This window comes from Pseudomonas sp. LRF_L74, from assembly GCF_965644255.1.
Lineage (GTDB): Bacteria > Pseudomonadota > Gammaproteobacteria > Pseudomonadales > Pseudomonadaceae > Aquipseudomonas.
In genome coordinates this window covers 516,303-573,105 of the sequence record NZ_CBFFRH010000002.1, presented here as the reverse complement: position 1 = coordinate 573,105, position 56,803 = coordinate 516,303, and the positions used below count along the sequence as shown (strand labels likewise).

The following is a 56,803-nucleotide window of genomic DNA, read 5'->3' as shown; positions in this document are numbered from 1 at the left end:
CACCCTGAAAGCCTGGCAGCCGGGCGGCGCCGGCACCGGCTTCCTGCTGCCGGAACACCTTGAGGCACAGATGTACGCCGCCGGTATCGGCAAGGTCGGCACCCGCATGGGCACCGGCCTGGCCCTGGCCATCGACAACACGGTGAACATGGTCTCGCTACTGCGCAACATGGAAGAGTTCTTCGCCCGCGAGTCCTGCGGCTGGTGCACCCCGTGCCGCGACGGCCTGCCCTGGAGCGTGAAGATCCTCCGTGCCCTGGAGCGCAAGCAGGGCTCGCGCGAAGACATCGACACCCTGCTCGGCCTGGTCAACTTCCTCGGCCCCGGCAAGACCTTCTGCGCCCATGCGCCAGGTGCCGTGGAGCCGCTGGGCAGTGCGATCAAGTACTTCCGTGAAGAGTTCGAAGCCGGCGTAGCCGCCGAGGTGATCCTGCCCAAGGTGGCGGCACACGCGGTATGACCCCGATGGCCGGACCAGTGGGCGCGATGGCGCCGTCCGGCCCAGGTGACAACAAGAATTCCCTTAGCCCGTCCACTTTCGAGTGGGCAAACGAAGACTGAAGAAAATGGCCACTATCCACGTAGACGGCAAAGATCTTGAAGTCGATGGTGCGGACAACCTGCTACAGGCCTGTCTGTCCCTCGGACTCGACATCCCCTACTTCTGCTGGCACCCGGCGCTCGGCAGCGTCGGCGCCTGCCGCCAGTGCGCGGTGAAGCAGTACACCGACGAGAACGACAAACGTGGTCGCATCGTCATGTCCTGCATGACCCCCGCCACCGACAACACCTGGATCTCCATCGACGATGAAGAATCCAAGGCCTTCCGTAAAAGCGTCGTCGAATGGCTGATGACCAACCACCCGCACGACTGCCCGGTGTGCGAGGAAGGCGGTCACTGCCACCTGCAGGACATGACGGTGATGACCGGCCACAACGCCCGTCGCTACCGTTTCACCAAGCGCACCCACCAGAACCAGGAACTCGGCCCGTTCATTGCTCATGAGATGAACCGCTGCATCGCCTGCTACCGCTGCGTGCGCTACTACAAGGACTACGCGGGCGGCACCGACCTCGGCGTCTATGGCGCCCACGACAACGTCTACTTCGGCCGGGTCGAGGACGGCGTGCTGGAAAGCGAGTTCTCCGGCAACCTGGTCGAGGTCTGCCCGACCGGCGTGTTCACCGACAAGACCCACTCCGAACGCTACAACCGCAAGTGGGACATGCAGTTCGCGCCGAGCATCTGCCACGGCTGCTCCAGCGGGTGCAACATCAGCCCCGGCGAGCGCTACGGCGAGTTGCGTCGCATCGAGAACCGCTTCAACGGCTCGGTGAACCAGTACTTCCTGTGTGACCGTGGCCGCTTCGGCTATGGCTACGTGAACAACCAAGACCGCCCACGCCAGCCGCTTCTCGGCACGCAGAAACTGAGCCTCGACGGCGCCCTGGACAAGGCCGCCGACCTGCTCAAGGGCAAGCGCGTGATCGGCATCGGCTCGCCGCGCGCCAGCCTGGAAAGCAACTTCGCCCTGCGCGAACTGGTCAGCGCCGACAACTACTTCTCCGGCATCGCCGCTGGCGAGCTGGAAAACATCCGCCTGATCCGCGACGTGCTGAGCAATGGCCCGCTGCCGGTACCGACCCTGCGCGACGTGGAAAGCCACGACGCGATCTTCGTCCTCGGCGAAGACCTGACCCAGACCGCCGCCCGCGTGGCCCTGGCCCTGCGCCAGGCAGTCAAGGGCAAGGCCACCGAGATCGCCGCCGGCGCGCGGATTCAGGACTGGCACATGGCCGCCGTGCAGAACGTCGCCCAGCACGCCCTGCACCCGCTGTTCATCGCCAGCGTCGCCTCGACCCGCCTGGATGACGTCGCCGCCGAGACCGTGCACGCCGCACCGGACGACCTGGCCCGCCTCGGTTTCGCCGTCGCCCACGCCATCGACCCGAGCGCTCCAGCGGTGACCGGTCTCGACAGCGAAGCCGGCGAACTGGTGCAACGTATCGCCGCTGCCCTGCTCAACGCCAAGCGCCCGCTGATCGTCTCCGGCGCATCGCTGGGCAGCAAGGCGCTGATCGAAGCCGCCGCCAACATCGCCAACGCCCTGAAGAACCGTGAGAAGAACGGTTCGATCAGCCTGGTGGTGCCGGAAGCCAACAGCATGGGCCTGGCCCTGTTCGGCGGCGAGTCTCTCGACGCCGCGCTGGATCAACTCAGCAATGGCCAGGCCGACGCCGTGGTCATCCTGGAAAACGACCTGTACCGCCGTGCCGATGTCGCCAAGGTCGACGCTGCGCTGAACAAGGCCCAGGTGGTGATCGTCGCCGACCACCAGCAGACCGCCACCACCGCCAAGGCCCATCTGGTGCTGCCGGCGGCCAGCTTCGCCGAAGGCGACGGCACCCTGGTCAGCCAGGAAGGCCGCGCCCAGCGCTTCTTCCAGGTCTACGAGCCGTCCTACTACAACGGCGACATTCTGATCCGTGAAGGCTGGCGCTGGCTGCACGCCCTGCACACCACCCTGCAAGGCCGTTCGGTGGACTGGACCCAGCTGGACCAGGTCACCGAGGCCTGCGCCAACTCCAACGCGCAACTGGCCGGCATCCGTGACGCGGCGCCCAGCGCCTCGTTCCGCATCAAGGGCCTGAAACTGGCGCGCGAACCGCACCGTTACAGCGGCCGTACCGCCATGCGCGCCAACATCAGCGTGCACGAGCCGCGCCAGCCGCAGGACAAGGACAGCGCCTTCGCCTTCTCCATGGAAGGCTATGCCGGCAGCGTCGAACCGCGTCAGCAGATTCCGTTCGCCTGGTCGCCGGGCTGGAACTCGCCACAAGCCTGGAACAAGTTCCAGGACGAAGTCGGCGGTCACCTGCGTGCGGGCGATCCGGGCGTGCGCCTGATCGAAAGCAAGGGCACCAGCCTGCCATGGTTCAGCGTCGCCAACGCCTTCAACCCGGCGCAAGGCACCCTGCAGGTCGTGCCGTTCCACCACATCTTCGGCAGCGAGGAAAACTCGTCGCGCGCCAAGCCGGTTCAGGAACGCATCCCGCAGCCTTATGTGGCCCTGGCCAAGGAAGAAGCCGACCGCCTCGGCGTCAACGATGGCGCCCTGCTCGCCCTGACCGTCAACGGCCAGACCCTGCGTCTGCCGCTGCAGGTACGTGAAGAGCTGGCCATCGGCCTCGCCGGCCTGCCGGCTGGCCTGCCGGGCATCCCGGCGGCCATCGCCGGCAGCGTGATCACCGCCATCGTGGAGGCCGCGCAATGAGTTGGCTGACACCTGAAATCGTCGACGTCATCGTCGCGGTCCTCAAAGCCATCGTGATCCTCCTCGCGGTGGTGGTGTGTGGCGCCCTGCTCAGCTTCGTCGAGCGCCGTCTGCTCGGCTGGTGGCAGGACCGCTACGGCCCGAACCGCGTTGGCCCGTTCGGCATGTTCCAGATCGCCGCGGACATGCTGAAGATGTTCTTCAAGGAAGACTGGACGCCGCCGTTCGCCGACAAGCTGATCTTCATGCTCGCGCCGATGATCGCCTTCGCCGCCATGCTGATGGCCTTCGCCATCATCCCGGTGACCCCGGGCTGGGGCGTGGCGGACCTGAACATCGGCATCCTGTTCTTCTTCGCCATGGCCGGCCTGTCGGTCTACGCCGTGCTGTTCGCCGGCTGGTCGAGCAACAACAAGTTCGCCCTGCTCGGCAGCTTGCGCGCCTCGGCCCAGACCATCTCCTACGAGGTGTTCCTGGCCCTGTCGCTGATGGGTGTGATCGCCCAGGTCGGCTCGTTCAACATGCGCGACATCGTCGACTACCAGGCCAACAACCTGTGGTTCATCATTCCGCAGTTCTTCGGTTTCTGTACCTTCTTCATCGCCGGCGTGGCCGTGACTCACCGTCACCCCTTCGACCAGCCGGAAGCGGAGCAGGAGCTGGCCGACGGTTACCACATCGAATACGCCGGCATGAAATGGGGCATGTTCTTCGTCGGTGAATACGTCGCCATCGTGACCATCTCGGCGCTGCTGGTGACCCTGTTCTTCGGCGGCTGGCACGGGCCGTTCGGCATCCTGCCGCAGATCCCGTTCATCTGGTTCGCCCTCAAGACCTGCTTCTTCATCATGATCTTCATCCTCCTGCGCGCCTCGATCCCGCGCCCGCGGTATGACCAGGTCATGGCGTTCAGCTGGAAGTTCTGCCTCCCGCTGACTCTGATCAACCTGCTGGTGACCGGCGCACTCGTGCTGGCCGCGGCCCAGTAAGGAGAAAGACGATGTTCAAATACATATGGGACGTTCTGGTCGGTACCGGCACCCAACTGCGCAGCCTGGTCATGGTCTTCGGCCATGGCTTCCGCAAGCGCGACACCCTGCAATACCCCGAAGAACCGGTCTACCTGCCGCCGCGCTACCGTGGCCGTATCGTCCTGACCCGCGACCCCGACGGTGAAGAACGCTGCGTAGCCTGCAACCTGTGCGCCGTGGCCTGCCCGGTCGGCTGCATCTCGCTGCAGAAGGCCGAGACCGAAGACGGTCGCTGGTACCCGGACTTCTTCCGCATCAACTTCTCGCGCTGCATCTTCTGCGGCCTGTGCGAGGAAGCCTGCCCGACCACCGCGATCCAGCTCACCCCGGATTTCGAGATGGGCGAGTACAAGCGCCAGGACCTGGTGTACGAGAAGGAAGATCTGCTGATCTCCGGCCCAGGCAAGAACCCGGACTACAACTTCTACCGCGTCGCCGGCATGGCCATCGCCGGCAAGCCGAAAGGCACCGCGCAGAACGAAGCCGAACCGATCAACGTGAAGAGCCTGCTGCCCTAAGGACGAATGATGGAATTCGCTTTCTACTTCGCCGCGGGTATCGCCGTGGCCTCCACCGTACGGGTGGTGACCAACACCAACCCCGTGCATGCCCTGCTCTATCTCATTATCTCGCTGCTGGCCGTGGCGATGACCTTCTTCGCCATCGGCGCACCGTTCGCCGGCGCGCTGGAAATCATCGTCTACGCCGGCGCGATCATGGTGCTGTTCGTCTTCGTGGTGATGATGCTCAACCTCGGCCCGGCGGCCGCCGAACAGGAACGCCAGTGGCTCAAGCCCGGCATCTGGGTCGGCCCGTCGGTTCTCAGCGTGCTGCTGCTGGCCCAGGTGCTGTACAGCCTGTTCCACAGCCCGAGCAACGCGCTGGTCGGCACCACCACCATCGACGCCAAGGCTGTCGGTATCAGCCTGTTCGGCCCATACCTGCTGGTCGTCGAACTGGCCTCCATGCTGCTGCTCGGTGCGCTGGTCGCCGCCTACCACCTGGGCCGCCACGAAGCTAAGGACATCACGCCATGAATGCGATCCCGATGGAGCACGGCCTGGCCCTGGCCGCCGTGCTGTTCAGCCTGGGCCTGATCGGCCTGATGGTGCGCCGCAACATCCTGTTCATCCTGATGAGCCTGGAAGTGATGATGAACGCCACCGCCCTGGCCTTCGTCGTCGCCGGCAGCCGCTGGGTGCAACCCGACGGGCAGGTAATGTTCATTCTGGTGATCACCCTGGCAGCCGCCGAGGCCAGCATCGGCCTGGCGATCCTGCTGCAGTTGTATCGCCGCTTCAACACCCTGGATATCGACGCTGCCAGTGAGATGCGCGGATGAACCTTCTCTTTCTGACCCTCGTGTTTCCCCTGCTGGGCTGGTTCATCCTGGCCTTTTCGCGGGGCCGCCTCGGCGAGAACGCCAGCGCCGTCATCGGCGTCGGCTCGATTGGCCTGAGCGCGCTGACCGCCGCCTGGACGATCTTCCAGTTCAACGTCGCACCACCGGCCAACGGCGTGTTCACCCAGGTCCTGTGGCAGTGGATGAACGTCGATGGCCTGGCGCCGAGCTTCACCCTGTACCTGGACGGCCTGTCGGTGACCATGCTCGGCGTGGTCACAGGCGTGGGCTTCCTGATCCACCTGTTCGCCAGTTGGTACCTGCGTGGCGAGAGCGGCTATTCGCGCTTCTTCGCCTACACCAACCTGTTCATCTTCAGCATGTTGCTGCTGGTGCTCGGCGATAACCTGATGACGCTGTTCTTCGGCTGGGAAGGCGTGGGCCTCTGCTCCTACCTGCTGATCGGCTTCTACTACGGCCAACGCAAGAACGGCAACGCCGCGCTGAAAGCCTTCATCGTCACCCGCATCGGCGATGTGTTCCTGATGGTCGGCCTGTTCCTGCTGTTCATCCACCTCGGCACCCTGAACATCCAGGAGCTGATGGTACTGGCGCCGCAGAAATACGTGCAGGGCGACACCTGGTTGTGGGTCGCCACGCTGATGCTGCTCGGCGGTGCCGTGGGTAAATCCGCGCAGTTGCCGCTGCAGACCTGGCTGGCCGATGCGATGGCCGGCCCGACGCCGGTATCGGCACTGATCCACGCCGCGACCATGGTCACCGCCGGCGTGTACCTGATCGCCCGGACCCACGGCCTGTTCCTGCTGACCCCGGACATCCTCGAACTGGTCGGCATCGTCGGCGGCGTGACCCTGGTCCTGGCCGGCTTCGCCGCCCTGGTGCAGACCGACATCAAGCGCATCCTCGCCTACTCGACCATGAGCCAGATCGGCTACATGTTCCTCGCCCTCGGCGTCGGTGCCTGGGACGCGGCGATCTTCCATCTGATGACCCACGCATTCTTCAAGGCCCTGCTGTTCCTCGCCTCCGGCGCGGTGATCAATGCCTGCCACCACGAGCAGAACATCTTCAAGATGGGCGGTTTGTGGAAGAAGCTGCCGCTGGCCTACGCCAGTTTCATCGTCGGTGGTTCGGCCCTGGCCGCCCTGCCGCTGATCACCGTCGGCTTCTACTCCAAGGACGAGATCCTCTGGGAAGCCTTCGCCAGCGGTCACCAGGGCCTGCTCTACGCCGGCCTGGTCGGCGCCTTCATGACCTCGATCTACACCTTCCGCCTGATCTTCATCGCCTTCCACGGCGAGCAGAAGACCGAGGCCCACGCCGGCCATGGCATCGCCCACAACCTGCCGCTGATCGTGCTGATCGTGCTGTCGACCTTCATCGGCGCCTGGATCACCCCGCCGCTGCACGACGTGCTGCCGCAGAGCGTCGGCCATGCCGGTGGCGAAGGCCAGCACAGCCTGGAAATCGCCTCGGGCGCCATCGCCCTGGCCGGTATCCTGCTCGCCGCCCTGCTGTTCCTCGGCAAGCGCAGCTTCGCCACGGCAGTCGCCAACAGCGCTCCGGGCCGCCTGCTCTCGGCCTGGTGGTATGCGGCCTGGGGCTTCGACTGGCTGTACGACCTGCTGTTCGTCAAGCCCTACCTGCTGCTGACGCGCCTGCTCGGCCGTGACCCGATCGACCGCTGCATCAGCCTGATCCCGCGCGCTGCCCGGGGCGGTAACGCCCTGCTGAGCCGCAGCGAGACCGGTCAGATCCGCTGGTACGCCGCGTCTATCGTCGGGGGCGCCGTGCTGGCGCTCGCCGTCATCCTGTTTCTGAATTAAGGAATGTAGCCCGCTATGATTCTGCCCTGGCTAATCCTGATCCCCTTCATCGGCGGTCTGCTCTGTTGGCAGACCGAGCGCTTCGGCAACAAGCTGCCGCGCTGGATCGCTCTGCTGACCATGACCCTGCTGTTCGGCCTCGGCCTGTGGCTGTGGCTGACCGGCGACTTCAACATGGCACCCGCGCCGGGTGGCGCCCCGCAATGGGCCCACGAGTTCAAGGTGCAGTGGATCGAGCGTCTCGGCATCACCATCCACCTCGCCATGGACGGTTTGTCGGTCCTGATGGTCGTCCTCACCGGCCTGCTCGGCGTGCTCTCGGTACTCTGCTCGTGGAACGAGATCGACAAACGCATCGGCTTCTTCCACCTCAACCTGATGTGGATACTCGGCGCGGTGGTCGGGGTGTTCCTCGCCATCGACCTGTTCCTGTTCTTCTTCTTCTGGGAAATGATGCTGGTGCCGATGTACTTCCTCATCGCGCTCTGGGGTCATAGCGGCAGCGACGGCAAGACCCGTATCTTCGCCGCCACCAAGTTCTTCATCTACACCCAGGCCAGCGGCCTGGTGATGCTGGTGGCGATCCTGGCCCTGGTATTCATCAACTTCAGCCAGACCGGCGTGCTGACCTTCAACTACGCCGACCTGCTCAAGACCCAGTTCTCCGCGACCGCCGAATACCTGCTGATGCTCGGTTTCTTCATCGCCTTCGCGGTGAAGTTCCCGGTGGTGCCGCTGCACTCCTGGCTGCCCGATGCGCATGCCCAGGCACCGACCGCTGGTTCCGTCGACCTGGCCGGTATCCTGCTGAAAACCGCCGCCTACGGCCTGATGCGCTTCGCCCTGCCGCTGTTCCCCAACGCCTCGGCCGAGTTCGCGCCGATCGCCATGTGGCTCGGCGTGTTCGCCATCGTCTACGGCGCACTGCTGTCGTTCGCCCAGACCGACATCAAGCGCCTGATCGCCTACTCCAGCATCTCGCACATGGGCTTCGTGCTGATCGCCATCTACTCCGGCAGCCAGATAGCCCTGCAGGGCGCGGTGGTACAGATGGTCGCCCACGGCCTGTCCGCCGCCGCTCTGTTCATCCTCAGCGGCCAGCTCTACGAGCGCATCCACACCCGTGACATGCGCCAGATGGGCGGTATCTGGGCGCGCCTGCCCTGGCTGCCGGCGATCAGCCTGTTCTTCGCCGCAGCGGCGCTGGGCCTGCCTGGCACCGGCAACTTCGTCGGCGAATTCCTGATCCTGATCGGCAGCTTCAAGATCGCCCCGTGGGTCACCGTACTGGCGGCGACCGGCCTGGTGCTGGGCTCGGTCTACTCGCTGATCATGATCCATCGCGCCTACTTCGGCCCTGCCAAGTCGGACACCCCGCTGGAGGGCCTCAAGGCCCGCGAGTTGAGCATGGTGCTGGGCCTGGCGGTCCTGCTGATCCTGCTCGGCGTCTACCCGCAGCCGGTGCTCGATACCTCCGCAGCCACCATGAACGGTGTGCACCTGTGGATGGAAGGCGCCCTCAACCAACTCGGTAAGTAGAGCTATGCAACTGACAACTCAACACTTCATCGCTCTCCTGCCGCTGCTGGTCATCACCGCAACCATCGTCGTGGTGATGCTGGCCATCGCCTGGAAGCGCAACCACGCCATGACCTTCGGTCTTTCGGTCGTGGGCCTGAACCTGACCCTGCTGTCGCTGCTGCCAGTGCTCAAGGTCACGCCCATCGCAGTCACCTCGCTGCTGCTGATCGACAACTACGCCTGCTTCTACATGGCGCTGGTGCTGATCGCGGCCCTGGCCTGCCTGACCTTGATCCATGCCTACCTGGGTGGTGACTCGGGCAAGGGTTATCCAGGCAACCGCGAAGAGCTGTACCTGCTGATGCTGATCTCGGCCCTGGGCGGCATGGTGCTGGTCAGCGCCCAGCACCTGGCCGGCCTGTTCATCGGCTTGGAACTGCTGTCGGTGCCGACCTACGGCATGATCGCCTATGCCTTCTTCAACAAGCGTTCGCTGGAAGCCGGCATCAAGTACATGGTGCTGTCCGCCGCCGGCTCGGCCTTCCTGCTGTTCGGCATGGCCCTGCTGTTCGCCGAATCCGGCAGCCTGAGCTTCGCCGGCATTGGCGCCAGCCTGGCGGCCAGCGGCGGTCAGGGCCTGCTGGTGCAGGTTGGCATCGGCATGATGCTGGTCGGGCTGTGCTTCAAGCTGTCGCTGGTGCCCTTCCACCTCTGGACCCCGGACGTCTACGAAGGCGCCCCAGCCCCGGTAGCCGCGTTCCTCGCCACCGCGAGCAAGGTGGCAGTGATCGCCGTGCTGGTACGCCTGTACCAGGTGTCGCCGGCCTTCGCCGGCGGCTGGCTGAACGACCTACTGAGCCTCATCGCCATCGCTTCGATCCTGTTCGGCAACCTGCTCGCGTTGCTGCAAAGCAACCTCAAGCGCCTGCTCGGTTATTCGTCCATCGCTCACCTGGGTTATCTGGTCATCGCCCTGATCGCCAGCAAGGGCCTGGCCGTGGAAGCCATCGGCGTGTACGCCGCCACCTACGTGCTGACCAGCCTGGGTGCCTTCGGTGTGATCACGCTGATGTCCACGCCCTACAGTGGCCGCGATGCCGACGCCCTGTACGAATACCGTGGCCTGTTCTGGCGCCGTCCGTACCTGACCGCCGTGCTGACCGTGATGATGCTGTCGCTGGCCGGCATTCCGCTGACCTCGGGCTTCATCGGCAAGTTCTACGTGGTCGCCGCCGGCGTGCAATCCGAACAATGGTGGTTGCTCGGTACGCTGATCGTCGGTAGCGCCATCGGCGTGTTCTATTACCTGCGCGTGATGGTCACCCTGTTCCTCGTCGAGCCGAACCTGCGCAGCCACGATGCCGAACTGCAATGGGCCCAGCGCGCCGGCGGCGTGATGCTGCTGTTGGTCGCCGCCCTCGCCTTCCTCCTTGGCGTCTACCCGCAGCCGCTGCTGGAACTGGTGCAACACGCCGGCCTGGTCGCCCTCGCGCCCTGACCACACGCTCACGTCAGACCAAAACGAACGCCCCGATATCGGGGCGTTCGTTTATCTGCCTATCGGCGATAGCGCTATTAGGACGTCAGCTTCGAGAGCCGGACATTTTGCCTTGTCGTCATTCCCGCGCAGGCGGGAATCCAGAAGACTCGAGGCATTGGATTATTCCCCTTCGGGCCAGCGCAAGCGCTGTTCAGCGATGGAGCCGCTGTCCCGCCTTCACGAGAATGACGGGCTTATAGCTCTTCTCAATGCCCGCCCAGGTACGCGTTCCTCACCTCTTCGTTACCCAGCAGTTCCGCCCCCGTGCCGCTCATGCGGATCTCGCCGGTGACCATCACGTAGGCGCGATCCGACAGTTTCAGCGCGTGGTTGGCGTTCTGCTCGACCAGGAAGATGGTCATGCCGGTCTGTGCCAGCTCGCGCAAGGTGGCGAAGATCTGCTTGACCACGATGGGCGCCAGGCCGAGGGACGGCTCGTCGAGCAGCAACAGCTTGGGCCGGCTCATCAGCGCGCGGGCGATGGCGAGCATCTGCTGCTCGCCGCCGGACATGGTCATCGAGCGCTGGTTGCGCCGCTCCTTCAAGCGCGGGAACAGCTCGAACATGCGCTGGATATCCTCGTCCGCGTGGGCGGTGCCAATGGGAATGGTGCCCATCAGCAGGTTCTCCTCCACACTCATGTCGGGGAATACCCGACGCCCTTCCGGCGACTGCGCGATACCGTTGGAAGCCACGTAATGCGCGGTCTTCTGGGTGATGTCGATACCCTGGTAGACGATCTGCCCGCCGCTGGCGCGCGGCTGGCCGAAGATCGACATCAGCAGGGTCGACTTGCCGGCGCCGTTGGCGCCGATCAGGCTCACCGTCTCGCCGCTGTTGATGTGCAGGTTGACCGACTTCAGCGCCTGGATCGGCCCGTAGTGCACGTCGACGTTCTTGAACTCCAGTAGCGGCGAACTCATGCCACGTCCTCTTCTTCCGCGCCGAGGTAGGCAGCGATCACTTTGGGGTCGTTCTTGATCTGCTCCGGCGTGCCCTGGGCAATCACGTTGCCGTATTCGAGCACGACGATATGGTCGGAGATGCCCATCACCATGCCCATGTCGTGCTCGATCAGCAGCACGGTAATTTCATGCTCGTCGCGCAGGCGGCGGATGATCTTGCTCAGGGCATGGGTCTCGGCCGGGTTGAGGCCGGCGGCCGGCTCGTCCAGGCAGATCAGCTCGGGCTTGGTGCACATGGCCCGGGCGATCTCCAGGCGCCGTTGCTGGCCGTAGGACAGCTCGCCGGCCAGACGGTTGGCGCAGTCGACCAGATCGACCACTTCCAGCCAGTAGAAGGCGTGGTCGAGCAGTTGCTCTTCCTTGCGGCGAAAGCCCGGGGTGTTGAGGATGCCGGCGAGCATGTTGCGGTTGGCGTTCATGTGCTGGGCCACCAGCAGGTTCTCCACCACCGACATTTCCTTGAACAAACGGATGTTCTGGAAGGTGCGCGCCAGGCCGGCACGGTTGACCAGGTGGGTGCCGCCGAACAGCTTGAACCAGAGCCGCGAACCAAACTGCCGGGGGCGCACGAAATCCTCCGGCTGGAACTGCTCGCCGAGTATCTGGATCACGTTGGTCGTGGTGTCCTGGGCATTGAGCTTGATGCTGCCACCGGTGGCCGAATAGAAACCGGTCAGGCAGTTGAACACCGTGGTCTTGCCGGCACCGTTGGGGCCGATCAGGGCGGAGATCGAATGGCGCTTGATGCTGAAGTTGACGTCGTTGAGCGCCTTGATGCCACCGAAGTGCATCATCAGGCTGTCGACCGAGAGAATCAGTTCATTGCTCATGGGGCGACTCCCTTGCGGATCGCGTAGCCGGTTCGGCTGATACGTACCAGGCCGCGCGGCCGCCAGATCATCATCAGCACCATGAGGACGCCGAATACCAGCATGCGGATGTCGCCGAATTCGCGCAGCAGCTCGAACAGCAGGGTCATGACGAAAGCGGAAATCACCACCCCGGTGGTCGAGCCCAGGCCGCCGAGGACGACGATGGCCAGCACCAGCACCGACTCGAAGAAGTTGAACGAGGCCGGGTTGATGAAGCCCTGGTAAGTGGCGAAGAACACCCCGGCCAGGCCGGCGGTGGAGGCACCGATCATGAACGCCGAGAGCTTGACCAGCACATGGTTGAGGCCCATGGCGCGGCAGGCGATTTCGTCCTCGCGCAGCGCTTCCCAGGCACGCCCGACCGGCATGCGCGTCAGCCGATGCTTGATGTAGAGCACGGCCAGCACCACGAGGAACAGGACGCCGTAGATCACGATCATGCTGGTGTTGGGGTTGTAGCTGATCCCCAGCAGTTCGTGCAGCGGCACACCGCCCTCCTTGGCCCGGCGCCCGAACTCGATGCCGAAGAAGGTGATCGCCGGCGCCGAGACACCGTTCGGGCCATTGGTGAACTCCATCCAGTTGTTCAGCACCAGGCGGATGATCTCGCCGAAGCCGAGGGTGACGATGGCCAGGTAATCGCCGTGCATGCGCAACACCGGGAAACCGAGGATCGCCCCAGCCACCGCCGCCATCACCGCGGCGATGGGCAACATGCTCCAGAAGCCCAGGCCCAGGTACTGGTAACCCAGCGCCAGGCCGTAGGCGCCGATGGCGTAGAAGCCTACGTAGCCGAGGTCGAGCAAGCCGGCCAAACCGACCACGATGTTCAGGCCGAGGCCGAGCAACACGTAGATCAGGCACAGGATGATCACCGTCAGCCAGTATTTGCTGGCCAGGAACGGAAAGGCGAAAGCCACCAGGATCACCAGGGGCAGGAGGATGCGCAGCTTGGACTTGTGCTCCGGCGACAGCACATGCACACCGCCCTCGTTACGCTTGAACGAGGCGATCCATTTCCTGCCGCTGGCGGTCTGGCCGAAGGCACTGAGCAACAAACGCCCGGCCATGACGATGGCGACCATGATCGCCACCCGACGCGGCTCCAGGTTGAAACCATAGCCATCGAGGACGATGCCGGTGATCGGCCCGAACACGACCAATGCCACCAGGCCAGCCAGCAAGGTATCGCGCAGGACCACCTTGAAATCGAATGCGTGAGTCATGCCGTTACACCTTGGTCACATGCGGTTTGCCGAGCAGGCCCTGGGGCCGGAAGATCAGGACCAGGACCAGCAGCGAGAAACTGAACACGTCCTTGTAGTCCGAGTTGACCATGCCGGCGAACTGCGCCTCGGACACGCCGAGGATCAGGCCGCCGAGCATCGCCCCGGGCAGCGAGCCGATGCCGCCGAGCACGGCGGCGGTGAACGCCTTGATACCGATGATGAAACCGGCATAGAAGTCGAAGGTGCCGTAGTTCATGGTGATCAGCACGCCGGCCAGGGCCGCCATCGAGGCGCCGATGACGAACACGTAGGAAATCACCCGGTCGGTGTTGATGCCGAGGATCGAGGCCATCTTGCGGTCCTGCTGGGTCGCGCGGCACATGCGGCCGAGCTTGGTGTGCTGGATCACGTAGTGGAGGATCGCCATGCCGATGATCGAGGCGACGATGATGAACAGCTTGGTATAGGTCAGTTGCACGTAGCCGTCGCCAACGTGGAACTTGATCACCCCTTCGAGCAGGGTCGGTACGCCCTGCTGGCGCGCGCCCTGGCTCAGTTGCACGAAGTTCTGCAGGATCAGCGACATGCCGATGGCACTGATCAGCGGGGCCAGGCGCGTCGAGTTGCGCAGCGGTTTATAGGCGATGCGCTCGATGGTCCAGCCATAGACGCCAGTGATCACGATGGTGAACGCCAGTGTGCCGAGAATCAGGAACGGGAACGAGTTGATGCCGAAGAAAGCCAGCACGGCGATGCCGATGGCGGCGAGATAGGCCGAGACCATGTACACGTCGCCGTGGGCGAAGTTGATCATGCCGATGATGCCGTAAACCATGGTGTAGCCGATGGCGATCAAGCCATAGACCGAGCCCAGGGTCACCCCGTTGATCAATTGCTGAAGAAAAATGCCGTCCATGAAGAAACTCTCACAGGCATGGAATACGAGCAGCGTGCCGCGCCGCATTGGCGTGGCATGCTGCTGAAGAGAAGCGGCGCACCGGCCTCATGAAGCGGTGCGCGCGGGTTGGATCAGGGCAGTTGGTGGTACTTGCCCTTGTCGTCCCACTCATACATCACGTAGTCGGAAACCTTCAGGTCGCCCTTCTCGGTGAACGCCTTCTTGCCCATCACCGTATCGATGGTGTTGCTCTTCAGCCATTCGCTGGCCTTGGCCCCATCGGTGCTGCCCACGCCCTTGAACGCGGCAGCCAGGACCTGGACCGACGCGTAGGAGTACAGGGTGTAGCCCTCAGGCTCGAAACCGTTGGCACGGAATTTCTCGATCACCGCCTTGCCGTCGGGAATCAGGCGCGGGTCGGCGCCGAAGGTCATCAGCACGCCCTTGGTATACTGCGGGCCGCCAGCGGTGGTGACCAGTTCGTCGGTGACGATGCAGTCGCCGGAAACGAAGGTGGCGTTGACGCCCTGCTCGCGCATCTGCCGCACCAGCGGGCCGGCTTCCGGATGGCAACCGCCGAAGTACACGACTTCCGCGCCAGTGGAACGAATCTTGGTGACCAGGGCGTTGAAGTCTTTCTCGCCACGGGTCAGGCCCTCGTACAGCACCGGCTCGATACCGCGCTTGGCCAGTTGCGCCTTGGTCGCATCGGCGAGGCCTTGGCCGTAGGTGTCCTTGTCGTGGATGACCGCGACTTTCTTCGCCTTCAGCTTGTCGACCAAGTAATCGCCAGCGACGATGCCCTGCTGGTCGTCACGGCCGCACATGCGGAACATGCCGGTCTGGCCACGCTCGGTGATCTGCGGGTTGGTCGAACCGGGCGTGATGGCGATGATGCCGGCTTCGTCGTAGACCTCGGACGCCGGCATGGTCGACGACGAGCAGAAGTGGCCGACCACAGCGACCGCCTTGTCCGAATCGACCAGGCGGTTGGCCACCGCCACGGCCTGCTTCGGCTCGCAGGCGTCGTCAGCCTTCACCAGCTTGATCTTCTCGCCATTGATACCGCCGGCGGCGTTGATGTCTTCTGCGGCCTGGGAAGCCCCACGCCAGTACTGGTCGCCATAAGAAGCGTTGGCGCCCGTATGAGGCCCGGCGACACCGATCACCACATCGGCCTGAGCGAATGAAGAAGTGCCCATCGCGGCGGTAACCGCAAGGGCCAGAAAACCTTTTCTGAAAATCTTCTGCGACATGGAGTGCTCCTGATATTTAGTAGGCAACAGGTGACAGCAAGGCTTGTGCCAGTCCTAACCTCAGGAAACAAAGCAGAAAATTAAGAGTTCGGAGATAAAAAAAAGGAGTTTTTTGAAAGATTTCTTCGCATCGGGAAAATCAAAAAGCCAAAAAAACTGACGACAACACCGAATTGCCTGCCTTTGCCTTTACTTTCCGTAACGACGCTTGCCGCGCAGCGCAAGCGCCCCGGTTTTGTGCGAAGAATCCACCCATACGCACCATTAAACAGCATGCGTCGGGACCGATCAGGTACAGGATGGGCTGAAACCCGGCACAGCCCACCCGAGCAGCTTCAGATCAGGCCGCGGCGAACAGGGCCTCGATCTGCTCCTGCGCCGCTTTCAGGGCATTGGCTCGCGGCTCTTCGCCGTAGGCCAGGCCCTCGGCCCGCACCACCTCGATGTCGGTGATGCCGAGGAACTGCAATACCTGGATCAAATAGGCCTCATGCGCCTGGCCGCTGGCCTGGCCGGCGTGGATGCCGCCAGCGGTGGATACGATCACCACCTTCTTGCCACCCGCCAGCCCCTTGGGGCCGTTCTCATCGTAGGCGAAGGTCTTGCCGGCAACGGCGATACGGTCGATCCAGGCCTTGAGCTGGGTCGGCACGGTGAAGTTGTACATCGGTGCGCCAATCACAATGGCGTCTGCGTCGAGAAACTCTTGCAGGGTTGCCTCGGCCAGAGCGACCTCCGCGTTTTGCGCCGCATCGCGTTGCTCGGCCGGGGTTGCGCCAGCAGCCAGGCTCGCCGAAGACAGGTGCCCCAGCGCCTGCTGCGCCAGATCGCGGTAAGTCACCGCGAGCCCCGGCTCGGCTGCGCTCCAGGCCTTCACCAGGCGCTGGGAAAGCTGACGGGAAGCGGATGCATCGCCGAGGATGCTGGAATCGAGGTGCAGAAGTTTCATGGGCGATCTCCTTGAGGGATTGGAATGAAGGCAATCCTACCCATGAACTCAAAACTCGATTAGTTGGCAATTGTGTGACGCATCGTCCTACTCATGATGCCAATCGCTCATTGCGCCGACGCATGCAGGGAACCGACCAGCGCACGACGGAAGAAGCGTACCGCCTCGTCGCCCAGTTGGTCGTGAATCGCGACCCTGTCGATCCCCTCCTCGTCCTCGCACAATGGCGGCACAGCCTCCTGCATCGCCGTGGAGCACGGCGCGATGAACACGAAATGCCCGGCGCCGGGCAACACCCGGTAGTCCGGCGCGAATGGCAGATTGCGCGCCAACGCGCCGGCATTGCGCTCGGGGGCCAGCACCTGGTCATGGTCGCCGCTGTACAGCAGCACCGGAACCCGGACCTCGTGCAGGCGGCTCTCATCGAACATCAGCCCCAGCGGTGCCAGCAGCAGCAAGGCCGCCACGCGCGGGTCCGCGTTGGCGCTCAGGTCGGCGCGATCACCAACGAGTTCGCCCGCATTGGCACAGGCGTCCGCATCGTTCGGACGCTCCTGGCAATAGGCCCGCAACAATGAGGCCTTGGGCCTGGCGCCGGCCATGATCAGCGCGCTTTCACCCCCCGCCGAATAGCCGATCACCCCCACCCGCCGCGCATCCAGGCTGCCCGCCAGCAAGGCATCCCGCTGCAGTGCATCGATGGCGGCCGACAATTGCAATGGCCGGCCATAAAGGTTGCTCAAGGTGCCAAGCCGACGCTGGTCCTGATAGTTGTCACCGGGATGCAGCACAGCCAGGACAATGAAGCCGTGGCGCGCCAGCGCAGTAGCCAGGTCATGCTGCGCCAACGGCGAACCGGCGTTGCCGTGAGAAAGCACGATCAGCGGGAAATGTCCCGCCGCGACCGGTGCCTCGGCCTCTGCGCCGACCTCATAGAGGCCGACGACGGTCGTGCCATGCGCCGAAAGGCTGGGATAGAAGGCCACGGCATGCATCTGCCCATCGTCCAGCGGGTCGCTCAGGACCAGGCGATGGAAGCCCACCGCCCAGTTACCAGCGGCCTCGACCGCGGCTGGCAGCAGGTAACAGCAGATCAGCAGGATAAAGCGACGAATAGGCATGATGCTCACCATACGGCACTGTTACTCAAGGCAGTCACTGCATGGATCAGGCCATCTGGAGCAGAGGATGGTAGTCATGCCCCGGCGATGAGATAGTGCGCGCCCGCTGGAGGATTTCTTAATGCGTGATCTCAACGATCTCTTCTACTTCGCCAGGGTCGTCGAGTGCGGTGGCTTCGCTGCTGCCGGTCGCTTGCTCGGGGTTCCCAAATCGCGCCTGTCGCGACGCGTCGCCGAACTGGAAGAAGGCCTCGGTGTGCGCCTGCTGCAGCGCACCACCCGCAAACTGGCGCTGACCGATGTGGGCGAGCGCTACCTGCGTCACTGCCAGGCCATGCTGATGGAGGCGCAACAAGCCGAGGAAACCGTCGCCTCGTTGAGCAGCGAGCCGCGTGGCCGGCTGCGCGTCTCCTGTCCGACCGGGCTGATGCGCACCAACCTGCGTGACATGGTGCCGAGCTTTCTGCAGCGCTATCCGCAGGTGCAACTGGAGATAGTCCTGAGCAACCGGCGCATGGACCTGCTCGACGAAGGTATCGATGTCGCCCTCAGGGTGCGCGACCAGGGCGACGAAGACCCCGCACTGATCTGCCGTCCTCTGGCCGAGGCCCAGGCACTGCTGGTGGCGGCCCCCGCCCTGCTGCGAGGCCTGGACATCACGACCCCGCAGGATCTGGCCAGGCTGCCGGTGCTTGGCGCGGTGGAGAATGATCGACGCGTGCATTACCAACTGTTCGACGACAGCGGCAACCGCCAGGACGTTGCCCTGGAAGCACGCCTGAGCATCGAGGACTTCGACATCCGCAAGCGTTGTGCCCAGCAAGCCCTTGGCATGACCTTGTTGCCACACCTGCACTGCCATGCCGAACTCGAAGCCGGCAGCCTGGTACGCCTGCTACCCGACTGGCATCTGCCGAGCGGCCAGCTACAGGCGGCCTATACCCATCGACGCGGCATGCTGCCGGCGGTAAGGGCCTGGCTGGAACATCTCGACAACGAGCTGAAAAGCATGCCGCTGCCGGTATAGGCCAATTACCGAGCGACGCAGGCAACGGCGGGTACGCGCGAATCGTTAGCCTGCTTTCTTTAGCCGCCCCCTTCGTCCATCATGACCGCCCGAAGTCCTCACCCCAGCACGAGCGCCTGCATGAGCTCCCAGAGCAGTACGCTGCAGATCATTGCCATCGTCCTCTTCACCTTCATCGGTTTCCTCTGCGTTGGCCTGCCCCTGGCCGTTCTGCCTGGCTACGTGCATAACGATCTTGGCTACGACTCCATGATCGCGGGTCTCATCATCGGCCTGCAGTACTTCGCGACATTGGCCTCGCGCCCCATGACCGGCAGCCTGTGTGACCGGCTCGGGCCGAAGCGCGCAGTGATCTATGGGCTGATCGGCTGCACCCTGAGCGGCGTACTGACCCTGCTCTCCACATCCCTGCAGGAAACGCCATGGCTCAGCCTGAGCCTGCTGATCGCGGCACGCCTGACCCTCGGCGTCGCCCAAGGGCTGGTCGGCACCGGCTCGATCAGTTGGGCCATCGGCCAGGTCGGTGCGGAAAACACGGCCCAGGTGATTTCCTGGAACGGCATCGCCGCCTACGGTGCCATCGCCATCGGTGCGCCACTGGGCGTGCTGATGGTCGCCCACCTGGGCCTCTGGAGCCTGGGCACGCTGCTGATCCTGCTTGGCGTCGGTGCGCTGCTGGCCGCCCGCAATAAACCGGCGGCGCCGATCAACCAGGGCATACGCCTGCCGTTCAGCCGCGTGTTCATGCGGGTCCTGCCCAATGGCGTGGCCCTGGGGCTCGGCTCGATCGGCTACGGCACCCTGGCCACCTTCATCACCCTGTATTACGCCAGCCGTGGCTGGGAAGGCGCAGCCTATGCGCTGACCGCTTTTGGCTTTGCCTTCATCGGCGCGCGCCTGTTGTTCGCCGGGGCGATCAAGAGCCGTGGCGGCTACCGCGTGGCCATCGCCTGCCTGACCCTGGAAAGCATCGGCCTGCTAATGCTCTGGCTGGCGCCGCAGCCTGTACTCACGTTGTGTGGCGCGGCCCTGACCGGCTTTGGCCTGTCGCTGGTGTATCCAGCCCTGGGAGTGGAAGTGATATCGAGGATTCCCGCCGCCAGCCGCAGCTCGGCCCTGGGTGCCTATGCGATATTCTTCGACCTGGCCCTCGGCATCGCCGGCCCGCTGATGGGCGCCATCGCCAATGGCTTCGGCTTCGCCGCGATATTCCTCGCCTCGGCGATCCTCTCGGCCATCGCTCTGGTCATCAGCATCACCTTGATGCGCAACGTAGGAAAACCGGCATGAACCTCGAACAGGTCGCGCAATTCTGCCTGCAACTGCCAGGTGTCGTCGAAGACATCAAATGGGGTGGCCGCCGGGTCTTCTGCCTGCCCGGCAAAAAGATGTTCGCCATCGTCCGCGACGAGCTGGCGTTCAAGGTCGACCAGGACCTGTTCCTCGGTTACGTCGACCGCCCCGGTATTCGCCCCGCGCCCTATCTGGCCCGCGCTTACTGGATCGCCATGGCGCCGCCGCTGGCGATGAGCGATGACGAACTGCGCGCCCTGCTGACCCGCGCCCATCAATTGATCGTCGGCAAACTGCCGAAGCTGCAACGGGTCGGCCTGCTGCTCGATCAGTAAGGCAACCAGCCACGCAGCAGTTGGCCAACCAGGCGGCCACCGAGCAGCCAGTTCAGCCAGAACCCTTGATGCAACATGACGATGGCCCAGAAGACGAGCTGGAAGCTGGCCTTGCGCGTCTTGTGGCGAAACACTTGCTGGGCGATCAGCGCGCCGGGCCAACCACCCGCCAGTTCGCTCAGGTGCAGGGTGCTTTCTGGCGTGCGCCAGTGGCCTTTCTGTGCGCTCTGCTTGTCACCCCAGTACTGGAAAAAGCTCAAGGCACTGACCACCGGATAAACCAGCAACGGCCAGACCAGGCCATGCTTGGAAAACATCAGCAGCGCCCCCAGAAGCGGCATGCCCAGCAGCAAGGCGAACAGCACCAGCTTCAGGTGGAAATCACGCATACCGGAAGCGCGTTTGCGCTGGGCATCCGACACCTGTCGACGCGACGACTCCTGAGGCCCGGCCTCGGCCGCCTTGGGTTTTCGCCGGATCGCCGGGCGGTCGAGGCTCAAGCCCTCGCCGCGCATGTGCTCGGCACGCAAGCGCCCCTGCTCGTCCTTGCCTGCTACGTAGAACACGCTCAGCCCGGCTTTCGGACGCGCGTCCCCGCGCACCGCCGAAATGTGCACGAACACGTCGGCACCGCCCTGCTCCGGGCGAATGAAGCCGAAGCCCTTGTCATCATTCCAGCTACGCAACGTGCCACGCAGTTCCATTTCTGCTGCTCCTCGCTGTCAGCCCTGCGCCGTGCTCCAGTCGATCAGGTCGAACTGCCAGGTCGCCAGGATCAACAAGCCGAAGGCAATGCGGTACCAGGCGAACACCGCATAACTGTGGTTGGCGATGAACTTGAGCAGTGCCTTGACCGCGATCATGGCGAAGATGAACGACGTGACGAAACCGACGGCGAAGACCGGCAGGTCCGACGGCTGGAACAGGTCACGGTACTTGTAGCCTGAATACAACGCCGCACCGACCATGGTCGGCATCGCCAGGAAAAAGGAAAACTCGGTGGCGGCACGGCGCGACAGGCCGAACAACAGGCCGCCGATGATGGTCGAGCCGGAGCGGGAGGTGCCGGGAATCATCGCCAGGCACTGTACGCAACCGATCTTCAGGGCGTCGCTCCAGTGCATGCCGTCGACATCCTCGACCTTGATTTCATGCTGGCGAAATTCCGCCCAGAGCATGATCACGCCACCGACCACCAGCGCCACGGCCACGGTGATCGGGTTGAACAGGTATTCGTGGATCTGGTCGGCGAACGCCACGCCGAGAATCACCGCCGGCAACACCGCGATGATCAGGTTGATGGTGAAGCGCTGCGCCGGGCGCTTGCTCGGCACGTCGACCACCACCTGGAGGATCTTGCGCCGGTACTCCCAGACCACCGCCAGGATGGCCGCGAGCTGGATGATGATGTTGAAGGCCTGGAAACGCTCGCCGCTGAAACCGATCAGGTCGGCAACGATGATCTGGTGCCCTGTGCTGGAAATCGGCAGGAACTCGGTCAACCCTTCAACGATACCCAGAATCAAAGCCTGCAGGGCTATCCACAAATCCATGAAAACCTCTCGGAAAACGGGCCCGGCATGACAAGCGTCGGGCTCAAAGGTTGGGCATCCTACCAGAGCCCGGTCGCCCTTTGCCGCTTCGTTGCGATGACAGTCGGACAAGATGGAATGAGACGACATGTCCATCACCGACCGGAGCCTTGCCAAGCCAGTAAATGCTTGGCATAACCAGCATCCTGATAACCACATTGATAACAGGGATGTCGCAATGCGCACGCTTCGCCGTATTTTGCAGTTACTGGTGCTGGTCGTGCTGATCGGTATCGCCGTCATGCTCTATTACGTGGCCAACCCGAATCTGCCGGTGTTCGATGAACCGAGCAAGGTGGTCTACCTCGACCAATGGAGCGAACAGGCCCGCCAGACCTACTACTACACGCCGCAAGGCACACGGGTCAAAGGCCTGCGCTACGACTGGTTCGTCGCCCTGGAGCAGCCGTTCTCCCGCGCGCGCTTCGCCGCCCCGGAAAGCCTGGCACGCTTCGGCTTTCTCACCGATCCGACCCAGGTCGCCAGCAAGGCCAACCCCGGCAACCTGCCGGTCGGGCTCACCCACCACCTGGACACACAGAGCGGTGAGCAGTTTCTCGATATCACCTGCTCCGCCTGCCACACCGGCGAACTGCGTTACCGGGGCGTGGCCATTCGCATCGACGGCGGTGCGGCGCTGCATTCCCTCGCCTCCACCGTACCGACCTTGCGCGGCGGTGGCTTCGGCCAGGCGCTGGGCATGAGCATGGCCTTCACCTACTACAACCCGGTCAAGTTCAAGCGCTTCGCCGAGAAGGTCCTCGGTGACCGCTACGAAAGCGATCATGAGGCCTTGCGTACAGACTTCAAGGCCGTGCTCGACCGCCTGCTCGCCACCGCCTACAACGATTGGCATCGTGGCCTCTACCCAACCGAGGAAGGGTTCGGCCGCACCGACGCCTTCGGGCGCATCGCCAACGGCGTTTTCGGCGATGCCATCGAACCGGCCAACTATCGCGTCGCCGACGCGCCGGTCAGCTACCCGCAGCTATGGGATATCTGGAAATTCGACTGGGTACAGTGGAATGGCTCGGCCATGCAGCCCATGGCGCGCAACATCGGTGAATCCCTCGGGGTCGGCGCGACCCTGACCCTGTTCGACGACCAGGGCAAGGCCCTGCCCGAAGCCCAGCGCTATCCGTCCAGTGTGCGCCTGCACGATCTCTACACCCTGGAAGAAACGCTCAAGCAATTGAAGCCGCCGGCCTGGCCCGAAGCCATCCTCGGCAAGATCGACATCGGCCTGGCCAGCCAGGGTCGCGCACTGTTCGCCGAGAACTGCGCGCGCTGCCACGCGCCCAACCCGGTGCCGCCCGACCAGCGTCTGGCACCGGAGCGCGATCCCGAGTGGAAGCTGCGCATGGTCAAGACCGATGAAATCGGCACCGACCCGACCACCGCGGCGAACATCGCCAACCACCGTTTCGACCTGAGCAAGCTGGGTTGGGACAAGACCAGGCTGGCGCAGATGGACGTCGAGCTGTTCGGCAGCGACCTGGCCGATGTCGACCTTGCGAGCCTGTCCAGCGCCAAGGGCCTGGCCTATGTCACCGCCTACGTCGAAGACCGCGCCTACCGGGATGCCGGCATCGTTCAGCCGCAGCGCGGCCAGATGGATGGCTACAACCTGAAGATCGGCGTACGCGAGGAAATGGCCTACAAGGCCCGCCCCCTCTATGGCATCTGGGCCACACCGCCATTCCTGCACAATGGCTCGGTGCCGACCCTGTTCCAATTGCTCTCCCCGGTGCCCGAACGCGACAGCCGGTTCTGGGTCGGCAATTTCGAGTACGACCCCAAGCATGTCGGCTATGTCAGCGACAAATTCAAGGGCGGTTTCCTGTTCGACACCCGCATCACCGGCAACGGCAACCGGGGCCATGAATTCCGCGATGGCTGCCGCCAGGACGGCGTGATTGGCCGGGCCCTGTCGCCCGAGGAGCGCTGGGCCTTGATCGAATACCTCAAGGTGCTCGGCAACGAAGCCCAGGAAAGCCGCTTGCAACCGATACCACCGAAGCCCTGGACGCCCGGTCCGAAATGCTACGCACAAACCGCCTCGAACCCATAAGGATGCCCGCCATGCTCAAACGTTTCTGGCTCTGGCTCGGCCGCCTGCTCGGCAAGACGCTCCTGGCCCTCGGCGTACTCGGCCTGGGAGCCTGGGCCATCGGCGAGGCCTACTACGGCTGGAAGTTCTCCGGTCCGGTCTCCGCCGAGGAACAAATCCCGCCAGGCGAGGCGGCCCTGACCCAAGGCATCATCGAAGACGCCATTCGCGTGGTCGAGCAACACCGGGACAATACCCGCGTGCTGCGCGACGCCCACGCCAAGGCCCATGGCTGTGTGAAGGCCGAAGTCAACGTGCTCGCCGACCTGGACCCGGCCCTGCGCCAGGGGGTGTTCGCCGAACCGGGCAAGACCTGGCAGGCCTGGATGCGCCTGTCCAACGGCAATGCCTACCCGCAGTTCGACCGTGTGCGCGATGCCCGTGGCATGGCGATCAAGCTGCTCGACGTGCCCGGCGACAAGCTGGTCCCGGACCCGGCCCATGCCCGCGAGCAGGATTTCGTCATGTTCAACCACCCGGTGTTCTTCGTCCGCGACGTCGCCGAGTACAAGCAGAACTTCGCCGCCCAGGCCGATGGCAAGAAAGTGCTGGCGTTCTTCCCCGGCTGGGACCCGCGCACCTGGGAAGTCCGCCACCTGATCACCGCCCTCAAGACCCTGGCCCCCGCCCCGGCCAGCCCCGTAGACACCATCTACAGCTCGGTCGCACCGTACAAATTCGGTCCGCACAACATCAAATATCGCGTGATTCCCGCTCCGGAAAACTGCCCGGCCTACCAGTTGCCGCCACAGAACACCGCGCTGCCCAACTTCCTGCGCAATGCCCTCTACCAGCAACTGTCCCTCGACCGCACGCCAGCCTGCTTCGCCATCCAGGTACAACGCCAGAACCCCGACTACTACATGCCCATCGAAGACACCAGCGTGGAGTGGAGCGAGAAAATCTCCCCGTTCGAAACCGTGGCCACCATCAGGGTTGCCGCCCAGGATTTCGATGGCACCGAGCAGAACCTGTTCTGCGACAACCTCTCCTTCAATCCCTGGCATGCGCTACCGGAACATCGGCCGATTGGCGGGATAAACCGGCTGCGCAAGGCGGTTTATGAAGCGGTAAGTGTTTATCGGCATGAACGGAATGAAGAAAGCCAGTGAGCTCGAAGAGCGGACAATCGAAACGTCCAAGAAATAGTTCAGCGCATGATGGCACCCTTAGAATTCGCCGAAGATGACAGAGGAGCAAACGCCAATCTTTGCTGTCACTCTTGAACAAGGCCACCCTACTCATGAAACGCCGACAGCTACTTACCCTGGCAATAGCGACAGTAATTCCGATGAGCACATATGCGACAGAGCAAGCGCTAGAAGATCAGATTCATGAAAAAGCGGCGTTGACGGTCAAGCAACTTCAGGAGCGTGCTCGAGGAACGCTGGACTATTCAGTAGCGAGCCTGGAGATGATCGAAGAGATTCTTGACGAAGCCTCTCATTATCGAGCTGAGCTACAGCCAGATGACATAGAGACGCTGGTTAGTCTCGTCGGCAGTTATATCCTTGAAGTCGGCTATCGCCAGAATGGTGGGTCGTTCGCCTGGAATACTGAAAGGAACCAGCCCGTACTCGTTGTCGGGGAACCTCGTTTCCACGTGGCCATGATGACTTTTGACAAAGTCAAAGGGCGCCTATCGGGTGACAAGTCAGACAACATCCCTTTCTTCTATCAGGGATTCCTGATGCATATAAAAATGGCCAAACACGGTACTCGAGTACTCGTTGTGTAGATGGCAGGACACAGAATCTCAATAACGGCATGGCCCCAAATATCGGACACCCGCCTTGTATACCCATGCGTCAGCGTCAAGGGCCTCTCGATGCCGCTGACCATGCGCAGGCCCAGCGGAGCGGCGAAAAGCTGTGCGACTCGCGGATTCCCGCAAAGGTCAGGGATCGTGCGAGGCAGCCTTCCTGCACCCATGGCCATGAACGGCCGAGCTTTTCGACAGGAAAAAAAGAGCCGGTAAACCGGCTCGGAGCTAGCAAGCAAAGATGGAATCTTAACGGGCAGTGATCACTGCCAGCTTGGTGATACCGGCGCGCTCGATGGCGGCCATGGACTTGGCCACCACGCCATAGTCGACCTGGTCGTCAGCCTGCAGTTGCACCTTGATCTCGGCGTCCTTGGCCTTGGCTTCGGCCAGGGTGCTTTCGAGCAGCTCGGGCTGGATCTCGTCCTTGTTGATGAAGATCTTGCCCTCGCCGTCGATGCTTACCACCAACGGGTCCTTCTGGTCGGCCGGGGCTACCGCTTCGGTCTTCGGCAGGTTGATCGGGATCGAGTTGGTCAGCAGCGGCGCGGTGACGATGAACACCACCAGCAACACCAGCATCACGTCGACCAGGGGCGTTACGTTGATCTCGCTCAGCACTTCATCGCTGTCTTGCGTGGAAAAGGCCATGTCAGGATGCCTCTTTCACAGGTTGGCTGCTCACAGTGCGCTTGCCGCCTGGATGGACGATGACCTTGAATGCGCTCTTCTGCGCCAGGCTGTAGAAGTCGTGGGCGAAGTCGTCGAGGTCGGCGGCGGTCAGCTTCAGGCGGCGCAGGAAGTAGTTGTAGACCAGCACCGCGGGGACTGCGACGGCGATCCCCACACCGGTGGCTACCAGGGCTGCGCCGATGGGGCCGGCAACCGTTTCCAGGCTGGCGTTGCCAGCGGCGCTGATGCCTTTCAGGGCCTCCATGATGCCCCATACGGTGCCGAACAGGCCGATGAAGGGCGAGGTCGAACCGATCGAGGCAACCACCGCCAGGCCCGACTCCAGGGAGCGGCGCTCACGCTGGATCTGCTGGCGCAGGGCGCGCTCCAGGCGGTCCTGATGGTTGATCGAGTGCGCCAGGTCGGCAGGTTGCCCGTCCGGTACCTGGATCGCGGCGAAACCGGCGCGGGCTACGCGGCCAACGGCACCGCTCTGGTTCTGGCCCAAATCGGAAGCCGAATCCAGGCTGGTGGCAGCCCAGAACTGCTTCTGGAACTTGCGATCCTGGTAGCGTTGGCGAGCGAATTGAATCGCCTTGATCAGGGCCAGACCCCAGGTCAGTACGGAGAAGCCGATCAGCAGCCAGATGACGCTGTGTTCGACTGATTGCAGGGGGGAATCGGTAAGCAGGTTCATGGTGCAGTCCTCGTAAATCAGGTTTCAGTCGATACAAATCAGTTCAGGCGGAAGTCCAGCGGTACGGTCACCCAGCCCTCGATGGCCTCGTCGCCGCGCTTGGCGGGTACGAAGGACCAGCGTTTCACAGCCTTGACCGCGGCTTCGTCGAGCACTTCGCGGCCACTGCTCTGCTGGACCTGGATGTCGCCCGGCTTGCCGCTGGCCAACACGCGGACCCGCAACAGCACGGTGCCTTCCCAACCGCGACGCTGGGCCAGCGACGGGTACTCCGGCGCCGGGTTCTTCAGGTAACCAGCGGTTGCCGAAGCCGGCGTTTCCCTCACCGGCGCTGGAGCCGGAGGCGCGGGTGGCGCAGGCGGAGCCTCGGCTTTCGGCGGCTCGGGGGGCTGCTCGACCGGCTTGGGCACGGGTTTCGGCTTGGGCTTGGGCTTCGGTGGCTCGGGCTTCGGCTTGGGCGGTGGCGGCGGCTTGACCGCCAGCTCGTCCTCGACCGGTGGTGGCGGTTCGACGATGGGTTCCGGTGGCGGTGGTGGCGCAGCGAATTCGATGGTCATCGGTGGCACCTGAACGGGCACTTCCGGCAACACCGGCTCGGGGCGATTGCTCAGCCAGTAGAGCACCGCGCCATGCAGGGTCAGCGCGAACGCGCCCAGCAGGATCGCCTCCCGACGGCCGAGCACGGGCTTGCCACGGGCAGGATCGAGGCGTTGCAGGCCCAATGTCTGACGCAGCGGCACGCCCAGATCGAGTACCTCGCCAGGCTTGCGCGAATCGCGCCAGAGCACTTCGGCGGGGTTTTCGGCTTTGAGGACATTGCCCATCGGCAAAACTCTCCTGAATTCGGGGATTCGTCCACAACGGTCGAATCGTGTTAGACCTCATGGAGCGGCTGCGAGGGCCACACCAGAGCGGTTTGCATGATTGGCGGGATTGCTTATCCCTTAAAGTGATTTTTTATGATCTTGTAATTCTTTTTACGCATATAAAAAATCAAGCCATTGATTTAAAAGGACTTTTAAATATCAATGCCTTTTAAGCATTTTAAAAATGCCGCAAAGGCATCAGCTGGAAGCCTGAAAAATCAGCGTTTTGTCATCTCGACCCGCCCGCTGCCCCAGCTCGCGCAGGTATTGCCAGGGGTAGATGCCCCGGTCATGGCCATCGCTGAATACCAGTTGCACGCCGTAGCCTTGTGCCTGAACGGCAGTCAGGACGACGCCGTGCGCCACCGCCCCGATAGCACCACGCTGGCGTGCGGCCCGGCAGCGCGAGCAGGGGCAGGCCGCGCGCAACCCTGCGTGGCTCAGCTCGCTACGCTGGCCGTCCGGCCACTCGAGCGTCAGCAACGCAGAGGCCTTGGCATTACGGATAACCTGCGGCGCGCCATTCATGCCTTGGCCGCCTGCACCTGGCCGAGGGCGATCCGCACGGCCTTGCGCACCTCGGGGTCGCCATCCTGTTCGGCGGCCTGCAAGGCCGGCAGCGCCGCCGGGTCGGCCAGCTCGCCGAGAGCCAGGGCCGCTTCCTTGCGCAGGTTGCTGATGCTGTGGCCAAGCAGCTCGATCAGGGCTCCCACGGCACCAGCGAAACGCAGGCGCCCCAGCGCACGCGCAGCCCGCAAACGCACCTGCCAGTAACCATCCCCGAGTGCCTCGATCAATGCCGGGCCGGCTTCGTCCAGGCCGACCTTGCCCAAGGTCGTCGCCGCCTCCTCGCGGACCTGCCATTCGCTATCTTTCAGCGCCCGCTGCAACGCCGGCAACACGCTGGCATCGCTGGCCAGGCCAAGTGCGCCAGTGGCCGCGCGACGAACTTCGGTGTCTACATCGCTGCTGGCCAGGCGCGCCAGTTCCGTCAACGCACTGTATTGCTTGAGCCAGCCGAGGATGCCCACCGCTTCACGGCGGACGAAGGCGTCGGGATCGTTCAGCGACTTCAACGCCAGCGGCGCGCTGTCGGCCAGGCGCAGCTCACGCAGGGCACGCAAGGCACTGGCGCGGACGAAGGCGTCGGCATGCTCGCCCCACGGCAGGATCACCCTGCCCGCCTCGGCGGTTTTCAATTCGCTGAGGCTTTGCGCGGCGGCGCTGCGCACACCTTCGTCGGCATCGGCCAGCGCGGCACACAGGGCGCTGACGACGGACGCCTCTTCCCAGGCTTCGAGCAGGCGTGCGGCCTCGGCGCGCACTTCGGCGCTGGTGTCCTCGCCCAGGGCGCGAATCAGCCAGGGCAAGCCATCGGGGTCTTCCAGGTCGGCCAGGGCGATCAGGGCGATGCGGCGAACACCGGCATCGTCGCTGTCCAGGCGTGGTTGCAGGTCGAGGATGTCGGGGTTATCGGTGGTCAGGTCGGTCATAGGGCGATTCGCAAGGGCGGATGATCGGAAGTTGGCAGGCCAAGCGGGGTCAGGCGCGGCAGTTCGCGACCTTCTTCGTGACGCAGCAGTTCGAGGCAGTGGCGCTTGAGGTGGGCGAACTCGGGGCGAGTCAGCAATTCGGCGCGCCGCGGCCGGGCGAAGTCGATGCGCAGGTCGTCGATGAAACGCCCCGGGCGTGGACTCATCACCAGGATGCGGTCGGCGAGGAACAGCGCCTCGTCGATGTCATGGGTGACGAACACTACGGTGGTGCGCACCTGGCTCCAGATGTCGAGCAACAGTTCCTGCATGCGCGAGCGGGTCTGCGCGTCGAGGGCGCCGAACGGCTCGTCCATCAACAGCAGACGTGGACGATTGATCAGCACCCGAGCGATTTCGGCGCGCTGCTGCATACCACCGGACAGCTGGTTGGGCCAGCGCCCGGCGAAGTCCTGCAGGCCGACCAGCTTGAGAAAATCCCGCGCGCGATGCTGTCGCTCGCCCTTGCCGATGCCCTGCATCTTCAGGCCGAAGGCGACATTGTCGAGCACGCTGCGCCAGGGCAGCAGGGTGTGATGCTGGAACACCATGCCGCGTGCCGGCGATGGCCCGTCTACCTCCACGCCATCGACGCGCAGGCTGCCCGCGCTCGGTTGCAGGTGGCCCGCCAGGGCGCCGAGCAAGGTCGACTTGCCACAGCCGGACGGCCCGAGAATGCACACGAACTCGCCGGCGGCGATGGAGAAATCCAACGCCTGCACGGCGTCGAAGGCCTGCTTGCCCTCGCCCAGGCGGATGGTCAGTTTTTCGATGTCGATACGCCCGGCCGCAAGACCGGCTTCATGGATGCTCATCAACGACGCCCTCCGCTGCGATACCAGGGCGTGAGCAGGCTGCCCAGGCGCTTCACCAACAGGCTGCTGCCCATGCCGAGCACGCCGATCAGCAGCATGCCGACGATGATGTCCGGGTAGTTCTGGATGGTGTAGGACTCCCAGGTGTAGTAGCCGATGCCGAACTGGCCGGAGATCATCTCGGCGGTGACCAGGCAGAACCACGAGGTGCCCATGCCAATGGCCAGGCCGGTGACGATGCTCGGTGCCGCGCCCGGCAACACCACCTCACGGAGGATCGCCAGGCGCCCTGCCCCGAGGCTGCGCGCCGAGGCGACCAGGCGCGGATCGACGCCCTCGACGCCATGCACGGTATTGAGCAGCACCGGAAACAGCGCGCCGGTGAAGGTGATGAAGATCATCGACAGTTCCGACGACGGGAACATCAGGATCGCCAGGGGAATCCAGGCCACGGCGGGGATCGGTCGCAGCACCTCCAGGGGCGGCAACAGGCTGTACTCGGCCCAGCGCGAACGACCGATAGCGATGCCCAGGCCGATCCCGAGCACCACGGCGATCAGGTAGCCGCTGAACACCCGGCCGAGGCTGGCGCCGACGTGATCCCAGAGTCTGCTCGACTCGACCAGCGTCACGGCGGCGTTAACTACCGCTTTGGGCGTTGGGACATAGGTGAAGGTGAGCAGGCCCAGGTCCAGGCGGGTGCTGGTCGCCAGTTGCCAGAACAGCAGGCAGGCGGCGAGCGAGGCCAGGCGCAGGGGCCAGCGGTAGAAACGGGACATTTCGTACTCCTCATTGTCTGGGTCCCCGCCTGCGCGGGGATGACGGTGGGTCGTGAAAACTCTCCGTCATCCCCGCGCAGGCGGGGACCCAGAAACCTCAAAGCCCCGCAACGACCTGCTGGTTGGCGCTGCTGAAGTCCAGGGCCTGGCCGCCGTGTTGCCTGGCGTAGGCTTCGGCCTGGTCCTTGAGCAGGAAGGCATTCAGCTCGCCCTTGTCGCTACGCACGAACCAGGCCTGGTTGGCCAGCAGCTTGATCCCGCTGTCGGCGGCCTGGGCGTAGATCGCGCGGATGTCCTTGCCGTCCTTTTCCAGTTGCGCCAGGGCTTTCAGCGCTTCTTCCGGCGATGCGTAGTGACGCACCTTGTCTTCGCCACGTACCCAGATCTGCGCCAGGCGCTTGAAGTCGGTGATCGGTTTGCCGCTCACCGCGTCGTTGGCCTTCAGCGGCAACTGTGCGTAGTTGGCCAGGGCCTTGGCGTAGTCGAGGCCATCGGCCTTGAAGGCGGCCTTGATGTACTGGTCGTCGATGAACTGGTCGACGTTCAGGCCACGGTCGGTCTTCTTCAGCAACTTGAGGGTATCGATGGAGGTCGCCACGGCCTGGCGGTACTCGGGCTTCCAGGTCAGGTCGCGGGTCTGCAGGCCGAGCGGGCCGTGGAACAGGTAGTTCACTTCGGCCTCGATGCCGGTGACCTTCTCGATCAGTTCGCTGTACTTCTCCGGCTCGGCGGCGATCAGGCGATCCGCCTCGATACCGGCGCGCAGGTAGGCGGTGACGATTTCCGGGTATTTCTTCGCGTAATCCGAGTCCACCAGCGCGCCATGGAAAGTCGGCGCATTGGCTTGCGAGCCGTCGTAGATCTTGCGGGCGAAGCCACGGTTGGGGAACAGCTCGGCGAACGGCACGAAGTCGGCGTGGGCCTCGATGCGGTTGCTACGCAGCGCCGATCCGGCGATCTCCGGGGCCTGGGCGATGATGCGCACGTCCTTCTCCGGATCCCAGCCCTGGGCGGCGACGGCGCGCAGCAGCATGCCATGGGCGGTGGAGGCGAACGGCACGGAAATGGTCTTGCCCTTCAACTCCGCCAGCGACTGCACGCTTGACGCCGCCGGGACCACGATGCCGTTGCCGCTACCCTTGGTACTGCCCGACAACACGGTGATGAACAGGCTCTGCTTGCCCGCATCGCGATGGGCCACGCCGTTGAACGAGCCAGGGAAGTCGGCCATGGCGCCGAAATCCAGCTTGCCGGCGACCATCTCGTTGGTCAGTGGCGCGCCACTGGTGAAGTTCTTCCATTCGATCTCATATTTCGCATCCTTGTACTTGCCGTCGTGCGGCAGGTACTTGTCCAGCAGACCCAGTTCGCGGATCAGCAGGCCACCGGTGGCGCAGTTGATCGTGGTGTCCTGGGTGCCGATGGCGATACGGATGGTTCCGGCGGGCAGCTCGGCCTGAGCGGAAGCGGCGGCGATGGCCAGCGCGAGGCCGGCGATGGTGGTACGCAAGTGCATGGGTTTATCCCCTCGAATCAAAATTTGAATTGGAGTCGTCTCCGCCAGCGGCTGGCCGGTGGGAAACGAGGGGCTTGGCTATCAGGCGTCCGGTGGTTGGCCGGATGGCGTTTGGTTTTCTATTGGGTGTGTTGCGTGATCAGCGCCACCATTGGTGGATAAGCTGCGCGTTATCCACCCTACGAACTGATGTCATCGTCATTCCCGCGAAGGCAGGTGACGCTTGCCGATCAACTCAGCAGGTACGGAATCTCGACCTTGACCGCCCCTGTCGGGCAGTCCTTTTCGCAGGGCATGCAGTACCAACACTCGTCGAAGGCCATGTAGGCCTTTTGCGTCGCGGGGTTGATCGCCAGCAGGTCCATCGGGCAGACCTCGACGCACACGGTGCAGCCCTTGTGGGCGATGCACTTGTCTTCGTCGATGGTCACCGGCGCGTTGCTGCGGAAAAATATTTCCTGGGGCTGGAAGGCCATGTCACGGTTTCCTTGGAGCCTGAAGCTCTCTTTAATGTGGGGGCACGCTGTTTTACTGGGCTCCCGCCTTCGCGGGAGTGACGCGTGGTGTGAGCCCGCTCATTTCACGTCATCTTCGCGAAGGCGGAGAGCCACTGGCTCGATGCGGACTCACGCGGCCTCCGTTTTCACTCGCAGACGGTCATAGGCGCTCTGCTCTTCGGCATCCAGCGGGATCAGGTACGGCTCCACTGCTTTCTTGAAGCTGGTCATTTCGCCGTGCTCGCCCTTCTTCAGGTGGCAGTGATGGAACCAGTCGACGTCGTTGCGCAGCGGGTAATCGACCCGGTGGTGATATAGGCCCCAGCGACTCTCGGTGCGGAACAGCGAAGCACGGGCGGCCATTTCGGCGCAGTCGCGGATCACGCTGACTTCCAGGGCACGCATCAACTCGTGCGGGTTGCTGGCCTTGATCTGCTCGATGTCATGGGCGATGGCGTCGAAGCGCGCCAGGCCGATTTCCATCTTCTTGGTCACTTTCGGCGGTTGCAGGTAGTCGTTGACGAAGCGCCGCAGCTTGTATTCGACCTGGGCCGGCGGCAGGCCATGCTCGCGCAGCAACGGCGCATAGACCCGCTCGCGCTCGCGCTCGACCTGGCCGGCATCGACGGCGGTGAACCCATGAGCGGCGCAGTAATCCGCCGCGTTGTGCCCGGCGAACCAGCCGTAGGTGAAGGCACCGAGCATGTAGTTGTGCGGCACGGCGGCCATGTCGCCGGCCGAGTACAGGCCTTTCACCGAGGTCTCGGCCTTCTCGTTGACCCACACGCCGGAAGCGCTATGGCCACTGCAGAAGCCGATCTCGGAGATGTGCATCTCGACCATGCTGCTGCGGTAGTCGGTGCCGCGCCCGGCGTGGAACTGGCCACGGCTGGGGCGCTCGTTGCTGTGCAGGATGTCCTCGATGTTCTGGATGGTTTCCTCGGCCAGGTGATCGAGCTTGAGGAACACCGGGCCGTTGCCGCTTTCCAGCTCCTGGTGGAACTCCCACATCATCTGCCCGGACCAGTAGTCGCACTCGATGAAGCGCTCGCCCTTGTTGTTGGCGGTGTAGCCGCCGAGCGGGCCGGTGACGTAGGCGCAGGCCGGGCCGTTGTAGTCCTTGATCAACGGGTTGATCTGGAAGCATTCCAGGTTCGCCAGCTCGGCACCGGCGTGATAGGCCATCGCGTAGCCGTCACCGGCGTTGGTCGGGTTCTCGTAGGTGCCCATCAGGTAGCCGGAGGCTGGCAGCCCCAGGCGCCCCGCCGCGCCGCAGCAGAGGATCACGGCCTTGGCCCTGATCACCTGGAAGTCGGCGGTGCGGCTGTCGAAGCCCATCACGCCGTTGACCGCGCCGTCGGCATCGGTCAGCAAACGGGTGGCGATCACCCGGTTGGTGATGTCCACCCGCGCACGCTTGAGCTGGCGATACAGCACCTTCTTGATGTCGTGGCCTTCGGGCATCGGCAGTACGTAGGCGCCCATGTGGTGGACCTTCTTCACCGCGTAGTCGCCGGTTTCGTCCTTCTCGAACTTAACGCCCCAGCGGTCGAGCTGCTCGATGGTCGCGTAGCTGTGGGTCGCATAGGCGTACACCGCCGCCTGGTTGACGATGCCGTCGTTGGCGATGGTGATTTCCTTGGTGTATTGCTCCGGCGTGGCGTGGCCGGGGATCACCGCGTTGTTGAGGCCGTCCATGCCCATGCTGATCGCGCCGCTGCGCTTGACGTTGGCCTTGTCCAGCAGCAGGACGCGCAGGGTGCGGTCCTTCTCCTTGGCCTTGATCGCCGCCATGGGGCCGGCGGTGCCGCCGCCGATCACCACGATGTCGTACTCGCGTTCGAGTGTCTGGTACTGGCCGCTCATGCGTGCTTGCCCTTTTGCCGGTCGATGCGCAGGCGATACTGGAAGGCATCGCCACGGTAGTAGAGGTATTCGAAGTCCAGCGGCGTGCCGTCGGCGCCGTGGGTCAGGCGCTCGATGCGCATGATCGGCCCGCCCTCCTCGACCGCCAATGCACGCACCAGGTCGTCATCGGCCAGCACCGCGTCGATGGCCAGGTCGGCATGGCCGAGGGCGATGCCGCAGTCGTTCTCGATGATCAGGAAGATGTCGCGGGCGACCAGGTCGGCCTTCTCCAGCTTCTCGCCGATCGCCCGTGGCACGTAGGTGACCTCCAGGGAAATCGGCTCGCGGTTGACCAGGCGCACACGCTTGATCTCGGTGACCGGCGCGCCCTCTGCCAGTTGCAAGCGCTCGGCGACCCGCGCCGAGGCGTCCACGTGTTTCACGCCAAGCAGGCGGTTGATCACCTCGTAGCCCATCTGCGTCATCGATTCGGCCAGGCCCTGCAGGGTGCTGACGTTCTGGAACGCCTTGGGCTTGGCGACGAAGGTGCCTTTGCCATGGATCTTGAAAATCAGACCTTCTTTCTGCAGGTCACCCAACGCCTGGCGTACGGTGATGCGGCTGACATCGAAGGCCTTGCCCAGCTCGGCCTCGGAAGGCATGCGGCTGTGCGATGGATAGGTGCCATCGAGGATGCGGCTGCGCAGCAGCTCCTTGAGCTGGCTGTACAGCGGCACCGGGGACAGGGGAAGCAGTTGCGCCATAATCATCTCTTCATACTTGTCATAACAAGTTGTGACGTAAAGATACGGGTATAAGACCACGCAGAGAAGAATCTTTATCGAATAAGCTTATGGCCAGCGAATCGGCTGCAACGCCAGTATGCCCCTGCCCAATCCCGGCAAAGCCGATTATTCTATTAAGGCATTTTTGCCGTTCTTAATATGTGAGTATCGAAAATGAAGATCGATGACATGGATGCTTTTGTCGCCGTCATTCGCTGCCAGTCGACCAAACTGGCCGCCGATGCTCTGCAACTGACCCAGCCGGCCATTACCCGGCGCGTGCAGAACTTCGAGGAAGACCTCGGCGCCAACCTGCTCGACCGCAACACCAAGCCGCTCAAACCGACGCCCATGGGCCTGCGTGTGTACGACCAGTGCAAGGCCATCCTGCGCGAGATCGACTCGTTGCGCGAACTGGTCGCCAGCAATGGCGCGCCCAGCGGCTCCCTGCGCCTGGGCGTACCACAGACCATCAGCGACGTGGTGCTGCTCGATGCCTTGCAACAGATCCGCGAGACCTTTCCCGAACTGCGCACCCAGGTGGTCAACGGCTGGGGCAGCAGCCTGATCGCCAAGATGGAGAACGGCGAGCTGGATGCCGCCGCCGCGCTGTTCCCGGCCGGCAAGATCTTCCCCGAAGGCATCGCCAGCCGTTCCATCGGCCGTATGCCGTTGCAGGTGGTGGCCGCCAAGGGTGTTTTGCGCAAGCGCAGTTGCAAGCTCAAGGACTGCTACCAGAACGGCTGGGTACTCAACCCGGACGGCTGCGGTTTCCGCGCCGGCCTGCAACGCGCACTGTCCGAGCAAGGCCTGTCGCTGCAGATCAACCTGGAAACCTTCGGCACCGAACTGCAACTGGGCCTGGTCGCCAACGGCATGGGCTTCGGCCTGGTTCCAGCGCCTCTGCTGGAGCGCAGCAAGCACCGCGAACAGCTGGAAGTGGTCAATGTCAGCGACTTCAAACCGATGATCGACCTCTGGCTCCTGCATCCGCAGTACCTTGGCAACCTGCAGGAAGCCGTCGATCTGTTCGGCAATGTGGCGGCGCAGCGATTGAAGTGACGCTCAAAGCCAGCCACTCCTCTTCAGGCGCTCCAGCGCGCATGCCTGCGCCAACGGCCTCGACAAACAAAAAATAGATTCAATATTTGCATATTAATAAAAATCTAAATTCTCAAAACAAATAATTAGCTTAGAACCAAAAAGACTTTTACAGGCTTGATCTAGACGAATACGGTCTCGCTCAAGCTACCTCATCGACCTGGGGCGCTGTAGACAAACCAGTGACCGCTGCCATCGATGAGAACCCCCATGACGCAACTCGCCGTCCTTCCCCCTGCCGTCTCGCCAGAACCGATCCACTTCAGCGATGAGCGCCTTGCCGCGATCACCGCCCACCTGGCCGAGACGGCAGCCGATTACGACCGCAGCGGCAAGTTTCCCGAAGCGAACTTCAGCTACCTGCACGAGCAAGGCGTCGTCAGCCTCACCGTGCCGCGTGAGCTTGGCGGCAGCGGCGCCGACCTAGTCACCGCGCGCCGGGTGATCGCGGCCGTGGCCAAGGGCGAGCCCTCTTCGGCGCTGATCCTGGTCATGCAGTACCTGCAGCACTTCCGCTTGCAGAGAAATACCCGCTGGCCCGAACACCTGCGTCGCCTGGTGGCCAAGACCGCCGTGGAAGACGGCGCGCTGATCAATGCCTTCAGGGTTGAACCGGAACTCGGCACCCCCGCACGCGGCGGCCTTCCGGCGACCACCGCGCGCCGCACACCTGAAGGCTGGCGCCTGAGCGGCACCAAGATCTATTCCACCGGCAGCCATGGCCTGACCTGGTACGTGGTGTGGGCACGCAGTGACGATGCCGACCCGCTGGTCGGCGGCTACCTGGTCCATCGCGACACACCCGGCATCACCATCGTCGACGACTGGGACCACCTGGGCATGCGCGCCACCTGCAGCCACGAAGTGCGCTTCGACGATGTGCTGATTCCCCTCGAGCATGCCGTCGGCGTCAGCCCCTGGAGCAACCCCACGCCCGAACTGGAAGGCGAAGGAATTCTCTGGATGTCGGTCCTGTTGCCCGCCATCTACGACAGTGTCGCCCAGGCCGCCCGCGACTGGCTGGTGAGCTTCCTGAACAACCGCCGGCCCTCCAACCTCGGCGCCTCGCTGGCCAGCCTGCCGCGCTTCCAGGAAATCGTCGGACGCATCGACACCCTGCTGTTCGCCAACAAAAGCCTGCTCGATTCCGCCGCCGCCGGGCACATCGAACCGAGCCACGCGGGGCAGATCAAGCACCTGGTCAGCAGCAATGCGATCAAGGCCGTCGAACTGGCCATCGAAGCCGCCGGCAACCCGGGCCTGTCACGCAAGAATCCACTGGAGCGCCATTACCGCGACGTGCTCTGCAGCCGCATCCATACGCCGCAGGACGACGTTGCCCTGAGCGCCGTTGGCCGAGCGGCCTTCGCCCAGCAACAGGAGTCCGCGCAATGAGCGAGGTCATCATCGCCAGCCAGCTCGACAGTGAATCCAACGACTACCTGCGCAGCCGCCTGCCGGAGCCGAACATCGTCGAGATTCCCTTCGGTCCCGAAGGGCTGGAGCGGATTCCAGCCAACACGGAGATTCTCATCGTGCGGCCGATCAACGTGCGCGGCGTCAATGTCGAGAACCGCCCCGCGAACTGGCCCGAATCATTGCAGTGGATCCAGCTGGCCTCGTCCGGCATCGACTTCTACCCGCGCTGGCTGTTCGACACCCCGCGGATCACCAGCGCCAAAGGCGCCAATGCCAACCATGTGGCCGAATTCGCCCTGGCCACGATCTTCAGTGCAGCCAAGCAACTGCCGGAAATCTGGGTCAGGAACGACGACTGGCACTTCACCTACCTGCAACCGGTGAAAGGTGCCACCCTCGGTATCCTCGGCCTCGGCTCCATCGGCCAGAGCCTGGCTCGCAAAGCACAAGCGCTGGGCATGCGCGTGATCGCCCTGAGCCGCCCGGGCCAGCCCATCGCGGCACTGGAGGGCGTAGAAGCCGCCCGCGATATCCACCACCTGTTCGGCGAGTCGGATCATCTGGTGGTGGTCGCGCCGCTGACCGCCGAGACACGTCACCTGCTCAATCGCGACGTACTCGGCAGCGCCAAGCCCGGCCTGCACCTGGTCAACCTCGCGCGCGGCGGCCTGCTCGACCAAAGTGCCCTGCTCGAAGCCCTGGACAACGGCAGCATCGGCCGCGCCACCCTCGATGTCACAGAGCCCGAGCCGCTACCGGAGGGGCACCCGCTCTATCGTCATCCAAGGGTACGCATTTCCCCACACACCAGCGCACTGTCCACCGACGGCAAGGCCAAGTTCGTCGACGATTTCGTCAGCAACTTCCGCCGCTATCAACAACAGCTCCAACTGGAAAACCTCGTCGATATCCAGCGCGGTTATTGACCCCACCCCATACGTGCCGCGCCCGGCCAGGAGAATCCCATGAGCTCGCTATCCGTCCTGCAAACCACCCCATCCGTCCGCCAACGCGTATCCGCCGAGGAATGGGAGGTGCGCGTCAAACTGGCCGCGGCCTACCGCCTGGCCGCGCTGTTCCGCTGGACCGACCACATCTATACGCATTTCTCCGCCCGCGTTCCCGGCCCGGACGAACACTTCCTGATCAACGCCTACGGCCTGCTGTTCGATGAGATCAGCGCGTCCAACCTGGTCAAGGTGGATGTCGACGGCACCATCATCGACGATCCGCTGGGCCTGGGCATCAACCAGGCTGGCTACGTGATCCACAGCGCGATCCATCGGGCCCGCCCGGACCTGAAAGCCGTGTTGCATACCCACACCCGTGACGGCGCGGCGGTGTCAGCCCAGCGTGGCGGCCTGCTGCCGCTGTCGCAACATGCCCTCGCCTACTACAGCCGGGTGGTCTACCACGAGTACGAGGGCGTGGCCCTGGACCTCGACGAGCAGGAGCGCCTGGTCGCCGACCTCGGCACCAGCAATATCCTGATCCTGCGCAACCACGGCCTGCTCACCGGCGGCACCAGTGTCGAACACGCGTTCCGCGAACTGCACGGCCTGGAACGGGCCTGCAATATCCAGATCGCCGCCCAGGCCGGCGGCAACGCCGACCTGCTGCATGCGCCGGCCGAGGCCATCGAGAAAGTGCGCCAGCAAACGGCCGCCTTCGTCGATGGCGACTCGCCTGGCATCCAGCGCCACTGGGATGCGCTGATCCGCCAGCTCGACCGCGAGGGCCAGGGCTACAAGGACTGATTCATCCGTTACGTGATTTCGCGAGCCGGCCATGCACTGCATGGCCGGCATTTTTTTGAGCGGGTGTTCGGTTAGCAGGCCGTTGAAAAACGTAGGCGAGGCAGGATGGCCGAGGCAAAAACCACCGAAAAAGCGCAGTTTACGTATTGTAAATGAGCATTTTGACCGGGCTGGCGATCCAGGTGGTTTTTAACGAAGGCCAGCCAACGCAGGTAGTTTTTCAACGGCCTGCTAGAGGCGACAGCAGCCATAGGATTCAAACCCAAGCGGCAAGCAAAGCAGCTCGGAGCAGTCGTCATTCCCGCGAAGGCGGGAATCCAGCAGCTTCGAGTCTTTTGGATTATTCCCCTTCGGGCCAGCGCAAGCGCTGTTCAGCGATGGAGCCGCCGTCCCGCCTTCGCGGGAATGACAGTCGGGCCTATCGCAGCCACCCAACTAAATCAGCTTATTGCATAACAACAAAGACAATATCTCATTTATTTTTAATATTAGTTTATTCCTAAAAGTGCTTTTTCACGAGCTTCTTATAAATATACGATTCAATCACTGCGCACCGAGACGCATCGAACACGCCTTGCACGGAACGACTCAATGACCCAGACCCATGCCCATACCGCCGCGCTGGATACACGCAAGACCGCGCCATCGAACAAGAAATGGACGGCTCCGGATTTCGTTCTGCGCCTGCTCAGCCCGCTGGCGATCCTGCTGCTCTGGGAGATCGCCTCCCGCGCCGGGCTGATCCCCAGCCGGGTGATCGCGGCCCCCAGCGCCATCGGTGAGACCCTGTGGCAACTGATCGCCAGCGGCGAATTGCTGCGCCACCTGCTGGTCTCCCTGCAACGCGCCGTCACCGGCCTGGGGATCGGCGTCACCATCGGCGTCGTCGCGGCGCTGATCAGCGGCCTGTCCAAGCGTGGCGAGGTGATCCTCGACTCGCCCATGCAAATGCTGCGCACCATCCCGTCCCTGGCGCTGGTGCCCTTGTTCATCCTCTGGTTCGGCATTGGCGAGTTTACCAAGATCGCCCTGATCGTCACCGGCACCACCTTCCCGATCTACCTCAACCTGTTCGCCGGCATCCGCAATATCGACCCGAAGCTGGTCGAGGCGGCCAACACCCTCGGCCTCAATCGCCGCGAACTGATCTGGCACGTGATCCTGCCGGGCGCCCTGCCCTCGTTCTTCGTCGGCCTGCGTTATTCCCTGGGCATTTCCTGGCTGGCCCTGGTGTTCGTCGAACAGATCAACACCACCGCCGGCATCGGCTACCTGGCTAGCGACGCGCGCGACTTCATGCGCACCGACGTGATCGTCATCTGCCTCTTGATCTACAGCGTGCTCGGCCTGCTCATCGACGGCCTGATCCGCGCCCTGGAACGTTTCGCCCTCGCCTGGCGCCCCTCTTTCGTAAGGAACTGACCGATGAATGCACACAGCAAGATCGTGCCACCGGCGGTGAGCCTGCGCGGCGTCATCCGCCAGTTCGGCGACAACCGCGTGATCGATGGCCTCGACCTGGACATCGCCCCCGGCGAGTTCGTTGCCCTGCTCGGCGCCAGCGGCTCGGGCAAGACCACCCTGCTACGCTCGCTGGCCGGTCTCGACGGCATCGAAGGCGGCGAGTTGATCGCCCCCGAGGCGCGCGCGGCGGTGTTCCAGGAGCCCAGGCTGATGCCCTGGAAGCGCGCCTGGAAGAACGTCACCCTCGGCCTGCGCGCGGACAATGCCAAGCAACGGGCGATCCAGGCACTTACCGAAGTCGGCCTGGCTCATCGCCTGGAAGCCTTCCCCGCCACGTTGTCGGGCGGCGAGTCGCAGCGCGTGGCCCTGGCCCGCAGCCTGGTGCGCGAACCCAAGCTGCTGCTGCTCGACGAACCTTTCGCCGCCCTCGATGCGCTGACCCGCATCCGCATGCACCGACTGATCATCGACCTGTGGCAAGCCCATACACCGGCGGTGCTGCTGGTCACTCACGATGTCGACGAGTCGATCCTGCTCGCGGACCGCATCATCGTCCTGGAAAACGGCCGCATCGCCGAAGAGCTGCGGGTCGATCTCGAACGTCCGCGCGACAATGGCCAGGCGGGTTTCAACGCGATCCGCAGCCGTCTGCTGGAGCTGCTCGGCGTGGAGAAAGACGACCCGGACAGCATTGGCCGCGATCACAACCCATTCCTGTCGCCGGGCTATCCGCTCAGCGCCATCGCAATCTAGGTAGGGAGCCAAGCCATGAAAGCCTATCTTGCCCACCTCGTGACCCGCCTGTTCCAGGCCCAGAATGACGCGGCCCTGATCGTGGGCTGGCCTGGCGCCGATGCGTACGTACACAGGGACATGCGCAGCGCCTGATTCCTAACTGGGCACCTCCCAGACAGACACCGCAAGACCCGAGCGATCCACCACCGCCACGTCGCTCCCAGACACTCCACCTCACCAGCAAGGCCGGGCATGACCGGGCCGGCGCCATCGTGCGCGCTGGAGGTGGCGGTATAGATCGCGACCCTGCGCGTCGCCCCATACGGATATGCACCATGACCGTCACGCAGTTGAATGTTTCATCGCCACGTTTTGCACCGGCCCGGGCCGGGCTCGCCGTTTCCGGGCTGGCCCTGGCGACACTGTTCAGCCCACTTGGCAACGCCGAAGAAAAGACCGCCGATACGCGCCTGGATACCGTCACGGTGATCTCCACCGGCGTGCGCGGCCAACAGCGCACCGTCGCCGACAGCCCGGCGCCCATCGATGTGATCAACAGCGACCAGTTGCTCAAGACCGGCCGCGCCGAACTGTCCGAAGCCATTTCCAAATTGCTGCCATCGTTCAACTTCGGCACCAACATCGCCGGCTACAACTCGGTGACCCGCCCGCTGACCAACCGCAGCCTCGGTCCGGCCTACACCCTGGTGCTGGTCAACGGCAAACGCCGGCACAATGGCTCGGTGGCCCAGCGAGGCTCGGTCGACAACAGTGGCGCCAACGCCGTGGACATCGACCTGATCCCGCTCAGCGCGGTGGATCACATAGAAGTGCTCAAGGACAGTGCCGCGGCCCAGTACGGCTCCGATGCGGTGGCCGGGGTGATCAACATCATCCTCAAATCCAGCGACTCCGGCGGCCATGTCGAGAGCAGCTACGGCAAGCTGTTCTCCGGCCAGGGCGAGTCGATCAAGCTGGCCGGCGACCAAGGCTTCGCCATCGGCGATGGCGGTTTCGTCCACCTCTCGGCGGATGCGCGCAAGCGTGCCTATGCCTCCTGGAACGGCAAGGCCGACAGCAGCGTGCGCGCCTACGCCGACCAGGCCAAGGAAGCGGCCTGGGATCGCGTGGCGATCAAGAACGGCGACCCCGACCTGAAGGCGTTCAACGTCGCCTACAACGCCGAACTGCCACTGGCCGACGCCGTGCGCCTGTACTCCTACGCCACCTACGGCGAGCGCGATGCCGAGGTGCAGAACTACTACCGCCTGCCCAACGGCACGGCGTCGGTGCCCGAGCTGTACCCGGACGGCTACTACCCGATCAACAACATCAAGGATCGCGACTACCAGTTCCTGTTCGGCGGCAAGGGCGAGCTGGCCGACTGGAACTGGGACCTGTCGACCACCTACGGGCGCAACAACACCCACCATTCCAGCGACTTCAACATCAACCCGTCGCTGGGCACCAGCACGCCGACCAAGTTCGACAACCTGGCGACCTTCCGCTTCGAACAGTGGGTCAACAACCTGGACATCACCCGCCACTATGACGGCGGCCTGTTCAACCTGACCCCGCCGGTGCAGGTCTCGGCCGGCCTGGAGCACCGTTGGGAGCGCTTCAGCACCTTCGCCGGTGACGAACTGGCCTACACCACCGGCAGCTATCCGGCAGCCTCGGGCGCCCAGGCCGCCGTAGTGATCCGCCCGGAGGACGAGGTCAGCCTGATCCGCAACAACTACGCCGGCTATCTCGACCTCGGCTGGGACCTGACCGAGCGCTGGTTCGTCGACGTGGCCGGGCGCCTGGAACACTACGACGACGACTCGGGCAACACCTTCGGTCTCAAGCTCAACTCGCGCTACGAACTGACCGATAGCGTCGCCGTGCGCGGCACCGTCGGCACCGGCTTCCGCGCACCGTCGCTGACCCAGATCGGCTACACGGTGGCGGACAACCGGGTCAACACCGACGTCAACGGCAACGTGGTTCCCGCGATCACACGCCTGACACCCTCCGGCAGCGCCCTGGCCAAGGCCCTGGGCGGCGATGACCTGGAACCGGAGAAATCACGCAACCTCGGCCTGGGTATCACCTGGCAACCCGCGCCGCGCACCAGCATCACCGCCGATGCCTACCTGATCGACATCGACGACCGCATCACCCTGACCAGCAACATCTACGACCGTGGCGACGGGACGATCAACGCCCTGCTCGCCAGCCAGGGCGTAGCCGCCGGCACCTGGGTCAACTACTACACCAACGCCTTCGACACCCGCACCCGTGGCCTGGACATCGTCGCCGACCACACCACGCCATTCGCCGATGGCTGGGGCCAGGTACGCTGGAGCGCCGGTTTCAACTGGAACAAGACCACCATCGAAGGCGTGCGTGACAACCCAGCAGCCCTGACCGCCTCGGGCATCACCCTGATCGGCCGCGACCGCGAAGGCGACCTGACCGAGGCGACGCCGAAGACCAAGTGGGTGCTGGGCGCCAACTGGACGGTCGACAACCTCGCGATCAACCTGCAGACCACCCGTTACGGCAAGGTCAAGACCCTGGCCGTCAACGAAAGCGGCGACCGCAGCTTCAACGCCAAGTGGCTCACCGACCTGGACATCAGCTACACCTTCGCCGAAGCCCTGACCCTGAGCGTCGGCGGCAACAACATCTTCGACGTGCGCCCGAGCAAGAACGCCGTCTACAGCAGCCTCGGCCTGTCGCCCTATGGCAACCCGCCGTTCTACCCCGGTGGCGGCTCCTGGTACGCCAAGATCGCCTACGACTTCTGACCGCCCTGGCCGCATCGCCCCGGGCGGTGCGGCTGAACGACGAGGACCGCCAAATGCCTTCGACTCAACCGCCTTCCCGACTGCGCTTCGCCGGCCGCCTGCTGGCCTCCTGCGCCCTGGCGCTCGGCCTCGCGGCCTGCTCGCCCTCGGCCAGCGACAGTGAAGCGAGCAAGACCCTGAACATCGCGTTCTGGGCCGACAACACCATCCTGGTCAGCGTCGACCCGTTCCAGGTCTACTGGCTGGAGCACCGTGTGCTGCTGCGCAACGTCGCCGAATCGCTCACCGACCAGGACCCGAAGACCGGCGAGATCATCCCCTGGCTGGCCAAGAGCTGGGAGATCAGCGACGACGCCCTGACCTACACCTTCCACCTGCGCCAGGACGTTACCTTCAGCAACGGCGAACGCTTCGACGCCCACGCGGTGAAGACCGCCTTCGACAGCGACAAGGCCTTCGCCACGGCGCTGCCGGCCACCTTCGGCGCCACCTACCTGGCCGGCTACGACCACGCGGAAGTGGTCGACGACTTCACCATCAGGCTGGTGCTGGCCAGGCCCAACGCCGGCTTCCTGCAAGCCACTTCCACCACCAACCTGGCGATCCTCGCACCCGCCTCCTACACGCTCAGTGCCGAGGAACGCTCCCTGGGCAAGATCATCGGCACCGGGCCGTTCGTGCTCGAACACTACACCCCGGAGGTCGGTGCGCGCCTGGTCAAGCGCAAAGGCTACGCCTGGGCCTCGGCTAACGTGAAGAACCAGGGCGAAGCCCATCTCGACGCCATCGAGCTCAGCTACATTCCCGAGGAAAGCGTGCGCAACGGCCTGTTCCTGCAAGGCAAGGCCGACATCCTCTGGCCGCGCAACCCGTTCTCCGAAGTCGATATCAAGCTGTTCCAGTCCAAGGGCGCGACCATCCAGAGCCGCTCGCTGCCGGGGCCGGCCTACAACCTCTACCCCAACACCCGTGCGCCGCGCCTGCTGGCCGACAAGCAGGTGCGCCTGGCGCTACAGAAGGCCATCGACCGCAAGACCTACGCCAGCGCCGTCTACAACGCCGAATTCCCGGTGGTGCGCGGCATCTACGACGTGACCACGCCCTATGCCAAGGACCAGAGCGAAAAACTCGTGTACGACCCGCAAGGCGCCGAGCGTCTGCTCGATGAGGCAGGCTGGAGCAAAGGGCCGGACGGCTATCGCTACAAGGACGGCCAGCGCCTGAGCCTGAACTACAACATCACCCCGGCGGAAACCGCTGGCGACGTGCTGTTGCAGGACCAACTGCGCAAGGTCGGCATCGACCTCAAGCTCGCCGTGACCACCCGCGCCGAATGGTTCGCTGCCAACGCCGCCGGCAACTATGACCTCACCGTCAACTACATGACCCGCGCCGAGCCGATCATCCTGCAGACCATTCTCGACCCGCGCTCGGCCAACAGCGCCGCCGTGGCCACCAACACCTACGAGCCGCAGGTGCTGGAAAAAGCCACCGCGCTGTTCGACGCCGGCCTCACCGCGACCAGTGCGCAGCAACGCGCCGACGCCTACGGCGGCCTGCAAGACCTGCTGCTCGACGAAAGCTCGGCCTTCCCCATCTACGAACGGGTCTGGCAGGCCGCCACGTCGCCACGGGTGAAGAATTTCCAGTGGACCGCCGAAGGCTTCGCCCTGCTCAACGACATCGAGGTCGGTGAACCATGAGCCGCTACCTGATTGGCCGGGTCGCGCAGGCAGTACTGGTGCTGTGGGGTGCCTACAGCATCACCTACTTCATTCTCTACCTGCTGCCGGGCGATACCCTGTCGATCATGCTCAGCGCCTCGGGCATCGAGGTCGATTCCCTGTCCCCCGCAGACCTGGCCAAGGCCCGCGCCTACTACGGCCTGGACAAGGGTGTGTTCGAGCAGTATTTCGACCTGCTCTGGCACTCCTTGCAGGGTGACTTCGGGCGCTCGCTGTCGCTCAACCGGCCAGTCGCCGAGCTGCTGGTCGAACGCCTGCCGCAGACCCTGGCCCTGGCGGGTCTGGCGATCGTGCTGTCGCTGCTCGGCGGTATCGGCCTGGCCTACCTGACCGCCTACACCCAGTGGCGCCCGCTCAAGGTCGCCCTGGCCCGGTTGCCGTCGCTGGGCTTCTCGGTGCCGGTGTTCTGGATGGGCCTGCTGCTGATCCAGGTGTTCGCTTTCGGCCTGGGCTGGTTTCCCGCCACCGGCAGCCGTGGCTTCGACAGCCTGGTCCTGCCGGCGATCACCCTGGCGATCCCCAGCGCCGCCGTGTATGCCCAGGTGCTGCAACGCGGATTCCAGGGCGTCTGGCAGGAACCCTACATCGCCACCGCCTATGCCAAGGGCTTGAGCCGTGGCCAGGTGCAGGCACGCCACGCGTTCAAAAATGCCGCGCTGCCGATCCTCACCCTGGTCGGCCTGCAGGTGGGCAACACGGTGTCCGGCGCAGTGCTGGTGGAAACCATCTTTGCCCGCAACGGCGTCGGCCGGCTGGCCCAGGAAGCGGTACTGCGCCAGGACATTCCCGTGGTCCTGGCAATAGTCGCGGTCTCCGCGGCGGCCTTCGTCCTGATCAACCTGATCGTCGACCTGCTCTACCCCTACCTCGACCCGCGCATCACCCACACGCCAAAGGTGTCCTGAGCCATGAACAGCGATACCCGCCTCTCCTCTCTCGCCTCATCGTCCACGCCAGTGGCATCGCCCTGGAGACGTCGCGGCCGCCTGCAACGTGCCGCGACCGTATTACGCCCATTGCTGCGCCGCCCCGGCTTCAGCCTGGCCCTGCTGATCGTCCTGTTTGCCCTGGTATCGGCGCTGGTTCCGCAATTACTGACCAGCTTCGCCCCCTATGCCACCTCGCCGCTGGACAAACTCACCGCGCCCAACCTGACCCACTGGTTCGGCACCGATGAGCTGGGCCGCGACCTCTACACGCGCGTGGTCTATGGCTCCAGCCTGTCGATCCAGGCCGCGCTGCTGGCAGTCGGCATCGCCTTGCTGGGCGGACTCGGCCTGGGTGTGTTGTCCGGTTTCGCCGGCGGCCGGATCGACGCGGTGATCATGCGTTTCATCGACGTGCTGCTGGCCCTGCCCGGCCTGCTGCTGGCGCTGGCCATCGTCACCGCCATCGGCTTCGGCACCATTCCGGTGGCGATCGCCGTCGGCGTCGGCATCGTTCCCGGTTTCGCCCGCACCACCCGCGCCGAAGTGCTGCGGGTCAAGACCCTGCCCTACGTCGAGGCCGCGCGCCTGGGCGGCGCCAGTTGGGGCCGCACGCTGCTGCGCCACATCCTGCCCAACGCCTGGGGCCCGGTGGCGGTGCTCGCCACCCTCGACTTCGGTGCCGCCATCCTCGCTACGGCGGGCCTGTCGTTCCTCGGCTTCGGCGCCGCGCCCCCCGCTTCGGAGTGGGGCACGCTGATCGCCAACGGCCGCCACTTCCTGATCACCGCGCCCTGGGTATCGCTGCTGCCCGGCCTGTTCGTGGTCGCGGTGGTGTTCAGCCTCAACCATATCGCCCGCACCATCGAGGAGAACCAGCGATGAGCAGCCCTCTGATCGATATCCGTGACCTGGCGGTCAGTTACCAGGCCGGCGGGCAACTCACCGAAGCGGTGAAAAACCTGTCGTTCAGCATCGGCCAGGGCGAGACCGTGGCCATCGTCGGCGAGTCCGGCTCCGGCAAGTCCACCCTGGCCAATGCCATTCTCGGCCTGCTGCCCGCCAGTGCGAAGATCACCCGGGGCGAACTGCACGTCGACGGCAGCGACCTGAGCCACGCCAGCGAACGGCAGAAACGAGGCTTGCGCGGCCGCACCATCGGCCTGGTGCCGCAAGACCCGATGGTCAGCCTCAATCCGACCCTGCGTATCGGCCAGCAGATCGGCGAAGCCCTGATTCTCGCCCAGGGCCGGCGTTATCCGGGGTTGGACGCCGATGTGATCGAGCTGCTGCAACAGGTCGGCCTGGACAAACCGGAGCTGCGCGCCCGCCAGTATCCCCACGAGCTGTCCGGCGGCATGCGCCAGCGCGTGCTGATCGCCATCGCCCTGGCCGGCAAGCCACGGCTGATCATCGCCGACGAGCCGACCAGCGCCCTCGACGTCACCGTGCAACGCAAGATTCTCGACCATCTGCAACGGCTGGTCGCCGAGCGCGGCATTTCCCTGCTGATCATCACCCACGACCTGGGCGTGGCGACGGACCGTGCCGACCGCATCCTGGTGATGAAACAGGGCGAACTGCTCGAACAAGGCCCGCCACAGCAGATTCTCGACACGCCATGGCATGACTACACCCGCGCGCTGATCGCCGCCGCGCCCGCTTTCTCGACGCGGCGCAAGGCGCGCCCCGCCATCGCTTCGGCCGCCGCGCCGATTCTGAGCCTGCAGGGCGTCGGCAAGACCTTCGCCCTGCCGCGGGTGAAAGGCGAAGCCAGCAGCTTCACCGCTTTGGAGGACCTCAGCCTGCAGGTATTCCCCGGCCAGACCCTGGCCATCGTCGGCGAATCCGGCTCGGGCAAGAGCACCGCACTGCGTATCGCCCTCGGCCTGGAAAAACCCAGCCAGGGCCGCGTGCAATTCGAACAGCAGGACATCACCGACCTCAGCTGGCGCGCCTTCCGCCCGCTGCGCCAGCGCATCCAACTGGTGCAACAGAACCCCTTCGCCGCGCTCGACCCGCGCTTCACCATTTTCGACAGCATCGTCGAGCCGCTGGTGTCGTTCGGCCTGCTCAAAGGCGAAGCCCTGGAACAGGCCGCGCGCGAACTGATCAGCCGCGTGCATTTGCCGGTCAGCTACCTGGACCGCCTGCCGCGCGAGCTCTCCGGCGGCCAGCGCCAACGCGTCGCCATCGCCCGCGCCCTGGCGCTGAAGCCCGACCTGCTGCTGCTCGACGAACCGGTGTCGGCACTGGACGTCTCGGTGCAAGCACAGATCCTCGACCTGCTCGACGAGTTGCAACGGGAACTGGGCATCGCCTACGTACTGGTCTCCCACGACCTGTCCGTGGTGGCCAACGTCGCCGACCAGGTACTGGTGCTGCGCCATGGCCAGGTGATCGAACAAGGGCCGGTCGATCAGGTGTTCAACGCTCCGCAGAGCGACTACACCCGCGAGTTGATCGCCGCGATTCCGGGGCGTCGGTCTGCCCAGGCCGCGGCCTGAGAGGCGAATCCAGGCACAGTGACTTCCTCCTGATAAAAACGCAGGACCGTCAACTTTCTTTCTTTTGCACATCCATACGCTCGTTTCGCCAAGATACTGGCGGCCACAGGCGTTTTGAGGCACAGTGCTGCCCCTGCGACATTCCCGGTCGCACCTGCCTCTCACATGGATGTGTCGATGAACAGTTTCGCCAGCATCGCCGTGCCGCCTGTACAGGCCTTATGCGACAGCCGGGGCCAGTTGGACCCGCAGGCCGTTGGCTGGTCATCGCGCCCTCTGGTCAATTGTGCCCTGCCCGCACGCTTCGGCCGACGCAAGCGCTGGAACAACTGGTGCATCACCACACCACAGTGGATGCTGGTGCTGACCTTCGCCGACCTCGACTACATCGGCTATGGCGCCGTTCACTTCATCGACCTGCAAAGCAACTGCTTCGACAGCCGAGCCAAGATGCGCCTGTTCGGGCGGGGTTGCCATCTGCCGGACAATGCCAACGAGAGCCATGGCTTCGAGCATGCCGATCTGCAGTTGCGTGCCGAGGATCACGATGGCTTGATCCGCCTGACCGGGATGGCCGCCAATATCTGTGGCGAGCCTCTGCAGATCGCCCTCGACATCCAGCGCCCCGCGCATCTGGAGTCGATCAACCTGATCTGCCCGATGGGCAAAGACACCTTTCATGCCTGCTCGCGCCAGCTCGGCCTGCCAGTCAGCGGCGGCCTGCAACTGGGTCAACGTACGTTCGCCTGCCCTGTGGGCCACAGTTTCGCCTCACTCGACTTCGGCCGCGGCGTGTGGCCCCTGAACAGCGGCTGGACACGCGCCGCCTTCGCCGCACCCGGCGGTATCGCCGGCAATTTCGGCGCCGGCTGGACAGACTACAGCGGCCTGTCGGAAAACGCCCTGTGGTTTGGAGGCGAATTGTGCCACCTGGCCGAGCCGGTACGCCTGGTGCAACCCTCGAACGATCCCCTGGCGCCCTGGCACCTGACGTGCCCGAGCCAAAGCGTCGACCTTGCCTTCACCCCTCGCCAGCAACTCCAGTCGACCCCCAGGCTGGGTCCGCTGCATGCGGATATTCGCCAGTGGTTCGGCCATTTCGAAGGCGTGCTGCGCAGCCCCGACGGCGAACGGGTGCCGGTGGTGAACGCCAGCGGCTGGCTCGGCGCAACCCAGGCCCGCTGGTAGTCCAGCGACGATTCGCAAACCGCTGGAACCCCGCGCCAGCGCGAAGGCCTAAATTGCCGCACGCACAAGGAGAACTGCCATGAGCCGCACCGAAACCGACAGCATCGGCGCTATCGAAGTGCCTGAATCCTCCTACTGGGGCGCCCAGACCCAACGCTCCCTGATCAATTTCGCCATCGGCGAACAACGCATGCCGCTGGCCGTGCTGCACGCCCTGGCGCTGATCAAGAAAGCCGCGGCCAGGATCAATGGCCGCATCGGTGAGTTGCCCCCGGAAATCGCCCGCCTGATCGAACAAGCCGCCGACGAAGTGCTCGCCGGCCAGCACGACGACCAGTTCCCCCTGGTGGTCTGGCAGACCGGCAGCGGCACCCAGAGCAACATGAATGTCAACGAAGTGATTGCCGGGCGCGCCAACGAGCTGGCCGGCAAAGGCCGTGGCGGCAAAAGCCCAGTGCACCCGAACGATCACGTCAACCGCGCCCAGAGTTCCAACGACGCCTTCCCGACTGCCATGCACATCGCGGCGGTGCAGGCGATACACGACCAGTTGCTGCCGGCGCTGTCGGAACTGGCCAGCGGTATCGCCGAACAGTCAGACCGTCACGCCAACCTGGTGAAGACTGGCCGCACCCACTTGATGGATGCCACGCCAATCACCTTCGGCCAGGAGCTGTCGGCCTTCGTCGCGCAACTCGGTTATGCGGAAAAATCCATCCGTGCGGCCCTGCCGGCCGTCTGCGAGCTGGCCCAGGGCGGCACGGCGGTCGGTACCGGCCTGAATGCCCCCCAGGGCTTCGCCGAAGCCATCGCCCATGAACTGGCGGCGCTCTCCGGCCAGCCCTTCATCACCGCGCCGAACAAGTTCGCCGCCCTGGCCGGGCACGAGCCGCTGACTGCGCTGTCCGGGGCGTTGAAGACCCTGGCCGTGGCCCTGATGAAAATCGCCAACGACCTGCGCCTGCTCGGCTCCGGCCCGCGCGCGGGGCTCGCCGAAGTGCGCCTGCCGGCCAACGAGCCCGGCAGCTCGATCATGCCAGGCAAGGTCAACCCGACCCAGTGCGAAGCGCTGTCCATGCTCGCCTGCCAGGTACTGGGCAACGACTCGACCATCGCCTTCGCCGCCAGCCAGGGCCATCTGCAGCTCAACGTGTTCAAGCCGGTGATCATCCATAACCTGCTGCAATCGATACGTCTGCTCGCCGACGGCTGCCGTAACTTCAACGAACATTGCATCACCGGCCTGCAGCCGGATGCCCGACAGATGGCCGCGCACCTGGAGCGCGGCCTGATGCTGGTGACCGCGCTCAACCCACACATCGGCTACGACAAGGCCGCTGAAATCGCCAAAAAGGCCTACACCGAAGATCTCAGTCTGCGAGATGCGGCCATCGCCCTTGGCCACCTGAGCAATGAGCAGTTCGATCAGTGGGTGAAAGCAGAGGACATGCTCTGAAACGAGACCTTGGAGCGTCTCGGCTGAAGCCCCGCATTACCGCCTGTCGCCAGCTCCCCAGCCAGGCGCGTCACCTGGGGTTTTCAGCGTTTCAAGGGCTTGCGGCTTGCCGCGTTAAGCCTATGATTCATTCATTCTGCAAGGAGGCTTCAATCATGCTCGTCCAACGTACCGAGGATGCGGGCGCCAGCGTGCAATACCGCAGCGATCGCATCAGTTCCGTAAACGGCCGCTACTTCTTCACGACCCGCGAAGGGACGTTGGAAGGCCCGTTCTTTACCCGTGACGACGCGCAACGGGAGATCGCCTTTTACATCGCCCGTTTCCAGCAAGCCGCGAACCTGCTGGAAAACTGCCGGCTGTATTGATCCCGACAACGCCCTCACCGCTACAATGCGCACCTCGCTCGAGGTGCCGAATGCCAGAATCCTTAAACGCCCAGCTCGACTGGAACGATCAGGGCCAACCCTTTTCCCGCCAGTTCGATGACGTGTATTTCTCCCGAGAGGACGGCCTGGGTGAAACCCGTCATGTCTTTCTCGGCCACAACGACCTGCCTGCCCGTTTCGCGGCGCTGCCGGAAAACGGCCGGCTGGTCATCGGTGAAACAGGGTTCGGCACGGGCACCAACTTCCTCTGTGCCTGGCAGTCTTTCGAGCGGGAAGCCCCCGCCGGCGCTCGCCTGCACTTCGTCAGTGTCGAAAAATTCCCGCTCAGCCCGGCCGATCTGGGCAGGGCCCTGGCGCTCTGGCCAGAACTGAAAGAACAAACCGATCAGTTGCTCGAACAGTACGTGGCCATTCATCCAGGTTTCCAGCGCCTGGTCCTGGCGGGCGGCCGGGTGATCCTGACCCTGATGATCGGCGATGCCCTGGAAATGCTGCCGCAGCTCGACGCGCCTATCGACGCCTGGTTCCTCGATGGCTTCGCGCCGGCGAAAAATCCTGCGATGTGGACGCCCGAGCTGTTCGCCGAGTTGGCACGCCTGTCTGTCGCCGGCACCACCCTGAGCACCTTTACCTGCACCGGCTTCGTTCGCCGCGCGCTCAAGGACGCGGGCTTCGCCGTACGCCGGGTGCCAGGCCATGGCAAGAAATGGGAAAACCTGTGTGGCGCCTTCACCGGGCAGGCCAGTGCTACGGGCAAACCCTGGTTCGCTCGCCCTCGCCTCGCCGGTGAGCGTCGGGCATTGGTGGTCGGAGCCGGGTTGGCAGGCTGCGCGACGGCCGGGAGCCTGGCGGCCCGGGGCTGGCAGGTCACCCTGCTGGAGCGCCACGGCAAGATCGCCGACGAAGCCTCGGGCAACCCCCAGGGCGTGCTGTACCTCAAGCTGTCCGCCCATGGCACCGCGTTGTCACAACTGATCGTCGCCGGCTTCGGCCACACCCGCCGCCTGCTGCAGCGCTTGCAACAGGGAACTGACTGGTCCGCCTGCGGCGTGCTGCAATTGGCGTTCGATGATCAGGAGGCTGAGCGCCAGGCCAAGCTGGCGGCCGCCTTCCCCGGCGACCTGCTGCAATCGCTGGATCGCGAACAGGCCGAGCGCCGCAGCGGCATCGCCCTGGATTCTGGCGGCCTGTTCTATCCCGAAGCCGGCTGGGTCCATCCACCCGCCCTGTGCCAGGTACTGAGCCAGCATCCGAACGTCCAGGTTCGCCTGCATAACGAAGCCCTGGCCCTGCGTCGCCACGGCGAACAGTGGCAAGCATTGGCCGGTGACGAGGTGCTGGCCGAGGCTCCCGTAGTGGTGCTGGCCGGTGCCGCCGATATACATCGTTTCGCACAGAGTGCCGACTTGCCCCTGAAGCGCATTCGCGGTCAGATCACCCGCCTGGCGCAGACGCCAGCCAGCGCCGGGCTGGCCTGCGTGGTCTGCGCCGAAGGTTATGTCGCCCCCGCGCGCCACGGCGAACACACCCTGGGCGCAAGCTTCGACTTCCAGAGCGAAGACCTGGAACCGACCGTTGCCGAACACCTGGGCAACCTCGGGTTGCTCAAGGAGATTTCCGGCGACCTGGCGCAACGGCTGGATGCCGAAAAACTGCCCGTCGAACAGTTGCAGGGCCGCGCAGCCTTTCGCTGCACCAGCCCGGACTACCTGCCCATCGTCGGCCCGCTCGCCGACGCGGAGGCATTCGCCGAACGCTACGCCGTACTGGCTCGCGACGCCCGCCAGGTGCCGGATATCCCCTGCCCCTGGCTGGACGGCCTGTACGTCAACAGCGGCCATGGTTCTCGCGGCCTGATCAGCGCGCCACTGAGCGCGGAACTGCTCGCGGCCTGGCTGGAAAACGAACCCTTGCCGCTGCCTCGCCCGGTCGCCGAAGCCTGCCACCCCAACCGATTCGCCCTGCGCAGGTTGATTAGAGGGCACAAGGCCTGAACGGCTGAAATGCCTTGAAAGGCCCGCGCGGCACGGTTGCACGCCAGCGCACAACACGCGGTCCCCCCCTCTGACGATGAAGCCCTGACACGAAGCGCGGGGCCGATCGCGCCCCACTTGCCCTCGCAACCATTCATCCGGCGACTAAAGTGTGTTCAGGACGGCGTGCTGCGCCCGATGCAATCAGCATCACACCTTGTCATACGAGGAATGCCCATGAACACTGTCGTCACGGTTGACGAGAAGAGCTTTCGCAGAATCCTGGCGCGCAACGTGGTTATCCCGATCGCCACTGGAGCCCTCGGCGTCGCGCTATTCGTGGGCTTGATCACCTACCTGCTCAACGCCATCAGTTGGGTCGAGCACACCGATCGGGTGATCAGCCTGGCCAACGAGACCTATCGCCTGGGCATCGACCAACAGTCAGGCCTGCGCGGTTATCTGGTCGCCGGCCAGCCCGAGTACCTGGAACCCTACGAAGCGGCGCGCAGCCGGATCGGTCCGCGTATCGAAGAACTGCGCGGCATGGTCAAGGATAATTCGCTCCAGCTCGACCGCCTGCGCACCATCGAGGCCCTGCTCGCCCGATGGGAAGACAATGCACAGGAAATCATCGCCCTGCGCAAGGCTGGCCAGAGCCTGGATGAGCGCATCCGCAGCGGCCTCGGCAAACAGTTGATGGACAGCATACGCAGCCAGTTCGACGCCTTCATCGCCAGCGAGCAGCAACTACGCGAACAGCGCACCGATAAATCCAGCGCCATCGCCCTGTTCACCATCAGCCTGTATGTCCTGGCCAGCCTGGCCTTCAGTTGCCTGCTGGCGCTCTTCGGGCGACGCGAACTGCTCAGCCTTTCCAAGGCCTACGGCGATATCCTGGCACGCCAGGGCCGTTTCACCGAGCAACTCCAGCAACAAGCCTGGCAGCGCGAAGGCCAGTCGCAACTGGCAGCGCGCATCATCGGCCAGTTGAGCGCCCCGGCCATTGGCCGCGCCACCCTGAACTTCCTCGCCGACTACATCGACCTGGCCGTCGGCGCCTTCTATGCCCGCCAGGACGATGGTTCCCTGCGTCGCGTGGCGGATTACGGGTTCTCCGCCGAGCAACACAACTCCGCGTCAGCGGATGATCCCGCCGGGCTGCTCACCCAGGTTCTCGCCACGCAAAAGCCGCGTGTGCTCCAGGGCCTGACCACCCGCTACCTCAAGGTCAACTCGGGCCTGGGCAGCGACGATCCGCTTACGGTGATGCTTTCACCCACCGCAACCGAGGGTGAGGCCAACGGCATTCTCGAATTGGGCTTCATCGGCTCGCTGAGCCAACGTGAGCAGGACTTCATCGAGTCGATATCCAT

At 64.2% G+C, this 56,803-nt stretch carries 51 protein-coding genes (2 of these 51 only partly in view); 31 read left to right on the top strand and 20 right to left on the bottom strand.

The genetic code is table 11. The annotated features are described in order from the left end of the window. The 9 genes from nuoF to nuoN all read left to right on the top strand — a co-directional run. A protein-coding gene (gene nuoF, locus ACSZPK_RS07470) for an NADH-quinone oxidoreductase subunit NuoF (RefSeq protein WP_437880800.1) crosses the window boundary here: on the top strand, positions 1–460 show its 3' end. The gene continues 902 nt to the left of window position 1, outside the view; 460 of the gene's 1,362 nt are visible here — the last part of the coding sequence; the start codon falls outside the window, past its left edge; its stop codon occupies positions 458–460. A gap of 106 nt (positions 461–566) precedes the next feature. Then, complete coding sequence (nuoG, locus tag ACSZPK_RS07465; RefSeq protein WP_437880799.1) at positions 567–3,275, top strand: NADH-quinone oxidoreductase subunit NuoG; 2,709 nt, start codon at positions 567–569, stop codon at positions 3,273–3,275. After that, positions 3,272–4,264, top strand: coding sequence for an NADH-quinone oxidoreductase subunit NuoH (nuoH, locus tag ACSZPK_RS07460; RefSeq protein ID WP_437880798.1), 993 nt, complete (start codon positions 3,272–3,274; stop codon positions 4,262–4,264). Before nuoG ends, nuoH begins: the two co-directional genes overlap by 4 nt. Positions 4,265–4,275: 11 nt before the next feature. Next, on the top strand, positions 4,276–4,824 hold the full coding sequence (gene nuoI / locus ACSZPK_RS07455; protein ID WP_437880797.1) for an NADH-quinone oxidoreductase subunit NuoI: 549 nt from the start codon (positions 4,276–4,278) through the stop codon (positions 4,822–4,824). Between the two features lie 9 nt (positions 4,825–4,833). Next, positions 4,834–5,343, top strand: a complete 510-nt coding sequence (nuoJ, locus tag ACSZPK_RS07450; RefSeq protein ID WP_437880796.1) for an NADH-quinone oxidoreductase subunit J — start codon at positions 4,834–4,836, stop codon at positions 5,341–5,343. Then, positions 5,340–5,648, top strand: a complete 309-nt coding sequence (nuoK, locus tag ACSZPK_RS07445) for an NADH-quinone oxidoreductase subunit NuoK (RefSeq protein WP_437880795.1) — start codon at positions 5,340–5,342, stop codon at positions 5,646–5,648. Before nuoJ ends, nuoK begins: the two co-directional genes overlap by 4 nt. Then, complete coding sequence (gene nuoL / locus ACSZPK_RS07440; protein ID WP_437880794.1) at positions 5,645–7,495, top strand: NADH-quinone oxidoreductase subunit L; 1,851 nt, start codon at positions 5,645–5,647, stop codon at positions 7,493–7,495. The genes nuoK and nuoL overlap by 4 nt, the downstream gene beginning before the upstream one ends. A 15-nt stretch (positions 7,496–7,510) precedes the next feature. Further along, on the top strand, positions 7,511–9,034 hold the full coding sequence (gene nuoM, locus ACSZPK_RS07435) for an NADH-quinone oxidoreductase subunit M (protein WP_437880793.1): 1,524 nt from the start codon (positions 7,511–7,513) through the stop codon (positions 9,032–9,034). Between the two features lie 4 nt (positions 9,035–9,038). Then, positions 9,039–10,514 carry an NADH-quinone oxidoreductase subunit NuoN gene (nuoN, locus tag ACSZPK_RS07430; RefSeq protein ID WP_437880792.1) on the top strand — a complete coding sequence of 492 codons (1,476 nt, stop codon included), beginning with the start codon at positions 9,039–9,041 and terminating at the stop codon, positions 10,512–10,514. 248 nt (positions 10,515–10,762) lie between these two features. On the opposite strand, the gene ACSZPK_RS07425 is transcribed toward nuoN, so the two are convergent. From ACSZPK_RS07425 to ACSZPK_RS07395, 7 genes are all read right to left on the bottom strand, one after another. Next, the gene (locus ACSZPK_RS07425; RefSeq protein WP_437880791.1) at positions 10,763–11,479 is read right to left on the bottom strand and encodes an ABC transporter ATP-binding protein; all 717 of its coding nucleotides are present in this window, start codon (positions 11,477–11,479) and stop codon (positions 10,763–10,765) included. Beyond that, complete coding sequence (locus tag ACSZPK_RS07420) at positions 11,476–12,351, bottom strand: ABC transporter ATP-binding protein (protein WP_437880790.1); 876 nt, start codon at positions 12,349–12,351, stop codon at positions 11,476–11,478. The genes ACSZPK_RS07425 and ACSZPK_RS07420 overlap by 4 nt, the downstream gene beginning before the upstream one ends. Next, a complete protein-coding gene (gene livM / locus ACSZPK_RS07415) occupies positions 12,348–13,619 on the bottom strand; it encodes a high-affinity branched-chain amino acid ABC transporter permease LivM (RefSeq protein WP_437880789.1) in 1,272 nt (423 codons plus the stop codon). The genes ACSZPK_RS07420 and livM overlap by 4 nt, the downstream gene beginning before the upstream one ends. A 4-nt stretch (positions 13,620–13,623) precedes the next feature. Continuing rightward, the gene (locus tag ACSZPK_RS07410; protein WP_437880788.1) at positions 13,624–14,538 is read right to left on the bottom strand and encodes an ABC transporter permease subunit; all 915 of its coding nucleotides are present in this window, start codon (positions 14,536–14,538) and stop codon (positions 13,624–13,626) included. A gap of 113 nt (positions 14,539–14,651) precedes the next feature. Beyond that, a complete protein-coding gene (locus ACSZPK_RS07405; RefSeq protein ID WP_437880787.1) occupies positions 14,652–15,776 on the bottom strand; it encodes a branched-chain amino acid ABC transporter substrate-binding protein in 1,125 nt (374 codons plus the stop codon). A gap of 340 nt (positions 15,777–16,116) precedes the next feature. Beyond that, the gene (locus tag ACSZPK_RS07400; RefSeq protein ID WP_437880786.1) at positions 16,117–16,725 is read right to left on the bottom strand and encodes an FMN-dependent NADH-azoreductase; all 609 of its coding nucleotides are present in this window, start codon (positions 16,723–16,725) and stop codon (positions 16,117–16,119) included. A gap of 107 nt (positions 16,726–16,832) precedes the next feature. Next, positions 16,833–17,858, bottom strand: a complete 1,026-nt coding sequence (locus ACSZPK_RS07395; protein ID WP_437880785.1) for an alpha/beta hydrolase family protein — start codon at positions 17,856–17,858, stop codon at positions 16,833–16,835. A 109-nt stretch (positions 17,859–17,967) separates the two neighbouring features. Here ACSZPK_RS07395 and ACSZPK_RS07390 point away from each other — a divergent pair, with 109 nt between their 5' ends. The 3 genes from ACSZPK_RS07390 (at position 17,968) to ACSZPK_RS07380 (ending at position 20,501) form a co-directional block, all read left to right on the top strand. Next, on the top strand, positions 17,968–18,873 hold the full coding sequence (locus ACSZPK_RS07390; RefSeq protein ID WP_437880784.1) for a LysR substrate-binding domain-containing protein: 906 nt from the start codon (positions 17,968–17,970) through the stop codon (positions 18,871–18,873). 120 nt (positions 18,874–18,993) lie between these two features. Then, positions 18,994–20,163 carry an MFS transporter gene (locus tag ACSZPK_RS07385; RefSeq protein ID WP_437880783.1) on the top strand — a complete coding sequence of 390 codons (1,170 nt, stop codon included), beginning with the start codon at positions 18,994–18,996 and terminating at the stop codon, positions 20,161–20,163. Further along, positions 20,160–20,501 carry an MmcQ/YjbR family DNA-binding protein gene (locus ACSZPK_RS07380; RefSeq protein WP_437880782.1) on the top strand — a complete coding sequence of 114 codons (342 nt, stop codon included), beginning with the start codon at positions 20,160–20,162 and terminating at the stop codon, positions 20,499–20,501. Before ACSZPK_RS07385 ends, ACSZPK_RS07380 begins: the two co-directional genes overlap by 4 nt. Here the strand turns inward: ACSZPK_RS07380 and ACSZPK_RS07375 are convergent. After that, the gene (locus ACSZPK_RS07375; RefSeq protein WP_437880781.1) at positions 20,495–21,205 is read right to left on the bottom strand and encodes a DUF1294 domain-containing protein; all 711 of its coding nucleotides are present in this window, start codon (positions 21,203–21,205) and stop codon (positions 20,495–20,497) included. The two genes, ACSZPK_RS07380 and ACSZPK_RS07375, sit on opposite strands and share 7 nt — an antisense overlap. Before the next feature lie 18 nt (positions 21,206–21,223). Continuing rightward, positions 21,224–22,054 carry an undecaprenyl-diphosphate phosphatase gene (locus ACSZPK_RS07370; RefSeq protein ID WP_437880780.1) on the bottom strand — a complete coding sequence of 277 codons (831 nt, stop codon included), beginning with the start codon at positions 22,052–22,054 and terminating at the stop codon, positions 21,224–21,226. Between the two features lie 217 nt (positions 22,055–22,271). Between ACSZPK_RS07370 and ACSZPK_RS07365 the strand changes: the two genes are divergently transcribed. The 3 genes from ACSZPK_RS07365 to ACSZPK_RS07355 all read left to right on the top strand — a co-directional run bounded on the left by ACSZPK_RS07365 (position 22,272) and on the right by ACSZPK_RS07355 (position 25,941). After that, positions 22,272–24,164, top strand: a complete 1,893-nt coding sequence (locus ACSZPK_RS07365) for a di-heme-cytochrome C peroxidase (RefSeq protein WP_437880779.1) — start codon at positions 22,272–22,274, stop codon at positions 24,162–24,164. Between the two features lie 2 nt (positions 24,165–24,166). Beyond that, positions 24,167–25,315, top strand: coding sequence for a catalase family protein (locus ACSZPK_RS07360; protein WP_437880778.1), 1,149 nt, complete (start codon positions 24,167–24,169; stop codon positions 25,313–25,315). A 131-nt stretch (positions 25,316–25,446) separates the two neighbouring features. Continuing rightward, on the top strand, positions 25,447–25,941 hold the full coding sequence (locus ACSZPK_RS07355) for a hypothetical protein (protein WP_437880777.1): 495 nt from the start codon (positions 25,447–25,449) through the stop codon (positions 25,939–25,941). 273 nt (positions 25,942–26,214) lie between these two features. Here ACSZPK_RS07355 and ACSZPK_RS07350 read toward each other — a convergent pair whose 3' ends face one another. The 11 genes from ACSZPK_RS07350 to ACSZPK_RS07300 form a co-directional block, all read right to left on the bottom strand. Further along, positions 26,215–26,616, bottom strand: coding sequence for an ExbD/TolR family protein (locus ACSZPK_RS07350; RefSeq protein ID WP_437880776.1), 402 nt, complete (start codon positions 26,614–26,616; stop codon positions 26,215–26,217). Position 26,617: 1 nt separating this feature from the next. After that, a complete protein-coding gene (locus ACSZPK_RS07345) occupies positions 26,618–27,334 on the bottom strand; it encodes a MotA/TolQ/ExbB proton channel family protein (protein WP_437880775.1) in 717 nt (238 codons plus the stop codon). Positions 27,335–27,372: 38 nt separating this feature from the next. Further along, positions 27,373–28,158, bottom strand: a complete 786-nt coding sequence (locus ACSZPK_RS07340; protein ID WP_437880774.1) for an energy transducer TonB — start codon at positions 28,156–28,158, stop codon at positions 27,373–27,375. Positions 28,159–28,398: 240 nt separating this feature from the next. After that, complete coding sequence (locus ACSZPK_RS07335) at positions 28,399–28,728, bottom strand: DUF971 domain-containing protein (RefSeq protein WP_437880773.1); 330 nt, start codon at positions 28,726–28,728, stop codon at positions 28,399–28,401. Then, positions 28,725–29,693 (bottom strand): HEAT repeat domain-containing protein, encoded by a 969-nt coding sequence (locus tag ACSZPK_RS07330; protein WP_437880772.1) that lies wholly within the window; start codon positions 29,691–29,693, stop codon positions 28,725–28,727. The genes ACSZPK_RS07335 and ACSZPK_RS07330 overlap by 4 nt, the downstream gene beginning before the upstream one ends. Continuing rightward, the gene (locus ACSZPK_RS07325) at positions 29,690–30,547 is read right to left on the bottom strand and encodes an ABC transporter ATP-binding protein (protein WP_437880771.1); all 858 of its coding nucleotides are present in this window, start codon (positions 30,545–30,547) and stop codon (positions 29,690–29,692) included. Before ACSZPK_RS07325 ends, ACSZPK_RS07330 begins: the two co-directional genes overlap by 4 nt. Beyond that, positions 30,547–31,326, bottom strand: a complete 780-nt coding sequence (locus ACSZPK_RS07320) for an ABC transporter permease (protein WP_437880770.1) — start codon at positions 31,324–31,326, stop codon at positions 30,547–30,549. The genes ACSZPK_RS07325 and ACSZPK_RS07320 overlap by 1 nt, the downstream gene beginning before the upstream one ends. A gap of 97 nt (positions 31,327–31,423) precedes the next feature. After that, positions 31,424–32,842, bottom strand: coding sequence for an ABC transporter substrate-binding protein (locus tag ACSZPK_RS07315; RefSeq protein ID WP_437880769.1), 1,419 nt, complete (start codon positions 32,840–32,842; stop codon positions 31,424–31,426). A 230-nt stretch (positions 32,843–33,072) separates the two neighbouring features. Continuing rightward, entirely contained in the window at positions 33,073–33,318 is a 246-nt protein-coding gene (locus ACSZPK_RS07310; RefSeq protein WP_437880768.1) for a 4Fe-4S dicluster domain-containing protein, read from the bottom strand. 150 nt (positions 33,319–33,468) lie between these two features. Further along, on the bottom strand, positions 33,469–35,205 hold the full coding sequence (locus tag ACSZPK_RS07305) for a fumarate reductase/succinate dehydrogenase flavoprotein subunit (protein WP_437880767.1): 1,737 nt from the start codon (positions 35,203–35,205) through the stop codon (positions 33,469–33,471). After that, the gene (locus tag ACSZPK_RS07300; RefSeq protein ID WP_437880766.1) at positions 35,202–35,951 is read right to left on the bottom strand and encodes a GntR family transcriptional regulator; all 750 of its coding nucleotides are present in this window, start codon (positions 35,949–35,951) and stop codon (positions 35,202–35,204) included. Before ACSZPK_RS07300 ends, ACSZPK_RS07305 begins: the two co-directional genes overlap by 4 nt. Positions 35,952–36,146: 195 nt before the next feature. On the opposite strand from ACSZPK_RS07300, the gene ACSZPK_RS07295 reads away from it, so the two are divergent. The 16 genes from ACSZPK_RS07295 to ACSZPK_RS07220 form a co-directional block, all read left to right on the top strand. Continuing rightward, the gene (locus tag ACSZPK_RS07295; RefSeq protein ID WP_437880765.1) at positions 36,147–37,034 is read left to right on the top strand and encodes a LysR family transcriptional regulator; all 888 of its coding nucleotides are present in this window, start codon (positions 36,147–36,149) and stop codon (positions 37,032–37,034) included. 249 nt (positions 37,035–37,283) lie between these two features. Next, positions 37,284–38,468 carry an acyl-CoA dehydrogenase family protein gene (locus ACSZPK_RS07290; protein ID WP_437880764.1) on the top strand — a complete coding sequence of 395 codons (1,185 nt, stop codon included), beginning with the start codon at positions 37,284–37,286 and terminating at the stop codon, positions 38,466–38,468. Continuing rightward, positions 38,465–39,418 carry a D-isomer specific 2-hydroxyacid dehydrogenase family protein gene (locus tag ACSZPK_RS07285; RefSeq protein WP_437880763.1) on the top strand — a complete coding sequence of 318 codons (954 nt, stop codon included), beginning with the start codon at positions 38,465–38,467 and terminating at the stop codon, positions 39,416–39,418. The genes ACSZPK_RS07290 and ACSZPK_RS07285 overlap by 4 nt, the downstream gene beginning before the upstream one ends. A gap of 39 nt (positions 39,419–39,457) precedes the next feature. Further along, positions 39,458–40,249, top strand: a complete 792-nt coding sequence (locus tag ACSZPK_RS07280) for a class II aldolase/adducin family protein (RefSeq protein ID WP_437880762.1) — start codon at positions 39,458–39,460, stop codon at positions 40,247–40,249. Between the two features lie 591 nt (positions 40,250–40,840). Further along, the gene (locus tag ACSZPK_RS07275) at positions 40,841–41,671 is read left to right on the top strand and encodes an ABC transporter permease (protein WP_437880761.1); all 831 of its coding nucleotides are present in this window, start codon (positions 40,841–40,843) and stop codon (positions 41,669–41,671) included. A gap of 3 nt (positions 41,672–41,674) precedes the next feature. After that, positions 41,675–42,466 (top strand): ABC transporter ATP-binding protein, encoded by a 792-nt coding sequence (locus ACSZPK_RS07270; RefSeq protein ID WP_437880760.1) that lies wholly within the window; start codon positions 41,675–41,677, stop codon positions 42,464–42,466. A gap of 317 nt (positions 42,467–42,783) precedes the next feature. After that, positions 42,784–45,243, top strand: a complete 2,460-nt coding sequence (locus tag ACSZPK_RS07265; protein WP_437880759.1) for a TonB-dependent receptor plug domain-containing protein — start codon at positions 42,784–42,786, stop codon at positions 45,241–45,243. 53 nt (positions 45,244–45,296) lie between these two features. Continuing rightward, positions 45,297–46,946, top strand: a complete 1,650-nt coding sequence (locus ACSZPK_RS07260) for an ABC transporter substrate-binding protein (RefSeq protein WP_437880758.1) — start codon at positions 45,297–45,299, stop codon at positions 46,944–46,946. Continuing rightward, entirely contained in the window at positions 46,943–47,893 is a 951-nt protein-coding gene (locus ACSZPK_RS07255; protein ID WP_437880757.1) for an ABC transporter permease, read from the top strand. The genes ACSZPK_RS07260 and ACSZPK_RS07255 overlap by 4 nt, the downstream gene beginning before the upstream one ends. Before the next feature lie 3 nt (positions 47,894–47,896). Further along, positions 47,897–48,799 (top strand): ABC transporter permease, encoded by a 903-nt coding sequence (locus ACSZPK_RS07250; RefSeq protein ID WP_437880756.1) that lies wholly within the window; start codon positions 47,897–47,899, stop codon positions 48,797–48,799. After that, complete coding sequence (locus tag ACSZPK_RS07245; protein WP_437880755.1) at positions 48,796–50,421, top strand: dipeptide ABC transporter ATP-binding protein; 1,626 nt, start codon at positions 48,796–48,798, stop codon at positions 50,419–50,421. The genes ACSZPK_RS07250 and ACSZPK_RS07245 overlap by 4 nt, the downstream gene beginning before the upstream one ends. Positions 50,422–50,598: 177 nt before the next feature. Beyond that, on the top strand, positions 50,599–51,609 hold the full coding sequence (locus ACSZPK_RS07240) for a DUF2804 domain-containing protein (RefSeq protein ID WP_437880754.1): 1,011 nt from the start codon (positions 50,599–50,601) through the stop codon (positions 51,607–51,609). Between the two features lie 79 nt (positions 51,610–51,688). Then, positions 51,689–53,065 (top strand): class II fumarate hydratase, encoded by a 1,377-nt coding sequence (locus ACSZPK_RS07235; RefSeq protein ID WP_437880753.1) that lies wholly within the window; start codon positions 51,689–51,691, stop codon positions 53,063–53,065. 155 nt (positions 53,066–53,220) lie between these two features. Next, entirely contained in the window at positions 53,221–53,433 is a 213-nt protein-coding gene (locus tag ACSZPK_RS07230; RefSeq protein ID WP_437880752.1) for a DUF6316 family protein, read from the top strand. Positions 53,434–53,483: 50 nt separating this feature from the next. Further along, the gene (mnmC, locus tag ACSZPK_RS07225) at positions 53,484–55,448 is read left to right on the top strand and encodes a bifunctional tRNA (5-methylaminomethyl-2-thiouridine)(34)-methyltransferase MnmD/FAD-dependent 5-carboxymethylaminomethyl-2-thiouridine(34) oxidoreductase MnmC (protein WP_437880751.1); all 1,965 of its coding nucleotides are present in this window, start codon (positions 53,484–53,486) and stop codon (positions 55,446–55,448) included. A 216-nt stretch (positions 55,449–55,664) separates the two neighbouring features. Further along, positions 55,665–56,803, top strand: partial view of a response regulator gene (locus tag ACSZPK_RS07220; protein WP_437880750.1) — the beginning only. It continues 2,329 nt past the right edge of the window; the window shows 1,139 of its 3,468 coding nt (coding positions 1–1,139); its start codon is at positions 55,665–55,667; its stop codon lies off the right edge, out of view.

Bases quoted from the DNA above. Each gene is read 5' to 3' on its own strand.
- ACSZPK_RS07355 (WP_437880777.1), top strand. From the start codon at position 25,447: ATGAAACGCCGACAGCTACTTACCCTGGCAATAGCGACAGTAATTCCG.
- ACSZPK_RS07305 (WP_437880767.1), bottom strand. From the start codon at position 35,205: ATGAGCGGCCAGTACCAGACACTCGAACGCGAGTACGACATCGTGGTG.
- ACSZPK_RS07265 (WP_437880759.1), top strand. From the start codon at position 42,784: ATGACCGTCACGCAGTTGAATGTTTCATCGCCACGTTTTGCACCGGCC.
- ACSZPK_RS07315 (WP_437880769.1), bottom strand. From the start codon at position 32,842: ATGCACTTGCGTACCACCATCGCCGGCCTCGCGCTGGCCATCGCCGCC.
- nuoH (WP_437880798.1), top strand. From the start codon at position 3,272: ATGAGTTGGCTGACACCTGAAATCGTCGACGTCATCGTCGCGGTCCTC.
- ACSZPK_RS07380 (WP_437880782.1), top strand. From the start codon at position 20,160: ATGAACCTCGAACAGGTCGCGCAATTCTGCCTGCAACTGCCAGGTGTC.
- ACSZPK_RS07365 (WP_437880779.1), top strand. From the start codon at position 22,272: ATGCGCACGCTTCGCCGTATTTTGCAGTTACTGGTGCTGGTCGTGCTG.
- ACSZPK_RS07300 (WP_437880766.1), bottom strand. From the start codon at position 35,951: ATGGCGCAACTGCTTCCCCTGTCCCCGGTGCCGCTGTACAGCCAGCTC.
- ACSZPK_RS07245 (WP_437880755.1), top strand. From the start codon at position 48,796: ATGAGCAGCCCTCTGATCGATATCCGTGACCTGGCGGTCAGTTACCAG.
- nuoM (WP_437880793.1), top strand. From the start codon at position 7,511: ATGATTCTGCCCTGGCTAATCCTGATCCCCTTCATCGGCGGTCTGCTC.
- ACSZPK_RS07255 (WP_437880757.1), top strand. From the start codon at position 46,943: ATGAGCCGCTACCTGATTGGCCGGGTCGCGCAGGCAGTACTGGTGCTG.
- livM (WP_437880789.1), bottom strand. From the start codon at position 13,619: ATGACTCACGCATTCGATTTCAAGGTGGTCCTGCGCGATACCTTGCTG.
- ACSZPK_RS07335 (WP_437880773.1), bottom strand. From the start codon at position 28,728: ATGAATGGCGCGCCGCAGGTTATCCGTAATGCCAAGGCCTCTGCGTTG.
- ACSZPK_RS07240 (WP_437880754.1), top strand. From the start codon at position 50,599: ATGAACAGTTTCGCCAGCATCGCCGTGCCGCCTGTACAGGCCTTATGC.
- ACSZPK_RS07375 (WP_437880781.1), bottom strand. From the start codon at position 21,205: ATGGAACTGCGTGGCACGTTGCGTAGCTGGAATGATGACAAGGGCTTC.
- ACSZPK_RS07310 (WP_437880768.1), bottom strand. From the start codon at position 33,318: ATGGCCTTCCAGCCCCAGGAAATATTTTTCCGCAGCAACGCGCCGGTG.
- ACSZPK_RS07395 (WP_437880785.1), bottom strand. From the start codon at position 17,858: ATGGTGAGCATCATGCCTATTCGTCGCTTTATCCTGCTGATCTGCTGT.
- ACSZPK_RS07320 (WP_437880770.1), bottom strand. From the start codon at position 31,326: ATGTCCCGTTTCTACCGCTGGCCCCTGCGCCTGGCCTCGCTCGCCGCC.
- ACSZPK_RS07385 (WP_437880783.1), top strand. From the start codon at position 18,994: ATGAGCTCCCAGAGCAGTACGCTGCAGATCATTGCCATCGTCCTCTTC.
- ACSZPK_RS07425 (WP_437880791.1), bottom strand. From the start codon at position 11,479: ATGAGTTCGCCGCTACTGGAGTTCAAGAACGTCGACGTGCACTACGGG.
- ACSZPK_RS07295 (WP_437880765.1), top strand. From the start codon at position 36,147: ATGAAGATCGATGACATGGATGCTTTTGTCGCCGTCATTCGCTGCCAG.
- nuoL (WP_437880794.1), top strand. From the start codon at position 5,645: ATGAACCTTCTCTTTCTGACCCTCGTGTTTCCCCTGCTGGGCTGGTTC.
- ACSZPK_RS07330 (WP_437880772.1), bottom strand. From the start codon at position 29,693: ATGACCGACCTGACCACCGATAACCCCGACATCCTCGACCTGCAACCA.
- nuoI (WP_437880797.1), top strand. From the start codon at position 4,276: ATGTTCAAATACATATGGGACGTTCTGGTCGGTACCGGCACCCAACTG.
- ACSZPK_RS07235 (WP_437880753.1), top strand. From the start codon at position 51,689: ATGAGCCGCACCGAAACCGACAGCATCGGCGCTATCGAAGTGCCTGAA.
- ACSZPK_RS07370 (WP_437880780.1), bottom strand. From the start codon at position 22,054: ATGGATTTGTGGATAGCCCTGCAGGCTTTGATTCTGGGTATCGTTGAA.
- ACSZPK_RS07405 (WP_437880787.1), bottom strand. From the start codon at position 15,776: ATGTCGCAGAAGATTTTCAGAAAAGGTTTTCTGGCCCTTGCGGTTACC.
- ACSZPK_RS07270 (WP_437880760.1), top strand. From the start codon at position 41,675: ATGAATGCACACAGCAAGATCGTGCCACCGGCGGTGAGCCTGCGCGGC.
- ACSZPK_RS07285 (WP_437880763.1), top strand. From the start codon at position 38,465: ATGAGCGAGGTCATCATCGCCAGCCAGCTCGACAGTGAATCCAACGAC.
- nuoN (WP_437880792.1), top strand. From the start codon at position 9,039: ATGCAACTGACAACTCAACACTTCATCGCTCTCCTGCCGCTGCTGGTC.
- ACSZPK_RS07410 (WP_437880788.1), bottom strand. From the start codon at position 14,538: ATGGACGGCATTTTTCTTCAGCAATTGATCAACGGGGTGACCCTGGGC.
- ACSZPK_RS07340 (WP_437880774.1), bottom strand. From the start codon at position 28,158: ATGGGCAATGTCCTCAAAGCCGAAAACCCCGCCGAAGTGCTCTGGCGC.
- ACSZPK_RS07250 (WP_437880756.1), top strand. From the start codon at position 47,897: ATGAACAGCGATACCCGCCTCTCCTCTCTCGCCTCATCGTCCACGCCA.
- ACSZPK_RS07325 (WP_437880771.1), bottom strand. From the start codon at position 30,547: ATGAGCATCCATGAAGCCGGTCTTGCGGCCGGGCGTATCGACATCGAA.
- ACSZPK_RS07275 (WP_437880761.1), top strand. From the start codon at position 40,841: ATGACCCAGACCCATGCCCATACCGCCGCGCTGGATACACGCAAGACC.
- ACSZPK_RS07360 (WP_437880778.1), top strand. From the start codon at position 24,167: ATGCCCGCCATGCTCAAACGTTTCTGGCTCTGGCTCGGCCGCCTGCTC.
- ACSZPK_RS07280 (WP_437880762.1), top strand. From the start codon at position 39,458: ATGAGCTCGCTATCCGTCCTGCAAACCACCCCATCCGTCCGCCAACGC.
- nuoK (WP_437880795.1), top strand. From the start codon at position 5,340: ATGAATGCGATCCCGATGGAGCACGGCCTGGCCCTGGCCGCCGTGCTG.
- nuoJ (WP_437880796.1), top strand. From the start codon at position 4,834: ATGGAATTCGCTTTCTACTTCGCCGCGGGTATCGCCGTGGCCTCCACC.
- ACSZPK_RS07350 (WP_437880776.1), bottom strand. From the start codon at position 26,616: ATGGCCTTTTCCACGCAAGACAGCGATGAAGTGCTGAGCGAGATCAAC.
- nuoG (WP_437880799.1), top strand. From the start codon at position 567: ATGGCCACTATCCACGTAGACGGCAAAGATCTTGAAGTCGATGGTGCG.
- ACSZPK_RS07230 (WP_437880752.1), top strand. From the start codon at position 53,221: ATGCTCGTCCAACGTACCGAGGATGCGGGCGCCAGCGTGCAATACCGC.
- mnmC (WP_437880751.1), top strand. From the start codon at position 53,484: ATGCCAGAATCCTTAAACGCCCAGCTCGACTGGAACGATCAGGGCCAA.
- ACSZPK_RS07290 (WP_437880764.1), top strand. From the start codon at position 37,284: ATGACGCAACTCGCCGTCCTTCCCCCTGCCGTCTCGCCAGAACCGATC.
- ACSZPK_RS07400 (WP_437880786.1), bottom strand. From the start codon at position 16,725: ATGAAACTTCTGCACCTCGATTCCAGCATCCTCGGCGATGCATCCGCT.
- ACSZPK_RS07390 (WP_437880784.1), top strand. From the start codon at position 17,968: ATGCGTGATCTCAACGATCTCTTCTACTTCGCCAGGGTCGTCGAGTGC.
- ACSZPK_RS07345 (WP_437880775.1), bottom strand. From the start codon at position 27,334: ATGAACCTGCTTACCGATTCCCCCCTGCAATCAGTCGAACACAGCGTC.
- ACSZPK_RS07420 (WP_437880790.1), bottom strand. From the start codon at position 12,351: ATGAGCAATGAACTGATTCTCTCGGTCGACAGCCTGATGATGCACTTC.
- ACSZPK_RS07260 (WP_437880758.1), top strand. From the start codon at position 45,297: ATGCCTTCGACTCAACCGCCTTCCCGACTGCGCTTCGCCGGCCGCCTG.